The sequence below is a fragment of the Cryobacterium flavum genome, from assembly GCF_900103805.1.
GTDB classification, from domain to species: Bacteria; Actinomycetota; Actinomycetes; order Actinomycetales; family Microbacteriaceae; genus Cryobacterium; species Cryobacterium flavum.
In genome coordinates this window covers 1-55874 of the sequence record NZ_FNIB01000018.1, presented here as the reverse complement: position 1 = coordinate 55874, position 55874 = coordinate 1, and the positions used below count along the sequence as shown (strand labels likewise).

Here is a 55874-nt window from a genome sequence, read left to right as displayed (position 1 = left end):
GAAGAGCCTATTTGTTCGAATAGCAGTTGCCCTATCGTGGCGACAGCTTGCGCAGGGCACTGGCCTTGTGGGCGGCTTCCGCATCCGTCTTCTCGGACTTCACAATATATTTAGGGTCATCTTTCGAGGCGTGAAACGTTGTGCCCGCGAAGTTAAAGTCGCTCGTCTTCTTGTCGACGACTTCCCCCTGAGTTCGTCCCTGAGACGTCGCCCAACTCACTCGGTCACCTTTGCTGAAATCGCTCATGCTCGCAGCCTACGGACGGCTGTGTCCAGGTACTAGTGGGAAGTTAACTATCAGCTCGCTGGCAGTTCGTCCAATGCGCGCAAATCGAATGTTCGTAGGGCCAAAAATGCTCCTTTTGACCGAGCCCTTTCGTAAAAGTTCGGATCACGCCACGAAGCCAACACACGCCCTTGTCGAGGTGAAGCTTCACCACGATGATTGAGTTATGGCAGCTAAAGCGAACGATGTCGATGCGATCTGGGACGACTGGAAAAGCGCGGTCACGATGACCGCCAGTGAGATCTCGTCGTGGCTCAATACAGACGAATCCAAAGAGGTCGGACAGAAAGACGATGGTAGCGGGGAATCCACCGGCCATCGGTCCGGACGCAGGATCGTCACGATTCTTGGAACGAAGAAGGGCGATCTCACCGCGTCCGATATCGAACACATGCATAAGGTCGTCAGTTACGTCAAGCGACATAGGGCACAGAAACCGGATTCCGATGTCGAGCACTCGCGTTGGCGCTACTCGCTGATGAATTGGGGAAATGATCCGCTGAAGAAGGTTTAGCTTCGCGCTACTGCGGGCGGAGCAGCGCTGGGGTCACGTCCCAACAAATGTGATGCGCCGTTTTTCCCTTCTTGCTCGCAACATTCACGCGACGTTTTTGAGCAGTATGGTGCTGGTGCGGGCATCGAAGAACACTTGCAAGGGCGAGAAGATATACATCTGCCACATGGACACCTGCCGCGACTTCCCGTGACCGGGCATCTCAACGCAACGCATTTTGCAGCGGAAGCTGTCATTCGAGCTTTCGGTCGTATTGATCCTTGGCGAATAGCCCCTCGGATGGGATCGCTCCATCTGGCCATTGGGTGTTTTCGTCGTAGCACACGAAATCCTGACCACCCATTTTCGGGTCGACGCTAAACGTGTGTTTACTGAACTTGGACCCGTAGAAAAGCGTGCCACGGACGGATGTGTAGCTTAGATCGGTGTTCCGCAGGTCGGCGTTCCGGAGCGATGCACCATCGAGGGAGGCAGTGTGCAGAGTTGCACCGTCTAGGTTTGCTCCCAGGAACTCTGCCTTATCGGCTCTCGCTGCTGTCAGGTCCGCGTTTCGAAGATCGGCCCCGATAAAGATGGCGCCATCTAGTTTGGTCAACCTGAAACTGGTGTTCGTGAGTACGGCGCCGTTGAAATTGGCACCACTGAGATCCAGGCCGTCCAAGACCTTGACGGCTTTTCTGTTCGCTGGTGAGCTCGGTACGCAAGCCGTGGTTCCGGAAAGACCGGAGCGGAGGTGATCCTTCATTTGTGAAGGATGGTTGCGGGGTTTGCCTGCACTCGAATCACGGATGAATCGCGGGGGAGAGGACCACCGCAGCAAAACTGTACCCTCCCCGGCGGCGTGGCTCACTACGTTGATTGGTGCGTGTGGCGCGTCTGCGCGAGCCACTCATGGTCCAACGTTACGCAGAGATACCGGGTGTCCAAGATCTCGTCAGCTTGGAATGGTTGTTGCGTAAGAGCCAGGCGGGATTCTAATGGACGGGGCAAACGCGACTTTCTTGTCAACGCGGGCTGCTAAGCCCCGTCTTCGCGGGGCCATTCCCGTAGGAGGTCCGTCAAACGAGATGCTCGGGATGATCTCTCCTGGCCAGGCACTCGACGGCGTACTGCCTCGAACGACAACCCGGGCCTAGGGTCGCGCTGGGTAGGGCGCTCAGGTGTCCGCGAATCGAGGGGTGGTCGAAATGGAATTCAGTGCTCTTTTTTGGTGGATCTTCTGGGTGGTGGTCCAGGTTCTCGTTGTGGTTGGGATCGTCGTGGCTCTGGGGCTTTTCATCCGCTGGGGACGGCGCAAGAGTGCGATTCTGGAGTCAAGCAATCCACCGGAGGGTCACGGGCCCGCTGCCACCGGAAAGTAGCGAGCGCATGGCTGGGCGCGATAAATGCACGCTTCCGATCTGGACAGGCATCATCGTTGCCACCTCGCGGTTTTACTCGACTACGACCGCCTTTCGCTGACCTGCTCTAGCAGCGCAGGCAGTGTTCTAGCAATATAGGGGGACTCGGAGAAGTTCGACTCGGTATACCCGTCGAGAAGCCAAGCTTCAAAGGATCGCTCCCAGGTGTCGAGAATCACACCAACACCTTTCGGGGTGAACGCCGAAACCCCACCTCGAAGTCGTTGCGCACACTCCTCAACGAAGAGATCATTCACCGCATCCAACAGCACATCATCGGTAGGGAACAGGGAACGGAATGCGTGCGGATGAAGCCCAATCTGTTCGCAAACATCGCTGACCAGCCTCTCATTCGCGCCACCGCCGGTCGCGAGGGAGACTCTCGCCGCGACCGTGATCCTGCGCCGGGTGGATGCGCGCTGCCGCGCGATCCTCGCCGCCGGACTCACCTCAATGAACTGAAGCCGCTTCCACTCTGGTCGGCACCGATGCGCGCAGAAGATCGGCCGCCTTCTCTCCGATGATGATGGATGGAGCATTCGTGTGCCCCCGTATGATCTCCGGCATGATAGACGCGTCGGCGATGCGAAGTCCCTGCACGCCGCGCACACGCAACTCCGGGTCGACCACCGATCCAGCATCCGATCCCATGCGAGCGGTGCTCGTCGGGTGGTAGAGCGTCTGCGAGAACTCATTGATCACCGTGGCATCACGCTCGGCCGCGGTCTGAGCATCCGACCCGGCGGGTTGGATGAACTTGCCGTCAGTCCGCGTTGGAGCGAACGCCGTGGCGGCAAGAATACGCTCGCACACGCCGAGGCCCGCGAGCAAGGTGTCACGATCTTCTCCATTCGGATCGCCCAGGTAATTCGGATCGATCAGCGGTTTCGTGAGCGGATCGGCGGAGGCGAGTCGCACGGTTCCGTGGCTCTTGGGCCGCAGCAGAATAGCGCCGACACTGACGCCGTGCCGCGGCGCGGCCACAAGCCCCTCACCGATATACGGCACGGCGGCGAAGAGCACCTCGATGTCGGGGAAGGCGAGCGATGGGTCGGTCTTGACGAAACCGTACGCCTCCGCAACGTTGGAGGTGAGCATGCCGCGCTGCTGCGAGACGAAGTCGTTGAGCTGCTCCTCGGTCTCGGCACCGAAGAGGGTGTCATCGTCGGTCTCGACTGCCAGCGCCGCGAACAGGTGGTCGCGCATGTTCAATCCGACCTCGGGAGCATCGACGAGCACGGTGATTCCGAGGGAGCGAAGGTGCGTCGCATCGCCGATGCCCGACAGCATGAGCAACTGCGGTGTGTTCACCGCTCCGCCGCTCAGCACGATCTCGCGGCGCGCGAAGACCGAGGTCGGGGTGCCCTCGCTGAGGTACTCGACACCGACAGCGCGGGTTCCGTCGAACAGCACGCGAGTGGCGTGTGCCCCGGTGCGAACGAGCAGGTTGGAGCGCTCGGCTGCCGGCGCAAGGTAGGCGGCCGACGTGTTGTGCCGCATGCCGCCACGCTGGCTCACCATCGTTTGACTGACCCCTTCCGGGTTTGCCGAGTTCGGCGCGACGAGGGGCATTCCGACCTCGGCGGCAGCCTCAAGAAAGGTTGCGGTATGCGATCGAGGGCTGCGTTGGTGCGAGATCGAATTCGCGCCGTCCGTGCCCTGGTCGGGATCGCTGTTGCCCTCCACTGCCTCCGCCTTGCGGAAATACGGCAGGAGCGCCTCGTACGACCAGCCGTCCCCGGCGAGCCTTGCCCAGTTGTCATAGTCGGCAGCGAATCCGCGCACCCACATCATGGCGTTCAGGGAGGATGAGCCGCCGAGCACCTTGCCACGTGGCCAGTAGATCGACCTCCCCGTTAGCTCGGCCTGCGGCTCGGTCTGGTAGTTCCAGTCGGCATCGGACTTGAACAGCTTCGGGAACGCGGCCGGGATGACGATTTCCTGCTTATCGTCGACACCACCGGCTTCGAGCAGCAGAACGGAGATGCTCGCGTCTTCGGTGAGTCGAGCTGCGACAGCTGCTCCGGCCGATCCGGCACCGACGACGATATAGTCGAATTCTTCAGTGTTGGTACTCATACGAGCGCTCCTTTTGACCGCAGATCCTTGCGCAGGATCTTGCCTGACGCCGACTTCGGGATGAAGTCGATCATTTCCACCTGTCGAACCTTCTTATGCGGGGCTACCCGATCGGCGACCCACATCATGATGTCCTCCCCGGTGAGCGTGGCCTCCGGTTGCAGTCTCAGGAATGCTTTCGGCACCTCTTCACCATCCGCGTCGATCACACCGATGACTGCGGCATCGGCGATTTGGGGATGCCCCAGCAACAACGACTCAAGCTCTGCGGGCGCGACCTGATATCCCTTGTATTTGATGAGCTCTTTGAGTCGGTCAACGACAGTCACGTACCCCTCGGAGCTCACCGTTGCGATATCGCCGGTGTGCAGAAAACCGTCGGCGTCGATGGTCGCCCGGGTTGCTTCATCGTTTCCGAGGTAGCCCACCATGATGTTCGGGCCGCGGCACAGCAATTCGCCGGGCTCACTCACGCCCACGGCCGGGATCTCGATGTCGTCTCCGGTGAGCGGGTCAACGATACGGCACTGCACGTTTGGCACCGTCAGACCGACCGAGTTTAGGGGAATATCGGTTCGACCTCGGGGTGAAGCATGCGATACCGGGCTCATCTCGGTCATTCCATAGCCTTGGAGAACCTCGCAGTTCAGCCGCTCGGCAACAGCGCCGCCGACGATGCCGTCCAGGGGCGCCGCCCCCGAGAACACCGTGCGCAGGCTCGACAGGTCAAATTCGCTCACCAGCGGATGCTTCGCAAGCGCCACCGCGATGGGAGGAGCGATGAAGACGTAGGTGATGCGCTCGGACTGGATGAGACTGAGGAAATCAGTCAGATCGAATCGTGCCATGGTCACGAGGGTGCTTCGTTGTGCCAGAGAGATGTTGAGCAACACCGTCATGCCGTAGATGTGGAAGAACGGCAGCACAGCCAGAACGCGATCATCGGCGCTCACGCCGATGATGGGTGCCGACTGCGCAACATTGGCCACGAGATTACGGTGGGTGAGCATGACGCCCTTGGCCTTGCCCGTCGTGCCCGAACTGTATGGCAGCACGGCCAGGTGCGTTGCCGGATCGAAATGTACCTCGGGCGCGGGATACGCCTCGGCGATCAGGTCGGCCAGACTCGTGCTCCCGCTGACCTCCCCGATACTGATGATGTTGTCTGCTGCCACACCGGCGAGATCGCCGGCTTCCGCAGAGACGGCGAACAGCATATCCGCTGCGATGATGGCTACCGCTTTGGAGTCGGCCAGCTGCGTGGCCATCTCACCGGCCGTCGACAGTGCGTTGACGGTCGTCGCCGTGGCGCCAGCTCGCAGAATGCCATGGAACGCCACGGCGAAAGCGGGTCGGTTCGGGGAGTGCAGCGCCACGACGCTACCCACACCGATGCCACGAGCGGCGAGTGCCCCCGCAACTGCTTCGATCTGGCGCACCAACTCGCCGTACGTGGTGGTCTCACGGGTCGCCCCGTCGACGAGGGCGATGTGGTTCGCGGATGCGACTTCGAGTGAACCGAAGAGATGGTCAAAGACGCTGAGATTGGGGATTTCGACGTCGGGAAAGGGACTGGTGAACACGGCGGCTCGCCTTCTGGCTGGGGATGAGTATGGGGGAGCGTGCGGGATGACCGGAGGGTCAGGCCCGGAATGCCGCCAGGAAGATGGCGGGCATCTTCAGCCATGACGGCTTGGCCGCGAAACCCGCGAGACGACGTCCGGTCGTCGCGGCGGAACGCGCCTGCACGAACCACGGCGGCTTCGGGAACAGAGTGAATTCTCCGTGTGCGAACGATCGCGGAAACGGCCGGAACGGGCCGCGAACGATCGTGCGCTCGGGCCGATCGATGAGCAGCGCGTTGTGCACGGTTCCAATGCCACTCTGCACGTTGTCGATGGTGGCACCGGGGAAGGCGCCCCACGACGCGGTTGCTGTGAGGAAGCCGAGGCCGGTCCACGCATTGATGGCGATCGTGCCGTAGCGCAGGCGTGCAATGGACTCGAGGAACCCGGTTCCGAGCTGCCGGATGACCTTGGGCTCGACAATGAGATTCGCACCGAGGGTGCCGACGAACTCGTCATTGGCCAGCGTGACGGCGGCGTCGAGGAAGGCTTGCCCCGTGCCCGGCACTTCGACAACGCCCAGCACCGGGGAGAAATATTCCGTGGTGATCACGTTCGATGCGTCGTCTTCGGCTGTGACATCGATCAGCAGGCGGCAGCCGTCTTGGCCCATCCGCTCGGCGGTCGGATACGCGGCCGATGCGGCTCTCATGCGCCCATCGCTGCCGGGGTACCAGGCGGGGCGTTGAGGTGCTGCCGCCAGTGCCCGTCGGAGTTCGGCGAGGAACGCTTTCTTCTGGGGCCAGTTGCTGCTGACGACAACCACTTGGCCGGCAATGCAGTTGTATCCGCCGTTGTGCAGGCGCTGAGTAACGACATGCTCGGCCTGATAGCGCAGGTCATGCTTCGTCCATGCGCTCGGAAGCACAATGATGGGCGATACTCCGCCGAGTTCGCTGGTGATCGGTTTGCCTAGTAACGGGGTGCCCGTTGCTTTGCGGCTCGCGGCATCCGCGCCCGTTCCCCAGACGATGGCATCGTGTGTTGCCGCACTCCCGGTGATGTGCACGTGCGCGATGCCATCGTGCTGCGTGAGATACGCACCGACGTCGCCGGCGCCCTGCACGATACGAAGCACTCCGATTTTGATCAGGGGGGCGAGAGCCTTATCGAAAACGGATTTCATTCCAGCCATGACCGGGTTGAGTTTGAGCAGCACCGACCGGTTGTTCGCGACGATCTCGTACAGCACGTCGAGCGGCGGAATCGACGTGATATTGCCGGCGCCGAGCACGAGTCCCACTCCGCCCGACGTTGTCGGCGTGAGCTCACCGAGGCCAGCGCTGGCCCGTACCTCCTCGGGAGAGCGGCCAGGAGCCATCCAGATCTCAGCGCTGAATCCGTGCAGCAGCAACCACTCGTACCCGTTGGTCGGAAGTACCGGGACGATGACGCGACCGCCGGGAGCCGTTCCGAAGCGGCTGCTGGCAAGGGGGCTCCTCCCCGCAGCGAGGGCTGCGATGGACTGAGCGAGGGTACCGGCGCCTGAAAGGCTGGCATACGGGCCGGAGATCCACTCTTCCCCGACGAGCTGTGATGACGGGTCTAGTCCCTTGATCGCAGCGGCAGTCTCCGCCCATTCCTGAGCGGCCCCCGTCATGGCTGCGTGCACAGCTCCCAGTAATGCGGCTCGTTCGGAAAGTGGGGTGCTGGCCCAGCGCTTGGCACCCGAGGCCAGTTCGATGATGGCGGCGTCGAGTTGGTCGCGCTGCTGCTGGTCGAGGGCCCGAATGGGCTGTGTCCTCGACATCGGATCGGTGGTAGTCATCAATCTCCTTTGATTGTTGCCTGACGGCGACCCGGATTCCGGGTTGCGGTGTCAGGCTAGTCTCGGCTCCACCGTCAGCGATAGCGATGGGCCGCCGCCGCGATTTCGGAACTGTGCATTGTGCGGCCGCACAACCAAACGCAAGAGTCACCGGATTACACTGTGCAAATGGAACGCAATGAAGCGCCGCTGAGCATGCCGACCCAGGATGTCATGGTGGACGGCGCTCGCGAGCTCTTCTCGGGCATGATCGACTCGGTCGGCGAGTTATCAGACAGCATCGTTGCCCAGATCATCAACGGCGAGCACGACTACGCCGAGAGCGTGCTCGGCGCCGGTGTGCTCGAAGGTATCGTGCATGACAACCTCGAGGCGATCCTGCAGTGCCTGCTCGGCATCAACGACTCGCTCGCCGCACCCCGCCATGCCGGCCGCGTGAAAGCGGAGCACGGCATCCCCATGGCGAGTCTCCTGCACGCATACCGGCTTGCCGGTCTGCACCTGTGGGACGCGTTGATGGCGAAGGCGACGACGCCCGAACACGCTACAGCGCTGCTCACCGCGTCATCCGGAGTATGGGGCATTATCGACCGGTACTCGAACGCCGCCGCGGAGACGTACCGAGAGGTCGTCGACGAACGGGAACGCAAAGACCAGCAGAGCAAGAACGTCGTGCTGCTCGCGATTCTGGAAGGCGAGTTCTCGGGGGATGCCGGTCGAGCGGTTCGTGCTCTTGGCCTTCCCAAGGAGGCAACATTCGTCGTTCTTGCCGTTGAGATGCGGCACTCAGACGATGACCCAATTCCCGCCATAACCGACCGACTGCGGGGGATGGGGGTCAGCTCCGCCTGGGCTCCGTGGAAAGGTGAGTATCTGGGCCTGCTCGGAAGTGTGGCGGGTGCGCACCCTTCCGCCGCCGCGCACGCACTGGTCGGAACCGTCAGTTCACGAATCGGGGTGAGCCTGCCGATACAAGCCCTCGAGCGCGCGCCTGTCGCGGTGCGACAAGCGCTTTTGGCCATGCGTTGCATCGCCCCCGCCGCGGTGGGAGTGCATCTCTACGGCGCGGCCCCGATCGATACCATTCTCGTGTCTCAACCCGCATACGCTGCCGAACTCCGCGATGGCGTTCTCGGCGGGCTGGCTGACCTTGATCCAGACGATGCCCGCGTGCTTCTGGACACGCTTGAATGCTGGTTCACCACCGACGGTTCGACCGCCGAGTGCGGCAAGCAACTTCATTGCCACCGAAATACGGTACTTCACCGACTGGGGCGGATAACCGAGATGACCGGGCGTTCCGTAGCCAAACCCGTGCAGGCGGCCGAACTTTTCACCGCCCTTCGAGCGGTACGACTGGCCGGTTTGTGGGCGACCCCCGTGCGCGCGCCCTTGCGGGCAGCCCCCCGGAGCGCTTGAGCGGACTCACGTCTGATGGTGTTGTCGCTCGCTGGGCACTGCAACGGTCGTCGCAGCTTTCGCCGTCGTCGTGGTCGCGATGAACGTTGGTCCTAGGGGAAAAGAACCATGGCTCTCCCCGGTCTGGGCGGCGGCGCGGGTGCATATTTTCGGGCCACAGGGCCACAGGGCCACAGGGCCACAGGGCCACAGGGCCACAGGGCCACAGGGCCGCTGGGTGCGGCTGGGTCTATTTCAAGGCGGCTCAAGAGGAGAGGGCGGGTTACCACACAGACCGTGTTGTGGATGATCCGGGCCATGATCGCGTCTGTATGAACTCCGGGGCCGAGGCGCTGGTGTCAGCCCTTCTGCTGATACTGAGTGCAGAAGCCCGTCGACCCAGCAGCGTGTCGCGTTTCGATTCCACTGGCCAGTCCAGCCGCTACTCGTCAATGACCAACAGCGTGAAGGCCGAATATTCACACAGGAACGTGCCGGCGCAGCCAGGAGTGTTGTGGGCTGCGACCCAGGCTTTCTCGAAGTCGGGCATCCCGACGCCATTCGCGCCGATGCGGTGCAAGCTGTTAACGCGATTGAAAATCGTCAGCAATGAATATAGTAACGCGGAGGTTTTCTAAGAGTCAACGTGCACTCTTGACGACATTCGGGCGGTCTTTTAGAATTTCGGCCGTGCTTGATCTCGGAAATTCGCCGGGTCGCGATGGCCGTTCGCGGTGAGATTTGACGCACGCACGTTTATTCAACGTTTATTGCCTCGAAACAGGCCGAAGTCAGTCCTGCTATTTCGAGAGAACGGAGGCCTCTAGACCGAAGAAGTCCTCGTCAGGTCGAGAATACTCGAGCTGCGCGCGGTCGGTACGAGCCAGACCATAGCCTGGCTATCGGTGGAGCCGTAGGGCGATCACCCTTGGAGTAGATTGCACCCCCTGGGGCCGCAGGCTATTCAACGCCATTGAGGTTCTTCACCCCTTTTAGGGGATGGATCTGGTTCGAATCGACACGGAAAGACGGTCACAATGAGATATGGACTCAAAGCAGGAGAAGAATGCGGTCGACGATGTGGTGCGTCGGCTCGAGGTCAGGTACGCCGATCTTCCGACAGGTCGGGTCAAATCCGTCGTGTCGGCGTGCCACGCCTCGCTCGACGATAAGCCCATCCGGGACTTCATTCCCGTGCTCGTGGAACACGCAGCGCGGTCCCAGCTGCGCGCCGAACGACGCCCAGCGCCATACACAGCCCCGCACGTGGCGTAATGTCAGGGTGAGCGACCGCGGTTCGCGGCTAAGAAATCCTCAGCGATTCATCGGGTGCAGTTCACCCGCGGATTACCTTGATCGCCGAGGATATGGTCCTGTTCTCGATGACAGGAACCGTTCGTCCCGCTGAAGCCCCGCGGATGTCCGCGTTGCTCGGTCAGAGTCTGCGCCGCAACTTTTGTGGGACGGACCGGCGCTGGTGTCGGCAGGGCCGGACGGTTCGATTTTTTTATGGTCGAGGCCTGTGCCCGGGCTGTTTCTGTGGCGGCGGCAATCTTGCCTGCTGCTTTTTCCTGTTTCGTCGCTAACTTCTGCGTCTGCTTCGACAAGGCCTGCGCCTCTTTGCGCAACTTCGCGCTGGCGTGGGCGACGGCTTCGCGGGCGGCCTGCACCGATTTCTCGGCGCGTACTAAGGCCTTCTTGGCTTGCTTCTGCATGCTGTTGGTCGAAACGGACGTTGTTTTGTTCTTCTCAGTCTGGGCCATCTCCGCACCTCCCCTAGGTCGCGGCAGTCCGCCGTTTCTCCACAATGCTGATTACACGGCGATGTGCACGGCGATTCATACATTCGGCGCTGCACGAGAGCATCTCGATGCGCGCTTGGCTGTGATGTTAGCGCGCACGCAATTTTGACGGTGCTGCCCGTTTGACCTTGGACGAGGTGCGAACATACTCCCAAAGTTCCGCGAACACGCGGGCCGCCTCGGTGTCGGGAGCGTACGATCCGACCGGGGCGCGCTCTGAACCCATCCGCTCGATCACAACGGTCGCGGGGACCACGAGGTCGATCACCTGCGGATATTCACGCGGCAGAGTCTCGGCAGCAGCGCGGTGCGAAAGTTTGCGGCGGTCCACCATCGACAGGAATGCAAAGACCTTGGGGGGACTGTCGGAATCCGCGATGATCTCGTTGACTTGGGCCAGTGACCGAAGCGAGAGCGGCGACGGAACGAGGGGCAAAACGACGAGGTCGGCGGCGTGCAGCGCGTTCTCGGCGACACGGGATTCCCCGGGCGGGCAGTCCAGGATCACGACGTCATATTCTCTTGCGACCGATTCAAGCGCCTTGGCAATACGGTGCGTGGACTTCTTCGCCGCGTCCAGGACCAGATCCAAATCTCGGTAAGTTTCGTCTGCTGGCAGTACGGCGAGATTTTCGTAGACGGTAGATCGGATCGCGGCATCCATCTCGGTCTTCCCTCGAATGAGGGAGTTCACGCCGCCCTTGACCCTCGGCTTTACATTGAGCACATAGGTTGAGGCACCCTGCGGGTCGAGATCCCAGAGCAGTACCCGGCACTCCCGAGACGCCTCCCAGGCCAGATTGACGGCTGCCGTTGTTTTGCCGACCCCGCCCTTGGTGCTGTACACCGCAACCGTCTTCATGCCCCCATCCTAGGAGCACGCGGCATTGGGGGCCGTCGCCGCAGCTGCCCGCGGCCGATATGGTGCTGCGTCGGAGATCCTCGACCGGATCGACGAGCTGGTGCCCTTGGCGTCACGACCAACCCCGCGACAACAGCTACGGGGCCAGCGGGAGCAACTGCTCTGAAATGGTCTGCGCGGCTCTTTTGCCTGCGGGCATCCGGTTCTACAGTCTTGGTAGACAACCTCTATTACGCGCTGTCTCTCGTTGCGATGGCACGACGTTCAGTCCTTTCAGGTTCTTGTTGCCGAACGTCTCAAAGGCCGCACCATGTTTGAATGCATTCTGGCCGCCACGGCCCGCAGCTACTTCTTCTTGCGCCGGCTACGAGAACTTCGCGGTCCATGGCGGTGACCTCGGCGCCACCATCTCCCCAGAAATCGTCCGCGTTGCACCCGACCGGGTGATCGGCGTTCACGTCAGCGAAGCATTAGCTTCCCGGGCCAGATCGTCAACACGGCGCGGAATGCGATGAGCCAGCTTGACCAGGACTGGCTGAAGCGCGTCGGCACGTTCATGAACGACGAGTGCGGCTACATCGCCATCCAATCAACCCGGCCCGGTCTCCTCGGCATAGCCCTAACCGACTCACCAGTTGCGCAGTTGGCCTGGATGTTCGACAAATTCCGGGCTTGGACCTGGCCGGTCGAGAAGCTGCCCGATGAGATCCTCGGACGCGAGTGGATCCTGGCAAACGCCTCGCTGTACTGGTTCACCGGTAGTGGGGGCTCGTCCGCGTACGTCGGCTACGCCCAGAACTCTTGGGGTGCCGCGCCAGCGAACTCCGGAGTCCCGACAGCTGCGATCCAATTCGCTCACGATGTCGGCATCGCTCAGAATAGATTTAAGCCTACACAATCGTGCGCTGGACCGACATCGAAGACCGCGGCGGCCGCTTCGCCGCCCTCGAAGAGCCAGAACTCCTCATCGACGACCTCCGATATTTCCTGCGCGTACTGACTCAGCGGCCTAAGAACGTTATAAATTAGCGTTTGCGTGCCAGGAGGAAGGCTTGGGGAGTTTTCTCCGATTGGTCCGGTGCGCGTACGAGCTGACTCTGCACGGCCAGTCCCGCCGCGGCCAACAGGTCGACGATGCGATCAGGCGGCAACCGATACGCCATGAGATCGATGTCGTGGCCATAAGCGTGCGCTAGGTGCCGTGGCTCGTCGCCGGCTTGGAACGCGAGCAGCAGGTACCCGCCGGCGACGAGTACGCGAGCAAATTCGGCGAACACCAGAGGCAGTCGTTCTGGCGGCGTGTGAATGATTGAGTACCACGCAACAATGCCGCCTAGAGTGTCGTCGGCGAGATCGAGCGCTTCCATCGTTCCCTCTAAGAACTGAAGCGAGGGGTGAGCCTGTCGCGCGACCGCGATCATTTCCGGCGAGAGGTCAATCCCAAACACCTGAAGACCGAGATCGTGAAGATGCGCCGTTATCCGACCGGGGCCACACCCGATGTCGGCAACAGACCCGTTTCCGTCGGCCTGGACGAGTTCAGCAAAGGCCGCGAGCTGGGCGCGATCATGGGGCTTGCCCGCCAGCTCGTCTCGGAGCAGTTCGTCGTAGTCCACCGCAACGGTGTCGTATGCCGCGCGGGCAGCGCTCGTGTCGTCAGGCTCGATCATGCTCTGAAGCCTATGGGCGGGTCCGGGTCAGCGGCTTCGATACGCTGGCGTAATGGCAAGTCTGGAATGGAAACTGTAGTGGGCGTCACCGCGTGCGGCGCCTATCGCTTGCCCCCATCTGGCCGGAAATCCCTCCCGGATGGGCCGCACGCATACGACCACCCGTCGCTTCAGGTGGGTTGGCCGCAAACCTCGTTCAGATTGCTGGCCGCGCCTCCCTGCAATTTGCGGCGCGCGCTTTGGAAGCTGCCCGTGCGGCACTGTTCACCGGCCTGGATCACGTTCTCCGCCTATCGTTGTAGCCATGAACCGCTCCGGAGCGCCAACGACCGTTCGGCCCGCAACGGGGCATGACTTGGTCGCCTTGGTACTGCTGGAGCTCGGTATTCAGAAGATGCATGCGGCTGGCCGACCGGACTTGTTCGTCGAACCATCCGGCGACGCATTGCACGATTTCTTTCGCGCCCGCTTTTCAGATGGCAGTCATATCCTCCTCGCAGAAACGGATGCCCATGTCGCGGTCGGCTATCTCCTCGCCGAACACGCCACTCGTGCTGCCAACCCGTTCAAGGTGGCTTCCTCAATCCTGTACATCCACCACATCGCTGTCGAGTTGGAGCAACAATCCTCCGGTGTAGGTCGACAGCTCATGCACGCTGCCGTGAAACTCGCTGGCGAATTGGCCGTTACGACGCTCCGCCTTGATTCTTGGCAATTCAACACGCACGCTCATGGATTCTTCGAGGCAGAGGGGTTCACCCCGGTCAATATCGTTTTCGAGAAGCTGCTTCAGTAGATCGTGAGTAAGCCTTAAAGGCGTTGTTCCGAGGCACCGCTCGCTGTGCGTAGGAGCTTCGTCTGCCGCCTGATGTCTAGCCGATAGGCTCGTTCCATGGAAATTGACCTGGTCCCCATGAATCTGCCGGGGGACCGGGATGAGCTGATTCGCTTCCTGACAGGAAACGATTTTCCGTTCCACGGCGGCGGCAGACTGACTATTGGCGAGGTCGAGGATCGAATTTCTGGGGGACGCTTCGAGGGGCCGGACCACGCCGGTTTCTGGATCAACGTCGACACGCTGGGCCGCGTCGGATACGCGGTTCTCGATGACCTGACCGACGGAGCGCCGCTGTTCGATCTGCGTCTGGCAGCCAAATATCGCCGGCGCAGCCTCGGGTCGCCGGTCCTCAACGCGCTGACGACTCACGTCTTCTCGTCGATGCCCGAGGTCAATCGATTCGAGGGAAACACCCGCTCCGACAACATCGCGATGCGAAGGACCTTCGTACGTGCCGGCTTCATTCAGGAAGCTTGCTACCGCGACGGGTGGCCGGTTGCGGGTCGCGTCCCCATGGCCTCCTTCGGCTACGCAATTTTGCGACGGGATTGGGAGTCGGGAACGACGACCCCGCTCGAGTGAGATGACATCAGCGCCTGACGCCTCAGGTACTGCGATGTCGAACAGACCGCAAACGGGTTCCTAAATCGGCGGCATGGTCAACCGATAGTGTGGAAAATGGACAAGTTCAAACTCAGTACCGATCGGCTGATTTTGCAGGCGCCGACACTGGCTGATGTCAATGTCATCACCGCCGCCTGCCAGGATCCGGAACTTCAGCGCCGCGTGCCGATACCCGTTCCTTACGGAGTGGTTGCCATCCGTGATTCCAGGCGGCCATGTCGGCGGCCGTGAAATCCACCGCTTTCGACCGTGCCTGATGTACCTGAACAGTCTGAATCTCAACAACCGACGCGGAATCATCACGGGCGCCGGGCAGGGCATTGGTCGGGCACTTGCGCTCGAATTCGGACGACGAGGAGGACATCTCCTTTTAGTTGGGCGCCAGCTCGCTACATTGACCGAAACCGCACGTCTCGTTGCCGCCGAAGGCGGAACCACCGAGATCCTCGTCGAGGACCTCACTCAGAGCGGCGCTGTTGAACGAATCGCACACGCAGTCGCTTCGTGGAGCACCGTCGACCTCCTCGTCAATAACGCCGGGAATGTGTGGGCGGGCCGGCTCGAATTGACCAGCAATGCGGACGTCCACTCGATGATCGATCTGAACCTCACCGCCCCGATTCTGTTGACCAAGACCTTGCTTCCCGCGCTTCGACAGAGCGCGACGGAGAGCGGGAGCATCATTTTGAACATTTCCAGCGGAATTGCGCTCGTGGGGATGCCGTTCTATTCGGTCTATGCGGCAACGAAATCGGGTATTTCACAGTTCGGCGAGTCACTCCGCCGCGAGTTGACCGGAACGGGCGTACATGTTGCGACCGTGTACCCCGGCGCTACCGACACCGCGATGATGACCTCGCAGACCGCCGGCGCCGAACTCGGTTGGGGACGCCGACCACTCGACGACGTCATCACCGACCTGATAACTGCCCTCGAGGCCGGCGAGCACGAAATCAACACGGCACCAGAAGGTCGTCGCGAGATGCAACAACTCAACATCACCGACCCGATGGCCGTGGATGCCGCCCTCGCACCAGGCCTCGAATCCCTGGAACTCGCGGTCCGCGACCACCGCAGCATCTAGCACCACAGAACACAGCAGACACCATCTCGCGCGGCTCACGCATCAATGTTGCCTAGATATGCAGTTTGGCCCAGAAGGTGGAGAGATTCTCTTCGAGTACGAAGACGGCAGCATTGTACGGACTCACTAGCTGAAGGGTCGCGTTTGGGTCGGCACACGGCACTATCGGCAGCTGAACGGTCTTTACCGCGTCGGCTGAGGATTTCGTCTATGTGTCAGCCGATGCGAATGAGTTTCTTGTTCACGAACTCGCTGGCACCGAAGCGTCCGAGTTCGCGCCCGAAGCCGCTTCTTTTCACTCCGCCGAACGGTAGCTCTGCGCTGCCGGCATCGACGAGGTTGACGAAGACCATGCCAGCTTCGATGCGGTCGGCGACCCGAAGGGCCTGCTCGGGATCGGTCGTGAACAGATAGGAGCCCAGCCCAAAGGGAGTGTCGTTTGCGAGGGCGACAGCTTCATTTTCTGAGGCTGCCCGGTAGACGAACGCTACGGGGCCGAAGAACTCCTCGTGGTAGGTGTCGTTGTCTCGCGTGACGTCGGTGAGCACAGCCGATGGGTAGAAGGTGCCAGACCGTTTGCCCGTGGTCGCCAGGGTCGCTCCCTGCGCGACTGCGCGCTCGACCTGCTCCTCGAGATGCTCCGCCGCGGCGAGGGACGAAATGGGTCCGTAGTCTGCCCCGGGGACGGTCGGATCGCTGGGAGAGCACGCCAGGATAGCGGCGGTGAACTTCTCCGTGAACTCATCGTAAAGTCCATCGATCACGATGAATCGTTTGGCGGCGTCGCAGGCCTGTCCGCCATTGCGGAGGCGACCGGCGACGGCGGCATCCACTGCGGCGGCCATGTCGTCGGTGCTCAGCAAAATGAACGGGTCTGACCCGCCCAGCTCCAGCACGACCTTCTTGAGGTGGCGACCGGCGACCTCGGCAACGGCCGCGCCGGCGCCCTCCGAACCGGTGAGGGAGACGCCCTGTACCCGCGGGTCGGCGATGATCGTGGCGACCTGCTCGCTGTCCGCGTACACATTGGTATAGGCGCCGACCGGGAAGCCTGCGTCGTGAAAGATTTGCTCAATCGCCGCGGCCGACTCCGGGCACTGCGACGCATGCTTGAGGATGATCGTGTTGCCCGTCATGAGGTTCGGTGCAGCGAAGCGCGCAACCTGGTAATACGGGAAATTCCACGGCATGACGCCAATGAGCACACCCACAGAACTGGAGCGCATGAACGCGGAACCCTCTCCGCCGAGCAGGGTGATTGGTTCGTCCTTCAGAAATTCCTGCGCGTTGTCGGCGTAGTACCGGTAAATGTTGGCGGCATAGTCGACCTCGCCGAGCGCTTGATCGACGGGCTTGCCCATCTCGCGCACGATTACGGCCGCCAGTTGATCGCGGCGTTCCTCATGCAATTCACCGACCTTCCGCAGGAGTGCGGCTCGCTCGTCGACGGAAGAGTTCCGAGACCAGCCGTAGTGAGCCTCATCCGCCGTTGCGATGACCTGCTCGAGTTCATCACTCGAAATCTGGGGGTACGTCTTGATAGTCTCACCTGTGGCGGGGTTGATCACGGCGTGGTGGCTCACGAGCCACCTCCTTTCACGGTCGAACTCTGTGCCGGAAATTGTCACGTACTACGAGCCAATCATGTTCGCTGAATTTGTCAAGGCGAATCAAACCAGCGGTGTCGTTACGGGCCTTGAATGCGCTGACCCTTCGGCCCGGCGATGCCTCGTTGATGCCGAGTTCGCGGGCCACGGTCGCTATCGCCCTGCCGGTGTTGATCACGAGCTTTACGGCCTCGTCTTTGTACCCAGGAGCGAACTCCCTGCGTGTCTTTCCCATGTGAACATTCTCTCTTGTGAGGTGTCCACTCAATGGGGGGCAGGGCCAACTGATCGGCTACGCGCGCGTATCGACGCGTCAGCAATCCACCGACCGACAGCAAGTCGATATCCTCGCCGCTGGCGTCCGGCGTGATGACGTCTACGTCGACCATGAGATCTCAGGAGCTCGCACATCGCGGCCCTGCTTCGATCGCGCGCTTGACGCCCTCGAGGCGGGCGACACTCTCGTCATCACGGCTCTGGACCGGCTCGGGCGATCGACGCAGAACATGCTCGCTTTCGCCGAAGAGCTCCGCGCCCGCGGTGCCGGCCTGAGGGTGCTCAACCTGGGCGGCGACGACGTCGACACCGCGACACCGATGGGGTCCATGCTGTTCACGATCATGGCGGCGCCCGGTCAAATGGATCACGAAATCAAGCGAGAGCGCGTAGTCGACTCGATCATCAAGCGCCGCGCCGCCGGAAAAAATCTGGGCGGGCGACCGAGACTCATTACCGACAGTGAAATCCGAAACGCCCACCGGCTCATAAACGGTGGAGAGACAGCGGCGCAGGTCGCGCTCGATCTTAGAATGTCCGGAGCGACCTTCTACCGCCGGGCGCGCGTCCTCGGGTTACTGCCAGATCAACCTGCTGACGAGACTCTGGGACGTGACGACGCCACCAAGCGCTAGCCGTTAGGTCACGTCCCGCACGATGTTAAGAAACTCCACCACTCAGCGGGACGTGACCGTGCCTGGGTTCTCTTGGTCGTTTCGCATGGCCGCGAACAGATGATGACAGAGTCTCACCTCCACGACATTCTGGAAAAACACAGTGGTCAGAGATCGAGCGGGGGTACGTTCGCTTTAACAGATCGAAAACCGCTGTGGGCGTACGGCCCGTCGGCGCTGAATGAAATGGAGCAGCACCATGGCAACAATTCTCTGGATCATTGCGGTAGTCCTCGTTATTGCAGGCATTGTCGCGCTATTTCGACGCCAGATTCTCTGGGGTATTGTGCTCATCGTCGTGGGACTGTTGGTTGGTCCAGGTGGCGTGAGTGTCTTCACTTGAGACTGCGGATCGAGTAGCCGTTTCGGGGCGTGGCGGAGCTCCGGAACGGTTTCGGCGTGAATGATCCACTGACGCTCTTCGTTGTCTGAGGGCTGCATGACGTCGAGGAGGTCGTAGCTTTTCCTGATACTTGCGATCGTCTCGCGGATTGGACCGGCATGGACGGGTCTAACCGAGCCTTCACCAAACCCGGGGCTCGACAAAGCCAGATGGACGCGCGGGTGGGCTGGACTGCTCTCGCGAGTGCGGTTCCTATGCTTCACCCTTTTCTTGTCGGCTGCGGAGCTCAGCACAATCCCCGCGATGATGATCGCGTACACATACGTATAGGCGAGTCGGGCGAGTCAGCCGGGCTTCGATACCGACGCGATGGCCCTGCTCCCGACGCGCTCGCCGTGATCCAAGTACAGCCACCTCATGGTGACGGCGGTGACGAAGGCGACGAGCAGGCCGAGGACGCCGTCACGTCATATGTCCTGGTCGATGAATGCGAAACCGGTGAAGAGGAAGGACTCCCCGAGGGCGAGGATTACTCATAGGACGCTCCGCTCGGCGATGTGGGCGCCGGAGATGTCCCAGTCGTCTGCGGTGGATTTTCCCAGACCGGGCGCGCGGACACTTAGGCTGGCGGAGAGGTATTCGGTGGCCAGGGCGATGCCCCAGAGCGGTAGTCGCCATTCGAGCGAACGAAGGGCGCCGATACTCCATAAGTTCCCGGCGACCGGGATCCAGACGAATATCCGCAGGTCGGTGTGATGCAGCGCCCTGTCGTGCCGGGCGACCGCCAGCAACACGAACCCGGTGCGTTCGAGCTGCAAGGTGACATAGGAGACGGTTAAGACCAGCGCCCCGGTCACCGAACGACTCGTAGATGGACGGACTCATCACGAGGCCGATGATCGCGCCGCGTACGGGCAATCGCACCGGGTCGAGCCAGTTGGTCGCCCAGGTCGTGTAGATCCAAATCCACCAGAAGCGAGCTCGAGCACGGCGGATTCAAGGGCAACCGATCAACGACTGGTTGTCAAAGAGATGCCGGGAGAGCTGGGTCAGCGCGAGGATGGAGATGAGGTCGAAGAAAATCTCGATGTAGGCGACAGAGTGCGCACTCTGAATCGTCGGGCCGTAGGAGGTTCCGACGGATGCCGAAAGCTGCGGGGCCGTTTCTTTCGGTGCGGTCACGGGCTCATTCTCCCGTGCTGGGGGCGAGCTGAGCGGTGCGGTTCGAGAATTCGCAGATATTTGTTGTCAACCGACCTACAACGATGACCGGGCAACTCGAACGGAGTGCATTGCCGGGAAATTCTCCGGTTCGGTCAGTACCGTAACGAAGCAACATACGCCCGGTGGGCACCGTGATTGAATGGAACTATAATGACAGGCACCACGCTGGCATCAGTTACACACACGGCGTGGCAGCTGAAATCGCAGATAACCAGGTCGCGCATGTTGCAGGCCGGCAAAGCCGCAGTAGCCGTCGGCATTTCATGGTCAATCGCTCCGCACTTGCCCGGGGTCGCCGACAATTACCCCTACTACGCACCGCTCGGCGCCCTTGTGAGCATGTATCCCACGCTCATGGGTTCGGTTCGGAATGCTCTGCAGACCCTCGGCAGTCTCGCAGTCGGAATCGTGCTCGCCGCGGCTGTGCTCGTTCTCAGCCAGCCGAACGTGGTGACGATTTCGGTCGCCGTCGGCATTGGCGCGCTGATCGCCGCGACAGGGTGGTTCGGCAACAACCGCGAATACATACCGGTGACGGTTTTATTCGTGCTGATAGTGGGCGGCCCCGACGCGGACTCCTACTCCATTGGCTACATCGTGCAAATCAGCCTCGGCATCGTCATCGGGCTCCTGGTCAACATGTTGGTCTTTCCCGCGCTAAACCTCAATGGCGTGGGCCAGAAGCTCTCGAACTATCGCTCAGCGCTGGCCGATCACCTATCCGAGGTCGCCGAAGCCCTCGCCGAGCACTGGCCACCGGAGCGGGACGGCTGGGCGTCGCGCAAAGACTCGCTCATCAACCTTTCCAGCGGGCTGCGAACTGCGCTGCAGCAGGCCGACGAAAGCCGCAAAGTCAATCCGCGGGCTCGAATCCACCGCCACCGAGACCTGAGCGCCGACTACGAGGACCTGGCCGCGCTCGAAACCATCGCCTTTCACGTGAGGGATCTCACGGAGGTATTGGCCGGGGCAGTGTGGGGCACCCCGATCAAGGTGGAACTGAGAGAGGACTTGCGCCCGTCGGTGAGCCTGGCCCTTGACGCGATGGCTGCGGCGCTGCGTGATTGGGATTCGGGAAATACGGATCTGACGGCGCACTCCGCCGCCGCGGATGCGCTTGCGTCCCTCATGGCCGAGCTTGACGACAGAAAGGACTCCACTCCGGCGACGTCGATGGGCGCCGCGATATCCATCGCGATGGATATCGCCCGGGCGCTCGCAGCCCTCCTCTCCCGCCTCGAAAGTCCGGCGACGGATGACTAGTTGCGATGCCCTGATGCCAGGACATTGTGACTTTCGCATCGTTGCCCCAGACCCACGTAGCGTCGCTGTTTCTCACCACGCTAAAGGAGCATTACATGAAAATTTTCGTCATCGTCGCCATTAGCTGCTGCTGGTCGTTGGTTTCATTCAGGCCTTGCAATTCCTGCTCTGGGTAGGCGCCGTCCTCCTGGTCATCGCAGTCATCGCATGGGCTATCCGCAGCCGCTGACGCGTGCGACCGACATGGACGAGTGGGAGGACGAGGTGGCCGAAACCCCACGCGAAGAATTGCGGCGGACAAGACCCAGCTAAGGCCATCCGGAATAGCCCCGCGTGGGTTCGCATCTCGAAAAGGTATTTGGGCCCGAAGAGGTGGCCTCGATCGTGGTCAGTGGTCTCTCCTCACGTCCCACTCCAGGTTCGACGAATTCATCCCTTCGTTAAGACGACTGCTGGAATTCGCCGAACCTTGATCAACGCAGATTGGGGAGCAGATTGAGAGTCAGGGGTAGCGCGCTCAATGTTTCATAAGGTAAGGGTGAGCGGAACAGGTTAACGTCGCATTGACGAGTCACAGGGTGGCTCGCCAGCAGCGTAGCAACGGAACAGCGAAGGACCTAAGCTGCCAGCACGACGGATACCGATGAGCAGGGTCGATCCGTACCGAAGCAACGAGGAACGGTCGGTATTGAGCGCGCTCAGCGCCTGCCGTTCGACATTTCCGGCCTGTCAGTGACTGGTCTGGTCATCATCTGCGAACTCGGTGAACCGGTTCCAGAAAACGTCAGGCCAACCATGACCATGACGCTGGCGACCATCTCTTGGCTGGCGCGCGGCACGATCGAGAGAATATTTCGCATTTGGTGCACGCGGCAGCGTTGCCAGCTGGCGCCTTGGAACACGGTGCCGATGGCCTTTTTCAATCCGGTGTGAACGTCGGAGATGACGAGTTTGACGCCGTCGAGGCCGCGGGTCTTCAACGACCGGAGGAAGCTGGTCCAGAACGCCTCGGTCTCGCTATCACCGACGTCGAAGCCGAGAACCTCGCGGCGCCCGTCGGCGGCCACGCCGATGGCGACGACCATAGCCTGGGAGATGACGCGGTGGTTGACGCGGGCCTTGCAATACGTGGCGTCGAGGAGCACGCAGGGGTATCCGGTCAGGTACTCAGGGCCTTCACAAGTCCCGGTCAGGGGTCGTGTTCCGGAACAGGAATGAGGGTCGTCAATCGGTAGGAAAGTGAACCTGCCCCCAATTTCCGCTGCGTTGTTCGGATCTAGCGGGCCACTGTCATCCGTTGAATTCAGCCACTGGATAGAACTTCGCCTCATCGGTCAGCGACAAGATCCGATGCGCAATCAGCGTTCACGTAGGTCCACTCGGTGATCGCTTCAGAGGCAGATTTGATGACCACACTGAAACACGTGTAGATCGAAGATGGCGCAAAATAATTCTCTGAGTCGGCGAATCTGTCGCCGCCGGGGTTGCGTGTGCCAGAACTGATGAGGGCGTCGAAGATTACGCTGTTTGCGTTCTCTCGAACGTTTGAAAAGGCAAGGCCGCCAGTGGCGAGGCCGAGTGGGGCCGGATCAGCAGCACCATCCCAATAGGTGCCGGGGAGCGCGTCTGCGTCGCTCCTGAGGGCGTCCGCGAACGCACTGCTCTGCGTGCCTACGGCGCTGGCGAGGCCGTCACCGAGTGGATCTTTGAAGGGACGGGTATCGGCCCTCGCGACAAGCGACAGCTCGATATTCCGTGACGCTGTCTGCTTTCTCCTGATGCGCGCCTTTGGCCGAGTCGGGTTCTCTTGATCCGGCCAACGCACTGCCGGCCACCCCGTACGAACGCACAGTGGCGGGTCAAGCGCGATCGTGATAGACCAAAGCCATGCAGACTTTCCGCGCGGTCTAAGACTGTCCGGACAATCATCGATTGAACACCTCCGAAAGTGAAGACGGACCGTCCGTGTTCACGGTCATGAAATTCAGGGAGTGAAGAGAAATGAAGGCAGTCGTTTACAAGGGGCCCAACTCGGTCAAGGTTGAAGATGTTCCGGATGCCAAGATCGAACGTCCCACTGACGTTCTGGTACGCATTACGGCGACAAATATTTGCGGTTCAGATTTGCACATGTACGAGGGACGTACCGATTTCGAGGTGGGACGCACGTTTGGTCACGAGAACATGGGCGAGGTCATCGAGATCGGTAACGGCGTCGACGCCGTCAAGATCGGCGATCGGGTCGTGCTGCCGTTCAATATTTCCTGCGGGTTTTGCAAGAATTGCGAACGCGGTTTCACCAACTATTGCATGACCACTCAACCGGACCCGGTCGGCGCGGGCGCCGCTTACGGCTTCGCGGGAATGGGTCCGTATCCCGGCGGGCAGGCCCAAATGCTGCGTGTGCCCTACGGCGACAATAACTGCCTGCGCCTGGGTGAAGACGCCATAGAAAAGCAAAACGATTATGTGATGCTGTCGGACATCTTCCCTACCGGCTACCACGCTACCGAAATGGCCGGCGTTATCCCCGGTGACACAGTGGTGATTTACGGTGCGGGTCCGGTCGGGCTCATGGCCGCCCTATCTGCCACGATCAAGGGTGCGAGTAAAGTCTGGGTTGTGGACCGACGCCCGGACCGGCTGGCCCTCGCCGAGCAGATCGGTGCAATCGCCGTTGATGACTCAAAAACGGACCCGGTTCAGTTCGTACTGGACCAGACCAAGGGTATCGGCGCGGACCGTGGTTGTGAATGCGTGGGCTATCAGGCCCACGATCCACAGGGCACCGAAGATCCCGCTATGACTCTGAATCGGCTGATTCAGTCCGTGCGCATCACCGGGGGCATTGGCGTTGTCGGCGTCTTTCTGCCGGCAGATCCCGGCGGCTTCGACGAGAACGCTAAGCAGGGCAAGCTGGCCATTGACTATGGCCTGCAGTGGCTCAAGGGGCAAAGCATGGGCAGCGGCCAATGCCCGGTGAAGAAATACAACCGGCAATTGCGTGACCTGATTGCCGTGGGCAAGGCCAAGCCATCGTGGATCGTTTCCCACGAGATCCCCCTCAGCAAAGCCGTGGACGCCTACAAGAACTTCGGCGACCGCACGAAGGGTTGGACGAAGGTCATCCTCAAGCCCGAGTAGGCCACTGCTGAACGAACTCGCCGCGGCGCGGTCACCGCCCGACTCGACCATTGAGGCGGTGAATTCGACGTCTTCCAGTGTAGCTTTCGGAAGTATATGAGGGGTTATATCGACGAACTGGACGGCGTTGGCGTCAAGCAACGGGCGGGCGGATCCCTCTTCCTGTGGCAGAGGTATCTGGGCGGTACTTGTCCCTGGAGGAGCGACTGCGGATCGCGGACTTGCATTTGGGTGGCACCGGCGTGCGTGCGATCGCTGCTCTGGTGGGCCGTTTTGGACTGCTGCCCTGACCGAACCGCGGTACCAACAGAACATTGCCGCCGCCGCTTTGCAGGATGGCAAGCCGATCGGCATCGCAATGTCAGGACCCTCGCTCAGTGACGCCGACGAGCCGTGGCAACTGTACGATATGTACTTCTATGCCGCCTTCCGGCTATCTCCCTGTGGGTTGCTGACCCGAATCCCCCGCGCAAGCCCTTTATCAAAAGCACGGAATTGTCGCGGACGGTACCCTGAGCTTCGAATGGTTCGGGTCCTTGATACCGTTGAGGCCCGATGGTGGCGCCAGAGATTTACTTCGCGACGCCCTCGCTGACGCCGAGTGCTGTGATTCTCAGTTGACGGCGTTGGGCTGGCTGCCGGCGATCTGAGCGAGGGCGGCCAGGTGGCCCTCGAGCGTTTTTCGCCCATCGACCGTGGGCAATACCCAGGTGAGCCGCCGTGAATCCTTTCGTTCGGGTGAACTCTCCTTCCACCGCGACGATGCCCGCATCGGTAAGCACCTTGAGGTTCTTGGACAGGTTTGCGTCGTAGTTCCCGGGTGTCCCGGATGACCGCGAATTTCCAGTTCCGATGTGAAATGTGACGATCGCAGGCCCAATCTTTAGTGGACGACTGCGCGATGGTCTGCCGCGAGTTTAGGGGACTTACTCAGGACGCCCACGCACACTGGAATTTCGATCCAAAACGAAGGACCTTTGTGAGCAATCTCCAGCGCATTTTAAACATGGCATCGAAGGCCCTCGACAAGAAAGGACAGGCCGTTTCGAATGGTGGCGGCAAGGCGGATTGGCGGGAAATGGTGCGGACCGCCGCCGATAAGGTAACCGGCGATAGCCGGACCCCGGCGAACGTTGCGCCGCAGGCATCGGTCAACGCTCCGCGCGTGTCTAGATCCGAGCGGGCGGTGAGTGCTGAAGACCGTGCGGTGATCGGCCGCTATGAATACTTGCTGAATACCGCGCAGCCACAGCAGCTCGAACAGGTTCATCGGGAGGCGTTCGCGCGGCTCACGCCGGCGCAACGCGACGAAGTAAGTACGCAACTGCGCGCCGAACTGCCGGCTGGCGAATACCCGACGTCGAGTAGCCCGGATGATCTGGCCCGGTCGGCCACGCGCGGTGAAGCAAAGAACCCCGGTTTTCTCCGCAAGTTGTTTGCCAAGTCGGGTCGCCGTGGCGGCATGGCTGGTGTGGGCATGGGTGCTGTCGCCGGTGCCGGGCTTGGTGCAGCAGGCGGGTTGCTCGCAGCTGTTGCCGGCGGGGCCGTGCTCAGCAGTCTTGCCGCCCCTCTGCTGGAACAAGCCGCCGGGTTGGGCGTTGATTTTGAGTCCCTCGCGGGGAGATTCGAGGGTGGCCTGACTGATCTCACCGGAGGGCTTGATGGAGTCTCGGGTGGACTCGAAGGAGTCGCCAGCGGAGCTGGCGAGTACACATCGGGGCTCGGCGATCAGCTGTCCGAACTGGGATCAAATTTTGAGATACCGGGACTCTCCGGTCTCGGCAACTTCTTCGGGCGCGAGTAGAAGCGCCACCGGACGCGGCGATTCGGAAGGCTCGTCAAGACGATGTAACGACAATCTAAAAATTCACAGTCGTACTTGGTGGCTGAGACAGGGCCCAGGCGTGACACTTTCGGTCCCTGCGGACTCGATGTGACCCCAACACCGGCACCACTGGGTCAGGTGGTGGAGAGGCGCACCTTCTCGGCTTCCACGTCGAAGTCGGCCGTCGGCCAGGTGAGAACCATGCTCTTCAGCGCTTCGGTGAGCAGGTGTTGCACGACGAGGCGGGCGTACCATTTGCGGTCGGCTGGCACGACATACCAAGGTGCCGCCGCCGTTGACGTGCGCTCCAAGGCAATCTGGAAAGCCTCCTGATACGCCGACCAGTGCATCCGCTCGTCGACGTCGACCGTGTGGTAATTCCAGTATTTGTCTGGTCGGTCGAGGCGCTCGCCGAGGCGTGACTTTTGCTCGGTGGAGCTGATCTGCAGCATGACCTTGATCACGGTGGTGTCGTCGTCAACGAGTTCCTGCTCGAACGCGTTGATCTGGTTGTAGCGTTTTTTGATCTCGACCGGAGGCGCGAGCTCGTGAACCCTCGCGATGAGCACGTCTTCATAGTGGGAGCGGTCGAACACGCCAATCATTCCTGCCGCTGGAACGCGCTTGCGAATACGCCACAGAAAGTCGTGCGTCAGTTCCGCTTTGGTCGGGGCCTTGAACGCATAATGGCTGACTCCCTGCGGATCGAGGTCACCGATCACGTGCCGCACGATGCCACCCTTGCCCGCCGTGTCCATGGCTTGTAGCACGAGCAGAACCTTGCGATTATCGCCGGATTTGCTGTTGGCAAAGAGTTTCTCTTGCAGTTGCGACAGGATGCCGGCGGCTTGCTTGGCCGCCCCGGCCGCGTGTTTCTTTCTTCCGTAAAACCCCGGCGTCGCCCGGGTGTCTACACCGGCCAGGGCGAACCCGGGGGGTCACCCGCAGCTGGTTGATCGAATCGTCGCTCCAATAGTTTCTGCTGGACATGGTGCACCCTTCGCTGCCGCTTATTCTGTACCGGGTCCAGCGCCGATGCTAGAGCCAGCGGGGGCGGGGCTGTGCGAGTAGACTCCCTTCATCTCGTCGATTTCCCATCCGCGGGCCTGATCCGATCGTGCCAAGGCGGCCACCCACCAAGCCAAAGGCTGTGCTCATGACGGAGCACCGAGCGACATCCGGCCCCCCTTCCCACCGGGTGGCTGCCGTCGTGTACAACCCCGTGAAGGTGGACCTGGCCGCTGTTAAGGCCGAGATTGCTTCCGCAGAGAAATCTGCCGGGTGGGCACCGACACTATGGTTCGAGACCACGAAAGACGACCCGGGCCAGGGGCCGACGGCCGAAGCGCTCGAGGCCGGCGCCATCATGGTCATCGCGGCCGGGGGAGACGGCACCGTGCGGGCCGTGGCCGAGGCCATGTATGACAGCGACGCTTCGTTGGCGTTACTGCCGTCGGGAACCGGCAACCTGCTGGCGCGAAATCTGAATCTTCCCCTGGACGACCTAGCAAGTTCGGCGCGCACGGCCTTCGCTGGTCTGGACCGCCGAATCGACCTGCCCCTGATCGATATTCGACGCGATGATCAGTCGATTTCTCGGCACGCCTACCTGGTCATGGCCGGGCTCGGCCTCGATGCCACGATGCTCGCGAACACGAACGATGCCGCCAAGGACAAGGTGGGGTGGCTGGCCTACGTCGGCGCTCTCGGCGGCGCAATGCTCGACCAGAACCAGCTGCACCTGCACTACAACGTCGATGGGACGGGTAACCGTTCCGTTCACGCTCACACGATCATCATCGGCAATTGCGGGTCTCTCCCGGGAAATGTGCTCCTCCTTCCCGACGCAGCCATTGATGACGAGATGTTCGAGATGGTTCTCCTGCGCCCGCGGGGCCTCGTTGGCTGGGTGCAAATCACGACCAAGATCCTCTGGGAGAATGGGCTGCTGCGCCGCACCGAAGTCGGCCGCAAATTCATGGGCCTTGCCAAGGAAGTCCGGGCACTGCGCTATATCAAGGGCCGCGAAGTCGTCCTCCGGCTGGAGCGGCCGCACGAAATCGAGCTCGACGGCGATACCTTTGGCTCGGCCCTCGCGCTGAAAATCTGGATCGAACCGGGGGCGCTCACGGTGCGCGTTCCCGTTCCGGGTTCACCCTCGTAGTCTTGCTACGGACGATCTACCATTACCTCATGGACGCCCACGGGAATCCGGAAGTTGCTGCCACACCACCGGCGAAACGTGTCACCCGCCGCTGGCCGCTGATCAGCGGTGTCGTCGCCCTACTACTGTGTGTCGGCTTGGGCGCTTACATTGTGTTCCGCGACAACGGTGCGCCCTTCAGTATCGACACCGGGTGGATGAACTTCATCGATCTGCACCGAGCGCCTGCCTTCACCGTCGTCGCGCTGGCACTGAACTTCATTGGCGGCGGCTGGCCGGGCACGCTGATTATTCCGGTGTTGATCATTGTTCTGCTGGTGTTGCTGAAACGCCCGTGGGGTGCGGGATATTTTTTGGTAGCGACGGCGCTGACCGGTGGTCTGGTGCAGGTGCTCAAGCACCTGTTTGGGCGGGCTCGGCCGGGAGACATCATCGTCACCGTGGATTTTGGATCGTTCCCGTCTGGCCACGCGGCCAATGCGGCGGTCATGGCCGTGCTCTTGTCGATTCTCTTCCCGTTCTGGTGGATGCGGGTGGCTGGCACCATCTACACAATCGGAATGATGCTCAGCCGCACCTACGTCGGTGCGCACTGGCTGTCCGATACCGTCGGAGCGATGCTGCTCGGAATCGGTGTGGCGATCGTGCTCTGGGCGCCGGTTGCGGCCAAACTTGATGGCGAACGTGAACTCGCGCGCCTGCATCCGTCTGGGCGAGGGCACGCCCACCCGCCTGGTCGAGTCTCAGCGTGGCGGGTATGGTTCGAGAAATACGTGGTCGAGAGACGATATCTGGAGGCAGATTATCGCCGCCGATGCACAGCTTTGTCGCTGCTTCTGATCGGAGTGGGGACGCTGGTATTCGCCGCCCTCCTCGTGTCGGTGATCCAACGAAACGGACTGACTTCGCTGGATGCGCCGGTGCAGGATTGGTTGGCATCGTTGCGCTCGCCGGGACTCACCGCGGTGATGATCGTTCTGGCCGTTCTGTTTGGGCCCATCGCGCTCCCGATTATTCTGCTGGTCGTGACCGTGACCTGGGGTTTCGTGACACGGCATGCCTGGCGGCCGCTGGTGCTGGCCGGCGCGATGCTCATCGGCGTCGTTCTGGCGCAGATCATCGGACATCTCGTCGATCGCAGCCGACCGCCGACCGATCTCATGCTGTTCGGAGCGGACCCATCGTTTTCGTTTCCGTCCGGCCACGTATTGGGCGCCTCGGATTTCGTGCTGCTCACCGCCTACCTGGTGTTTTCACGTCGGAAGGGCAGTCTCGGTACAGCCCTGGTTGGTGCCTTCGCCGTGCTCTGCATCGTTGCTGCAGCGGTCAGCCGGGTCTATCTGGGCTACCACTGGGCTAGCGATGTTCTGGCCTCGGTGTCGCTCTCGCTGATCATTGTCGGCTGCGTGATCGCCTTCGACAGCCGGCACACCGTTCCGGTGCCGCACACAGGGGGCGTTCCGACGCGAACATCGACCCCGACCCTGGACAACGGTTAAAGTCGGGCGCGCCACGCCCTGGCGAAACAGTAGACGCCATAGGCAATCAGGCCGATGCCGATGGCCACCAAAATGATGCTCCCAAACGGCAAGCCGGCCAGCGTTTTCAACGACCCGTCGAGGCCGCTGGATTTGCTCGGGTCCAGGGTGAGGGCCGCGACCAGGATGAGAACGGCGACGACGCCCAGCACAATTCCCTTGGCGATGTAACCAACGACTCCGAGGGTGATCACGGCCTGTCCGGCCGGGCCGCTCGGCATGGCAAGGTCCGCTGTGAATTTCTTGGCGGCACCCTTGTAGACGAAGTAGCCGCCGATGGCGAGCACGAGCAGCCCGGCGACGAACAAAATGAACACGCCACCTGGAGAGGAGAGCAGTTTCGCGCTGGCATCACTGGTGCTGCTGGCCGAACTGGTAGCGCCACCTTGAGCAAAGGTGACGGAGGTGGCGGCGAGAAAGAAGTACGCGGCAGCTTTGCCGATATTCGCGGCGCGCTGGCCCCACTTGTGTTTCGGGTCGCCGTGCACCAGAAAGGCCGAGATCAGCAGCCACAGGCCGAGGGCGAACAGGCCCACCACGACCGTCCACAGCAGGAATGCTCCACCCGGAGTGGCGGCCAGCTGTGCCAGAGCGCCGGATTGGTCGGCCGAACCGCCGGCGGCCCCGAACACCACGCTGATGGCCAGAAAGCCGATCAGAATGTGCAGCAGGCCGTTGACCGCGAATCCCAATCGAGCCAACATGCGCAGGGGCGCGCTGCTTTGCGCTTTGCGGGCAACTCCGGATGGCGATGCAGCGTTCACGGGGCCATAGTATGCCCGGACGGTCAATTGCGGGTCACAAAGATGGGGTCGAAATGCATGCTGACCCAAAAGTATCGGCAAATCCGTCTCTGACCGTTGTCTCCTGCCACCAGTCGGGTGGATGCGCAGGGCTTATAAGCCCTAACGAAAACCGCGCCGCCTCGCTAGCGTGGCGAGATGGGAAGCATGCCTTTTCTCCTCCTGCTCATTATCTTTCTGGGCGCGGCGGCTGCTACCTGGATCGCGGGCGTGCAGCTGACTAAGCACACCGATGTGATCGCGGAACGCCTGCACCTTGGCGCTGCCCTCGGCGGCCTCATTCTGCTCGCCGTCGCAACGAATCTTCCTGAGCTGGCCATCACGATCAGCGCCGCCGTGTCCGGCGACCTGTCTATAGCTGTTGGAAACATTCTCGGTGGGATCGCTCTGCAGACCGTCGTTCTCGTGATTCTCGACGTGTTCGGAGTGAAGGGAAACCGTTCGCTGACGTACCGGGCCGCGTCGCTCTCGCTCGTCGTTGAGGCGACGGCCGTCATTGCCGTGCTCGGGATTGTCATTGCCGGAACCCAGATGCCGCAAGGGCTCGTCATCGCCCGGATGACTCCCGCCGTTGTGCTGATCGCTGTGGTTTGGGTAGTGAGTCTCGCTCTCGTGAACCGAGCGGGCAAGAACATGCCGTGGCACGAAAACGGCTCAGCTCCGGATGCCCAACTCGAGCCTCGCGGGCACAGCCGAACCAAGCGGGTCGCCGCCGCCACCCAGGCCGGAACGAGCACAGTGAAGTCCGCAGTCATCTTCGGTATCGCCGCCCTGGCGACCCTGATCGCGGGCGTTCTTCTGGAACAGAGTGGCAGCGCAATGGCAGATCAGATCGGGCTCTCTGGCGTGCTCTTTGGTGCCACGGTGCTCGCGCTTGCCACGTCGCTGCCCGAGATTTCCACTGGGCTTACCGCTGTTCGGCAGGGTGATTACAAGCTCGCCATCAGCGATATTTTTGGCGACAACGCATTCCTCCCCGTGCTGTTCCTCGTCGCGACCCTCATCTCCGGAAAATCCGTGCTCCCGTCCGCACAGTCCTCCGACATCTACCTCACCGCAATCGCCATCGTGCTGACGCTCATCTACCTGCTCGGCATCCTGTTCCGCCCCAAACGTAAAATCCTCGGGATGGGCGCCGACTCGGTTCTGGTGCTCATCGTATATGCCCTGAGTGTTGTCGGACTGTTTGCTATTTCGGCCGCGGACTAAACCGAGCTAAAGGTTCCCGGCGAGTGACCGCGAATCACGTGGTGGACTCGTGCGGGCCCCTAGATGCTGCGGTGGTCGCGCACCGCGAGTTCGAGGGCCTCGAGGCCGGGTGCGAGGGCGGCATCCACGGCCAAAGGATCGGTGAGGTTGAGTTCCTGCATGGCTCGGCGGTCTTGTGGCGCGGTGTTGATCTCATGCTCGCCTGCTTCCAGAGCTGCAATCAAGTCGGTGATGACGTCGGCCAGGCTGCGGCGGCCCCAGCCGAGTTCGGCGCCAGCGTTCTGCGAGGTCATCATGGCGGTATCGGTCGCCCCGGGGTAGACGGTCGCAACGTGCACGCCCGTTCCGATCAATTCTCGGCGCAAGGATTCTCCGAACTGGGCCAATCCTGATTTCGTGGCCGCGTAAATCGAGTAGAACGGCATCCCGACTAGGGCTATCCCACTGGATACGTTCAAGAGGATACTTCCGCGTTCCTTGCCGCTCTGACGAAGCGCCGGCAGCAGTGCTTTGGTGAGCAGGATCGGGGCGGTGAGGTTCAGATCGATCATTGAATGGACATCCGCATCGCCGATGATTTCTAGCCGGCCCGCGCGTACATTTCCGGCATTGTTGACGAGCAGATCAACAGTGGTCCACGGTGCGACGGTTGCGGCGATCCGTTCAACGGCGCCAGGCTGTGTCAGGTCTGTGACCAAGATCGCTGTTGTTCCGCCCGCGGCGGCGACGAGGCGGGCGGTTTCGGTGAGTGTGGCCAGTTGGCGGCCGACCAGAAGGAGGTGACCACCGCGTCGACCAAACTCGAGGGCGATGGCCCGGCCAATGCCTTGTCCCGCGCCCGTGATAATTCCGCGGCGATTGGTGAGATCCAGATTGTTGAGGTCCATGGGCGATCTTCTTTCCGTTGAGTTCAGCGTCGGTCATTCGGACGGCATTGCACCCGCCGATTCCGATGCGTCTAAAAGACAACTATGAGGCACGGGAGGAATTCCCGGCGGTGCGTCCCACGCCTCACAGGATCAGCTCTAGGGCGTGGGCGAGACTTTCGTAGACTGGATGAGGGCGGATCGGTGGATCGCATCGTGTTCGCTGCCGGAAGCGTATGGGAAAGCACGAACAACTCTTTTGTCCGATTTCAGGTTTGGGTCGATGCAAGACCGGCGTGAACCAGTCGCTATCGGTCGTTTCCCACTATCCGGCGCGTTGACCAATCTTGAGGACTCCACCATGAATGCAGCCACAGCAGTGATCGTTTTCGATGTCAATGAAACTCTCTCGGACATGTTACCGATGGAGAGTCGTTTCGTGGAGGTCGGTGCCCCGGGCTATCTGGCCCACATTTGGTTCGCAGCCTTGCTTCGGGATGGATTCGCCCTCGCCGCGTCTGGCGGCAGTGCGAAATTCTCCGTGATAGGCACCGAGATGCTCCATCATCTGTTCCGCGGCGTCGCCCTGACGTGCACTCTCGATGAGGCCGTATCCCATGTCTTGGAGGGCCTCAGCACGCTGAAACTGCACCCCGACGTCGCAGACGGGGTCAGGGCATTGAAGGACTCGGGATACCGCCTTGCGACTTTGTCCAACGGGTCGGCACGGTTGGCACAAGCCATGCTGACCGAGGCGGGGATTCGAGACAACTTTGACACCCTTCTCACTGTCGAGGACGCACCGGCGTGGAAACCCGTTGGTTCCGCCTATCACTACGCCGCGAAAGCACTCGGGGTTCAAACGGCGGAGATGCTCCTGGTCGCCGTGCACCCCTGGGACACCCACGGGGCAGCCCAGGCGGGACTCCGCACCGCTTGGATCAACCGAGGCGATGCCCCTTATCCGAGCTACTTCGCGCAACCGGACTACACCGTTCCCACCCTCCACGAGTTGGCTGCACGCCTGAACGCTTAGGCAGCTGTGCGCCAGCGGCGAAAGCAAGCAGGCGAACGTCGAGAACGATGTCGCGCGGCTTCGATAAGCAGGACGACATTCGCCTTTGCGAACAACTCGTCGCGGCTCTGCCCGTAGTCTCCGACGGCGGACCTCGCAAATTCAGCGAATCTGAATTGGGAGCGGACTAAGAAACGTGATGAATGAGCGCAGTAGGCTTCGAGCATGACACGTCTTGACCGCGCTGAGTCCGAAGCAGAGTCGAAGGGCACCAGCACCGCCTATCTCGGCGGCGCCATCGCTATTATTAGCTTCTCGATACTCACTTTTGGGAATGCGTCGGAATGGTTCGACTACGTTTTCGGCGTTGCCCTCCTTTGCCTCGCAGGCACTCTTGCATACAAGGGAATACAGTCCATTACCAAAAGGCGCCGCTCTGCTGATTAGCAGTCATACCAGTAGCTTCCCGGCGCAAGTGGCTGGCTCAATTCGCCAATTCAATTCCTTGCGTTACCGCACGGAACCGGCAGACGACGATACCTACTTAAAAGACTGGCCCGCGAAGCTGGGCAACCCAGTCCTGGTTACCGAAGGACGGGTGACAGTCATCGACGGTCTCCTCGCTTGCGCTGTACTTCTCGGCTTGGTGCTCAATCTGGCACTCGGATAGTGGTGGGACATCCCTCTCGCGGGTTACGTTATCGTCTATTACGCGGCTCGCGAGGCCGTCAGTATCTTTCGTTCGAACGGGGCAGCTCATGACGACCTGGTGGGCCACGGCTCTGAGCGTGCTCGGCGGATTGCTGGTGCTGTGGCTGGCCCTTGTTCTGGTTCTCTGGATCGAACAACGCCGGCATCCTGGCGGTGCGTCACTTCGTGATCTGCTGCGCCTCGCGCCCGAGGTCGCCCGGTTACTCAAACGCCTGGCCTCCGATCGAACCGTGTCGATCGAGGCTCGAATCTGGCTCGCGGTCCTTTTGCTCTACTTGCTGTCGCCGATCGACCTCATTCCGGATTTCATACCCGTTCTCGGTTACGCCGACGATGCCATCGTTGTCGCGATCGCTCTACGATTCGCGACTTGCTATCGCGGCGCGAGTGATGTTTGCCATGCCCGTCATTGTGGACGCCAACAGGCTGTTGGTCGCGCGTTGAGTCCGAATCTCAGTACTTTGGTAGGTCGCGCAGTTGCCCGGCCGCGGTCGCTGTGCGAGAGCGCAACGTGCGATCCGCCGGGCCTACGCTTTGACGGCATGGCGATGTCCGTGACCCCGCGCCACCGGGAGTGGATAAGCTGCGGGCATGTCCCGTCTGTTGGTCATCGAAGACGACGTGACCATCGCCACGACCTTGGAGTTGGCTCTGCGTGCCGGTGGCCACACGGTCTTCTGGGCTTCGACCGGCCGTGCGGGGATCAACGCCGCGATCGCGCACAAGCCCCAGCTGGTGTTGCTTGACCTGGGTCTTCCCGATCTCGACGGGTTAAGTGTGTGCCGGGAGATTCGCAGTCTGCTGCCGGCCACGATCATCGTTCTGCTGACCGCTCATCGGGAAGAGCTGGATGTGGTGTCTGGGCTGGAGTCGGGAGCGGATGACTACCTCACGAAACCGTTCCGGGTCGTTGAGGTGCTGGCCCGCGTGGGCGCGCATTTACGCCGGGCCAACGGAGACTCCGGCTTGGTCCAGTCGGTTCCGGCCGACGACGTACGCGTGCTCGGTTCGTTGAGCGTGAACGCCGCCGCGCGCACCGTGCAGGTCAACGGCTCTAACGTTGCCCTGCCGGGTCGGGAGTATGACCTGCAGCCCGAAATCGGTGCACCCGTACCGGGTGAGCAGCTGGGCTTCTATACGGCCGGCACCCTCCTTGTTGGCTTGGGGCCGGCGCAAGCGGATGCCGCCGTGCGCGCCGCCTTTGCGGGTAAACCGGCCGAGACGGCCGAGGGGGGCTGGATTTCCGTCGTCGTTCCGGTGGCGTCGGCCGAAACCGTGACCGGTGCCGTGCGTGCGGCCCTGCCGATCAGCGTGCTCTGGCAACGCGTGGGGCTGACCTGGCTGGTGCTGCTGGTCGCGGCCGCAGCCGCATTGCTGGTCGGGATCGGCACGGCACGTCGGCTCGCCCGCATGATCACCGATCCGATGGAGGGCCTTACCCGCGCTTCCCTAGCCCTCGGCGGTGGTGACTTCTTCGTGCGCACCCACCCCTCGGGGCTGCCCGAGATCGATCAGGCCTATGCCGCGCTGAACGTGACCGCCGAGCGGCTGGGCGAGCTGGTCCGCAGGGAACGGCACCTGTCCGCGCAGACCTAGCATCAGCTGCGCACACCCTTGACCGGGCTGCGCGCGTTACTGGAGAACGGGTTGGCCGACCCGGCCTCGGACCTGCGTCAAATCATCCACTCGGCCATCGAACGGGCCGACTACCTGGAAGACACTATCAACGACATCATCGGCCTCAGTCGTCACCGACAACCGGGCGCGCCCGTCGATGCGGCCGAACAACTCGATGCGGCCGCCGACCGGTGGCGCGGACCGTTAGCGCGCGACGCTCGCCGGCTCTACGTCATCATCGACGCTGACCTTCCCACGGTCATCCTGGTGGCGTCAGCGCTGGAGCAGGTGCTCGATGCGCTGATCGAAAACGCCCTGCAGCACGGCGCGGGCACCGTGGCCCTCCGTGCCCGGGCTGCGCACGGTGCACTCGCGATCGACGTTGACGATGAGGGAACCGGCATCGCTGCCACCGACCAGATCTTCGACCATGGTGTCTCGTACGACGGGGGCAGTTGGATCGGTCTGGCCTTCGCACAACAGCTCACCGCCGATCAGGGTGGACGACTGCTGCTGGCACGCCGCCAGCCGAGCACCCGCTTCACCCTGATCTTCCCGTCCACCCCGTAGCCGGGCGGTATAAAAATCCGCTAAGACGGGCGAGCCCGGCAAAATGATTCTTAGACGGTTCTGTGACGCCCCGGGCAACTCTAGGGGGATGAGCACAGACCTTCGACCACTCCGACGGTTCGCCCGAACCGCTGTTCCCGCCGCCGGAGTCATCCTCGCCGTCATCCTCACCGGGCTGCTGCTGAGCGCTTCAGTCGGGTGGACGGCCGGAGAGATGGGCCTGCTCCGTCAAGTGAACATTGCCCACACGGCACCGCTGGACGCGGTGGCTCTCAGCATTGACTGGCTGTTCAGCCCCGCAGCAGGCGCGGTGCTCGTGCTGCTGGCAGCCGGATCGGTGCTGCTGGTGACCCGGCGCCCCGGGCCGGCGATTCGCTTCGTGCTGGTGGTGATGATTCCCACGGTGGGGGCCGACGTGATCAAGCTGCTGGTGCATCGGGCTCGGCCCGACATTCCGTCGCTGCCGCACATTCTGCTTCTTGAACCGGGCGGTCTCAGCTTTCCTAGCGGACACACCAGCTTCGCCGCCTGCTTCCTCCTCGGGGTCATCCTCGTCACAGCTGGCCACCGCTGGCATCCGTTTGTGATCGGAACTGCCGCGGTGGTGGTGCTCGCCACGGCTGCGTCCCGGGTGTATTTGGGGGTGCATTACCCGTCGGATGTGGTGGCGTCGATCGTGTACTCGCTTGCCGCGGTGGCGTTGGTGAACGCCGCCTGGACGCTTCTACTGGCACACTGGAGCCAACGTCGATCCTTCCTCCCGGCCGGACGCGTGCACGAAGGAGTCAGGCATGCCCGCTGAAACTACGGTCCGCGCCCGACTGCTGCTGATCGAAGACGACGCCAAGCTCGGCCCAATGATCCGGGACGTGCTCACGGAAATCTACAACGTCACCCTGGTCGCCGACGGCTCAGACGGCCTGGCTGCCGGCCTGGCTGGCGAGTTCGAGGTGATGGTCATCGACCGGCGCCTGCCCACGCTGGACGGCCTCAAAGTGGTGGAAGCGTTCCGCCGCAAACTGGTCACTACGCCCATCCTGCTTCTGACCGCCCTCGGAACGACCAGCGACAAGGTAGCTGGGCTTGACATCGGCGCCAACGACTACCTGGTCAAGCCGTTCGAATTCGACGAGCTTTTCGCCCGGCTCCGCGCCATCCGCCGAGTGTTCACCGGCGAGGGCCGCACCGTGCTGGTCGGCGGGTGGGAGTACTACCCCGACAGTCGCACCATCTATTCCCCTTATGACGGGCGCATCCTGCTCACCGTGAAAGAGAACGAACTGCTCAAACTGTTAGCGGATGCGCCACAGCGCACGTTCTCCCGCCAGCAGATTCTGCAGGCCGTCTTCAGCGCCGCGGACACCGCTGGAACGGTGGACACCTACGTGCACTATCTTCGGCGCAAGACCGACACCGACATTGTCCTCACCGTGCGCGGTGAGGGTTACCGCCTGGGACAACCATGACCCGCAGCAACCGCGTCGTCGACAGCGACACCCTCGCCATCCGCCGGGCCTCCCGACTCGTCGGCACGCGCATCGCGATCGCGTGTGCCGCGGTCGTCGCGGTGGTCATCGTGGCCGTGTTCGTGTACATCCTGTCCGAGATCTCGCCCGGTGAGTTGTTCGAACCGGTGCCCGACACCGAGAATCTGCAGGTCAGCGCGTTCAAGCTGCTGCGCGCTGCCGCCGTGTTGGGCGTGGCCTTGATCGTTCTGGCCGGGGTGTTGAGCTGGCTGGTCACCCACCGGGCCGTGCAACCTCTCGGTGACGTGCTGCGCATCCAACGGGCGTTCGTCGCTGACGCCAGCCATGAACTCCGCACCCCGCTCGCGGTGCTCGATGCCCGCCTGCAGATTCTGCAGCGCGCCCTCCCCGCCGACGACCCGTCGGCCTCGGTTGTCGCGGAGCTCCGCAGTGATGCGAGGGACCTCATCCACATTGTCAACGACCTGCTCGAATCGGCCGAAATCGGCGGCGCGGCCGGGCCGGACACGACCGTCGGCGATCTGGTCGGTGCCGTCGACGCCGCTGTGCAGTCGATGGCACTCATCGCCGTCGACAAACACATCACCATCGAACTGGATGCCCCGCAGCCCGCGCCTGTGCGCGTGCCCTCCTCCAGCATCACCCGGTGCGTGGTCGCCCTGCTCGATAACGCGGTGCGCTTCGCCCCCACCGGCTCGATCATCACGGTCGGCGTGAGCGTGACCAGGAAAACGGTGGCGGTCACCGTACGCGATCGCGGACCCGGTATCCAGGGCATCGATCCCGCCCGCATTTTCGATCGGTTCGCGCGCTCCGGCACGGCCGTGGACGGCGGCGGAGAGGCCCGCACCGGGTTCGGTATCGGACTGTCCCTCGTGCGGGAGATCGGGGTGCGCTACGGCGGAGCCGTGCACGTCGTCGACAGCTCAGGCGCGGGCACCGCGATCAGCCTCACCCTCCCGCGGGCCAAGCCAGCCGCATCCTGATCCTTTGCCGTCGATCGGGTTACCGCGCACCGGGAAGAAGGGTGTCGATTGTTCGGTTCTGTGAGAAGTCTTAGACGGAGCCGTGTTCGCTAGTGCTACCGACCCCACTCAAGGAGGTACACTTGTCCACGACCTCAACGCTCTCCACGACCGTTTCGCCCATCCGGCACATCCTGACCAAGGTGCCCGAAGTGACCCTCATCTTCTGGGTGATCAAGGTGCTCGCGACGACCGTGGGGGAGACCGCCGCGGACTTTCTCAACGTCGACCTCGGCTTGGGCCTTTCGATCACGTCGGTCATCATGGCCGTACTGCTGGTCGCCGCATTGATCGTGCAATTCAGATTGCCCAAATACACCCCGGCTGTGTATTGGCTGGCCGTGGTGCTCATCAGCGTTGTGGGAACTCTCATCACCGATAACCTCACCGACAGTCTCGGCGTTCCCCTGTGGGTAACGACGGTCGTTTTCGCCATCGCATTGGCTGCGACCTTCACCGTCTGGGCGATCTCGGAGAAGACCCTGTCCATCCACTCCATCTTCACGACCCGGCGGGAGACGTTCTACTGGCTGGCCGTGTTGTTCACGTTCGCCCTCGGCACCGCGGCCGGTGACCTCGTCGCCGAAGGACTCAACCTGGGCTTCCTCGTCGCCCTGCTCGTCTTCGCCGCCGCCATCGCGCTGGTCGCTGTGGCGTACTTCGTCTTCCACTTGAACGCTGTGCTGGTCTTCTGGATCGCCTACATCCTGACCCGCCCGCTGGGCGCATCCACCGGCGATCTGCTGTCTCAGCCTGTCGCTGATGGCGGCCTGGGGCTGGGGACCACGGGAACGAGTGTGCTGTTCCTGACGGTGATTCTCATCTTGGTGGTCGTACTCACCCGCCGCGCCCGCACCACGAACGCCCAACTGACGGCTACCGCCTAAACACCTCGCGCAGCAGCGGATGCCCGGCTCGTCGTCAGTCAACTCAGAGAAAGGACTTGCAGCATGAACACTATGACCGTCACCGCACTCCCTACTTCTGGTTTTCTGGATCCGCAGGCGGTGATCGCAGGGGCCGGCGTCTGGGGCCTCGTCGTCGTGTGTGCGATCGTGTTCGTGGAGACAGGCTTGCTTGTGGGGTTCTTCCTGCCCGGCGATACCCTTCTGTTCTTCACCGGCGTGCTCACCCTCAGCGGGGTGATCAGCCAGCCGCTCTGGATCGTCATCCCGGCCATCGCCGTCTCAGCCGCGCTGGGCGACCAGCTCGGCTACCGCATCGGGCGCACGACGGGCCGCCGCGTTTTCGACCGGCGCGACTCCGGCCTGTTCAGCCGGTCGAGCGTCACCCGAACGCAGGGCTTCTTCGATCGGTTCGGACCGGCGGCCGTCACCATCGCCCGCTTCGTGCCGGTCGTGCGTACCTTTGCCCCCGTCGCGGCGGGCGTGGGCAAAATGCCGCGACGGGTGTTCACGATATTCAACGTCATCGGCGCCGTGCTCTGGACGACCGGGGTTGTGCTCCTGGGCTTCGGGCTGGCCCATATCCCGGGCGTCGCCGAATTCGCCGCACGCTACATCGATCTCGTGCTGATCGGCATCGTGGTGCTCTCCGTGGTTCCTGTCGTCATCCGTGCCATCGTTTCACGCCGCCAGAATGCTCGGGTGTGACCATTAGCCCACGACGTCCTGCCAAATCACTTCTTCAATCGGTTGGCCGGCCCGATCGACGATCTGCATCGGCCAGACGTGCAGGTGCATGGGGTGGTCGAGTGTGCTGGTATTTCTGAGCATCCACTCTTCGACGCTGCCGAATTGCACGGTTGTGTCGACGCGGGAGGCATCAAATGCGTGGCCGTTGATTGTGGCGGACATCATTTCGCCGCTCATGCCGCCGCCGGTGACCGTGAACGTCGCCAGAGCGATTTCGTCGGAATTGGACGCAGTGAGAGACTCCGAGGAATGAGTTCATCAAGTTTCCTTCAGTCGACGAGGTGGAGGTTGGTCGTATGGCTGGTGTCGGCAGATGGTGGGTGTCAGTCAGCCAATGAAATCAATGAGGTCCACGTGACACCACCATCGTCGCTGGCGGCGATGCCGGCGGCATCCGCGACGAGGAGCCAGGGGGAGGGGCCGCCGACGACGGTGAACGCTTCGGATATGCGGCCGGTGGTGCCGGTTTGTGTCCACGTATCGGCGGTCTGCCGCCAAACCGCACCGTTCGGATCGATACCGACCAATTGGGTGTCGGTGTCGGTTTCGACAACATCCAGGAGGAGGAGCGCTGGCGCGCCGACGATTAGGGCGAACGTTCGGCCTGCATCGGTGCTAATCATGAGACCGTCTGCTGTTGTCGCGTAGAGTCGATCGGCCTGGGACGGATCCGCAGCCAGGTCGCGCAGCGCGAGGACCGCTCCAGAGGACCAGGTGAGGCCGGAATCGTCGCTGACAGCGATCGCCCCGGCACCCGCGTCGTAGCCGTAGACGCGCAGGGTGCCGTCTTCGAGAGCGACGGCATCTAGATCGTGAAAATCCGTTTCGCCCGCCAGTGAGAGCGCCGTCCAGGACTTCGCGCCATCGGTGCTGGAAATGAGTCCCAAATTCGGAAGCGCCAAGTCGCTCGGTTTGGTTGGATCGGGATGACCAGACGCCAGCAATTGACCGGGCCCAGCGACGGTAAAGCCCATCGTGTCTTGCGCCAGACCGGCTATCTGAATCGGTTGCGTCGTATCGGGTCGGGGCGCCCCCGCCAGATAGCTATCCGCAAGAACTCCGGTTGGGACGAGCCATACCCCATGGTGCGTGGCCGCATAGGTCTCTCCTGTCAGTGGATCGGCTCCGAGGCCGTGCACGTGCTCGAAGGCGTTTGGAACCGGAGCGGTGACGAGCGACCCCGCTGCCGAGTTCGAAGCGCTGGCCGAACAACCGGTGATGGCAACCAGGCCAACGAGCAGCAGGGTTAGGGCGAGGAACCGGCGTGGAGAACGGGGCAATCTAACCAAGGGAGACTCCCCGATCGCTCATAAAGGTTTGCGGATTGACGCGGGCACCATTGACTCGTGTTTCAAAATGCACGTGGCAGCCCGAGGACGCACCTGTCGTGCCCACGAGCGCAATGGTGGCGCCGGTGGAAACCTGCTGTCCGGCGCTGACCAGGAGGGAACTGTTGTGTGCGTAGCCGGTTTGGGTGCCGTCACCGTGGTCGATGAGAACCCAATTGCCGTAGGAGCCGAGCCAGCCTGCGTAGACGACCGTTCCAGCGGATGCGGCATAAACGTTGCTCCCGCAGCCTGCGGCGATGTCGGTTCCATAATGGAACGCACCGACCCCGGCTACCGGTTTGTTGGGGCGAGCTCCGTATGCCGAGCTGATCCATCCCGACACGGGCAAGGTCCAGCCCTGTCCGTTGGGTGTGCTGCCACCGCCCGCAGGCCTGCTCGCTGTTGCGGCCGCGGCCGCGGCCGCAACCTGTTCAGCTCGCGCTTTGGCGGCAGCAGCTTCGGCCGCTCGGCGAATTACTTCGCCCGCGGTATAGTCGGCCTCTGTCGCGGCTCGATCCTCCGTCAGCACTGCAAGCTGAGCCTGCAGGGTTCCGGCTACTTCTTGCTGGTCGGCCAGCGCCGTCTCAACGCGAATGCTCGAGGCCATCGCCTCAGCCAGCGCGGTCTGGGCCGTCTCGGCCAGCACGCCCAGCGCTTGCTGGGCGATCTGGGCCTGATCGGTAAGTGATCGGGCAGAATTTCGGTCGGCCGCCGCGGAATCATAGACCAGACTCATTCGCTCCGTCAGCTTGCTCATCGAGCCAAGTTGATTCAGGAGGTCGCTGGCGCTGGACCCATCCACGAACAGGGACAGCGACAGATCGCTGTTCCCCGTGCGAGCGAGCATCGCCGCCAGTCGGCCGGCCTGCTCTCCGGAGACGACGGCAGCGGCCGAGGCCTCATCGGCTTGATTCTGCAAGTTGGTCGCCCTCAAGGTTGCCCCGTCGAACGCGCTTTGGGCGGCTTCATAGTCGGTCGCGCGCCGATCTGCTTCCGCACGGGCGGCATCCACTTCGGTCGTGAGACCCGAGATCAGCACGGTTAACTCCGTGACCTGCGCTTGTTTGCTGGCTTCGGACGATCGAGCACTTTCCACATCAGACCAGCTCGGATACTCAACCGCCTGGGCAGGCCCGGCGATTCCGAGTAACGACAATACCGTCACCGCGACAACTGCGACCCTCGTGAAAGTCCTGTGCTTAGCCAAGAGAGACCCCCCGAGCGTTCATGAATGGTTCCGCATCGATGCGTTCACCGTCGACGCGTGTTTCAAAATGTACGTGGCAACCGCTGGATGCACCGGTTGATCCCACGATCGCGATGATCTCACCGGCCACAACCAGCTGACCGGAGTCCACGAGAAGCTGACTGTTGTGGGCATATCCCGTCTCGACACCGTTGCCGTGGTCGATGAGAATCCAGTTGCCGTAGGAGCCCTGGTAGCCCGAGGTGACAACTTTGCCTCCTGTAGCCGCGAAGACGGGCTGGCCGCAGGGTGCCGCTATGTCGGTTCCGTTGTGGAAGTCGCCGACACCATCAACAGGCTTGTTCGGGCGAGAACCGAACGGGCTCGATATCCGGCCCAAAACCGGTAAGGCCCAGCCTTCATCGCTGATCTGGCCCGGGCTCAGGCTCGCCCACTCCCCATTGCTGGCGTGGTCGGTGTACGAGGCCGGTTCGGGCGCTTCCGTGATGGTGTATCCGTCGCGTTCGATGAGAACGGATGCTGCCCCAGCGGCGCTGACGCTTTGCAGATCGTCCGTCGGGGCGGCGCTGCTGGCTGCGGCGGCCTGTGGCGTGTTCGTCTTGACCACGAGCGCGGGCAGGGACGTGCTGATCGCGAAGAGTGCGATCATCGCCATGGCGCTGCCGGCCGCAGCACGTTGGCGAAGCGGGATTTGCCGAGGAACAACCTTCGCGGGTGGGGCAGCTTCCGATGGGCCGGATCGGCCCGTCCGCAGCATGGCTTCCATGGCGCGCAGATCGCGTCGCGCCATGGGTGGAGTGGCGCCGGAGATGTGGGGCGCCGTAGCGACGTGACCGGTGCTATCCACGGATCACCGCGCTAGCGAGGTGAGCCAGAGGGGGAGTGTGACGGTGATGCATACTTATGTCCTTGCGGGTCATTCGGGAAACGAAGGCTGGGCTCCACGGGCGCTCTCTTCCAAAGAAGAGCGCGCCCCGAACGTGTCGCTTTAGAGCGACGCGAGGAGCTCGGCCATGACGGCAATTTCAGCCGTCTGCGACTTGACAATGTTGGCGGCCATCGCCTGGGCGTCCGCATTCTCACCATCATCGACTTCGAGCTGCGCCATCGCGACAGCGCCCTCATGGTGCACCGTCATCTGTTCGAGGAACAGGGTGGCGGCCTCGATTCCTGAGGCGTCCTGCAAGGCCATCATGTCGTCGTCAGACATCATTCCGTCGGAGCCGCCACCCATGCCGGACATGCCGTCCATGCCCGACATGCTGCTGTCATCCTCGCCCCACGCCGTCAACCAGTCTTTCAGCTGCGTGATCTCGGGTTCCTGGGCAGCCTTGATCTCGGTTGCGAGATCGGTGACGCTTTGGTCGATACCGTCCTTGGCGAGGAGGTCATCGCTCATTTGAACGGCCTGCTCGTGATGGGGGATCATCATCTGCGCGAAGGTTATGTCCGCTGAATTGAAGGCCGCTGTGGTTTGGCTGGCCGAGGGGCTTACTGAATCGGTGGCGGGACTGCCACCGGCACAGGAGCTGAGAGTCAGTGTGGCCGCGAGTGCCACAGCCGCATACAGAAAAGTTCGTGGTTTGAGCATCGTTCATCCATTCGTCGATAAGTTGTAGACATCGAGTGGCCGTGGGCACGGCGTAGTTCCGAGGCCATGTGCTGGCTCGGAACTACCTCTCGGTTTAAACGCGACAGATGGAGAGACGGGTGAGGCTGGGGCGCTGAGCCGGCAGAGCGCTGGTGCGCCAGGAGTTCAAGAGGTGGCTGCCGGCATCGAGCAGGCGCCGATACGTGGCCGGAAGCCGAGTCAGAAAAACCATGACGACGAGGGTCAGTAGCAGGACGCACGTCATTGCCAGCAGAGCGCAATCAAGCATTCCGTTCAGGCTTCCGGACGTGATAGCCGCGACGACGGGAGCGGCCATGACAGCAGTCATTCCCATCACTGAAGATTGCTCAGTGGTAGCCGATGAAGCAGCAACATTTGATGACGCGGTGGCTGGCGTGTGCATGGAATGCCCGGTCGCCTCGGAATGAATGGCAAAAACAGCAAAAAGCAGCGCGGCCAAAGCAAGCAACGAGACGAAAGGCGACACAGAGACGGGTGCAAACAGCCGTCCTACCGCACGCTTCAGGGTCATTTCACCTACTTCTCTGCACTCAGTCCATGACTGAACTGCCAATGTCTTCCTTCGCAGAGTACCCCACCGTGAGCAGCGAATCCTGAATGCCAGTTTTACCAAAGCACTGCCACGGATCTGGACACCCCCTTCCGCGGGCAGCACGACACGCAGCGCGCCCTTCTCTCAGACCGCGATTGGCGCGTCCATCGGTGATGAGGTTGTTGCCTGAGCTGTCCACGCACGAAGCGCGATGATGCCTGCGACTATTCCGATGCCGGCGAGTACCGCTGCAGTGGGTGCCAATCCGAGCAGGGCGCCGAGGATCCCGGCGAGAGGGTAGGTGACGATGAAGCAGGCGTGCGAGAGCGAGAACTGTGCAGCAAAGACGGCCGGTCGATTCGGTTCGTCGGACGAGCGGCGCAACAGTCGTGCCGACGGAGTCAGAATGAGCGCGGTCGCGGCGCCGAGCACGAACCAGATCAGGAGAAGACCAGACCAGGTCAAGGTGGTTGTTGGCAAAGAAACAACGCCGGCGAGGGCCAGAAGCCCCACTGGTAAGACAGAGCAGCCGAGCAGCATGACGGTTCGGTCGGCGAAGCGCTCGAGTACCCGGGGCAGCGCGAGCGCGACGAGCATGGACCCGAATCCGTAGCAGGCCAGGGCGATCGCGAAGTCGGACTGAGCGCGGCCGAAGTGGCTTTGCACAAGCACGACGGTGTTGACGATGACCATGCCGGTCGACGTCGCGACGACCATGTTCATAGCGAGTAGAGCGCGCAATTGCGGTGTGCGCCAGAAAACGCGTGCGCCGCGGGTGAGGCGCTCCCAGAACGGTGTCGGAGAGGAGACATGGTGTGCCGGCAGGGTTGCTGTGAGCACAAGCAGGGCGGAGCCGACGAAGCCTACGACAGTTCCCACGAACAGGGAGTGGTAGCTGATCACGGTCAACAGAGCGGCGGCCAGAATCGGGCTCAGGAGGGATTCGAGGTCGTAGGCCAAACGAGACAACGACAGCGCCCGGGTGTAGTCGCTCTCTTTCGGAAGTACGGCCGGGATGAGGGCCTGAAATGCCGGGGTGAACGTGGCCGAGGCGGCCTGCAGCACGAAGATGAGCACATAAATCTGCCAGGCCTCAGTGACGAACGGCAGACAGAGCGCGACGATCGCGCGCAGCACATCCGCTGACACCAGCAGAGTCTTGCGCGGCACGTGCGCTGTCAGGGCGGAGATCACCGGCGCGATTCCGACATAGGCGACCATTTTGATGGTCAGTGCGATGCCGAGCACGATGCCGGCGTCGCCGCCGGCCAGGTCGAAGGCGAGCAGGCCCAAAGCTACGGTGAGCAGTCCGGTGCCGACCAACGCCACGATCTGCGCGCTGAACAACCGGCGATACGTTCGGTTGCGCAGAACCTCAAGCATGAGCGCCCGCATCGTGGGCCGCAGCCGACGTCTCAAGCGGAAGCCGGTGGTGCGCCGGTGTGCCCTCGACCGCATGTTCAGCCTGGAAAATCGCATCCGCGACGAGCTGGCGGGCATGCTCATCGGCCAGACGGTAGAACACCCGCGTGCCCTCGCGGCGGGTCGCCACGATACGCCCCAGCCGCAGCTTCGCGAGGTGCTGGGATACGGCCGCTTGAGACTTGTTGACTGTCTCGGCGAGCTCGTTGACCGACAACTCCGTGTCGCGGAGGGCAAGAATGATGCGGATACGTGTGGCATCGGCGAGCATCGCAAAGACTTCCACGGCCAGCTCGACGTACTCTCCATCAGAATCAAGCGCACACATCTTCTTATCTGCATTCATACGCAGATTATTGCACAGTATCCGCTGTCAGGACAGTGGCGTTGGCCGGATGGGATCGACGGTCCAAGCCACAGATGAGACCCGAACGACTCGGAGCCCGCCCTGGTTGTCACGTCTTCCGTAGACCCGAATGCGCGGTATGGCGTTCATGCACATGGCGGCTTTGGCCGAGATATACCTGACCATCAAACGCGAGATTTAAGGTTGCGGAATTGACCATATTGTTTCGAGAGATAGTTACAAGAAACTTCAAGCCGCACAAGCCAAGCCGAGTGTTGGAGTAGACCGCGGCGGCATCGCGCCGCGTCATAGCGGGAATGAGACAGTCATCCCCGTGTCGAATCTCATTCAAAGGGGGGGGCGCTAACGTCGTTGGAGCCGGGATCGCTATCTGTTTAAAGCATTTCTTCGGGCAGAAGAGTAAGCACTATCCCGCCGACAGCACCGACGCCTACGACAGCCCAAGCCGGTATGCGCCACGCGATGAGCAGCACGAAACACAAGAGAGCCAGGACGAATGGGGCAGGACCCGTGATCGAATTTGTAAAAACTGGGTCATACAAGGCTGCGGCGAGGATACCGACAACTGCAGCGTTCGCGCCGCGCATGAGCGCTTGCGCCCATGCTCGCAATCGAAACGCATTCCAGAACGGTAATACCCCGATGAAGACAAGTAATCCTGGCAGGAACACACCAATTAAGGCGAGAGTGGCACCTGCGGTACCGCCCGGGCCCACGGCTGAGACGGTGCCGAGATACGCAGCGAATGTGAACAAAGGGCCGGGTAGCGCCTGCGCCGCGCTGTATCCGGTGAGAAATTGATCCGGAGAAACCCATCCCGGATCCAGGACTCCGGCTTGCAACAACGGCAAAACGACGTGACCGCCGCCAAACACCAGCGCCCCGGCCCGGTAGAACGCGTCGAACACTTCAATCGTCTCCCATTCGGTCGCGGCAGCCGCAACCGGTAACGCGACCAGCAAGATTGCGAAGAGCGACAGGCAAACCCATCCGACGGCACGGGAGACCGGGAATCGGATCATTTCAGTCACGGTGCCGGAGCCAGCACGGCACCAGATCAGGCCAGCACACGCGCCCGCCACAAGAGCGATGATCTGACCCATTGGTCCCGCGAGCAGAAGCGCGATGAGAACAGCAATCACTGCGATGGAAGCGCGAGCAGGATCGGGGGTAAGCATACGTGCCATTCCCCAGACAGCCTGAGCGACAATCGCTACGGCGACGATCGTGAGTCCAAGGATGATCCCGGAACCAATCTCGCCGTGAAATACGCTCGCACCGTAGCCGAAAGCCACCATCAGGACGGCAGAGGGGAGAGTGAAAGCGAGGAACGCGGCGATAGCCCCCAGCGGCCCTGCTCGGTACAGGCCCAGACCGAATCCGACCTGGCTCGACGCAGGGCCCGGGAGGAACTGCCCGAGCGCGACGAGATCTGAGTAATCGCTATCGCTTAGCCATCTGCGGCGTTGGACCAACTCCTCACGGAAATATGCGAGATGTGCCACCGGGCCCCCGAAGGATGTTAATCCCATTCTCAAAAATACCCAGAAGACCTCCCAGGCGCTCTTACGCACGCGAGGTTCAACCATGCGGCCTTCCGAGGCTATTGTTTGGCCCACTCCCCACGCGTTCGGCCTGATGTTCCGCTTGTGAGTTACTTTTCTGGACACAAATGAAGTGTCGCACGCTCCGGTTAACGAGCGGATACCCCCTGCACCGCAGGGAGATCGCCAAGATACGTGACGTGCTGGACCAAGGTCCAGAGGTTAGGGGTTAGGGGTTAGAGGTTAGAGGTTAGAGGTGAGAAAGTAGAACAAGAAACCGAGAGGAAACGCCACTCCGGCGAGGACGATGAGCTCTCCATCGCAGTCGTGTGCCCCAGCCGGTGCGGGGCGTCATTCTGTTCGGCCTTGATCAGGACTCTCGTTAAGAGCCATGGCGACAGCCCGGCCAATGATCGGGTTCGATCACCTCTGCCGAAAATTTGACGGTCATATAGCCATCGGTAGCTTCGACGGCGATAATACCGCCAGCCAGGCTGAAGGGTTTAAGAACGTCGGAAGGAGTTTGTCCTGGCTGCACGTGGAGAAGTGAAGGGCCCAGAGGGTCTCGGTCGAATGCTGCAGCGGGGCCGTCTCGTAAGCGGTCTGACGCAGCGCGATCTCGCGGAGAGGTTGGACACCGACCAGAAGTACATCTGGGGTTTGGAGTCCGGCAAGAACACCATCGTGATCGAGCGCATCTTTGCGATCATGCGGGAGACCGGTATTCGCATGTACATGGAGGTCGATCCAGGCACCGACGGGCCCCAAGACGATGTTGTGGACGAGACCCATGGGTGACTTGCGCGTCGAGCAATACGGCGAGTTGGTCGGGCATCTGGTCGGTGCGCACGCTGTGATTCTCAGTTGACGGCGTCGGGCTGGCTGCCGGCGATCTGAGCGAGGGCGGCCAAGTGGCCTTCGAGCGTTTTTCGCCCATCGACCGTGAGCGTGTGTGTTGAAGACGCTCGGGCGCAGCCATTTCGTGAAGCTGCTTTCCGGCTGAGAGCCGATTGCGGCATCCGCTCCTGGTGGCCATTCGTTCGGTGCGGCTCAATCACGGGCAGGAAGGCAGCTAACGGCGGTGCGACGCCTTCGCCCTGGAGTTCGCGTGCACCCCCAGGTCGGGCAGGACTCAGCTTTCTCCTAGCAAACTCGGATTACGCCCCGCAACTATCCCGACTACGTTCGGGGCACCATACCAATTTCAAGGAGAGACCATGCCCTTCATCACCGTTCCCGCGCCAAATGAAACCGATGTCGAACTGCATTACGAGGACGCAGGCGCCGGTAAGCCCGTCGTGCTGATTCACGGCTGGCCACTCAGTGGCAGGTCGTGGGAGGGCCAGGTGCCCGCACTCGTGGACGCCGGCTACCGGGTGATCACCTATGACCGTCGCGGGTTCGGCCAGTCGTCCCAGCCTTGGAACGGATACGACTACGACACGTTCGCTGCGGACCTGAAGGTCGTGCTCGACACCCTCGACCTGCACGAGGTCACCCTCATCGGATTCTCGATGGGCGGCGGTGAGCTCGCCCGCTACGTCGGCACTCATGGCACCGACCGCGTGGCGAAACTCGTCTTCGCCAGCGCAGTAACTCCGTATCTCTGGAAGTCGGAGGACAACCCCGAGGGCGGTGTCGACGCCGGCCTGGCTCAGTGGTTCCACGACGGCCTGACTGGCGACCGGCCGGCATTTCTGCACGAATTTCTTGAAATGTTCTTCACGGCCGGTAAGCCCTCGTTGGTCAACAAGCCTAAGGTCAGCTCCGAGCAGATTGCCTACAACCGCGACATCGCAGAAATAGCGTCACCGAAGGGCACGCTCGACTGTACGACCGCGTTTGCGACGACGGATTTTCGCGACGACCTGACGAAAATCACCGTGCCTACTCTGGTCATCCACGGCGACTCCGACACGATCGTGCCGTTTGAGGTCAGCGGTAAGCGTACTCACGAGGCCATCGCCGGCAGTGAACTCGTGCTGATCGAAGGTGCTCCGCACGGTCTCACCGTGTCGCACACGGACGAATGGAACCGGCACGTTCTCGAGTTTCTCGCGAAGTAGAGACTCGAGGAGAGCCCGTCGCTGATCGGTGGCGGGCTCTCCTCCGCCCGGGGTCGGACTCGACTCGGCCCGCGCGCAAAATCACCGTGGCACGTCGAGCTGCAACCGGTTGCGGAGTCGTATTGACTGATGCCGTCGCCGCCAGCTGCGCCAGTGGCCTTCCGTACCGAATCGACGATATCCGCTACATCGACGGCGGCTACCGATCGAACGCCGAGAATGCTCATCTGGCCGCCGGATACGGACGGGTGCTGGTGCTGTCACCGTTCGGCGGCAAATCATTGACGCCGCTGCCCTGGGGAGTGCATCTCGCCACTCAGATCGCCGAGCTCCGCGCCGAGGGCAGCACGGTCGAAACGATCTTTCCAGAAGAGGGCTCCGAGCACCTGTTCGGTGTTCACGCGATGAATCTGTCGCTTCGGCCGCTCGCTGCTCGGGCTGGATACGAGCAGGGCACAGCAAGCGCTGACTACCTCGCCGAATTCTGGCGGCGTCGTGGACCCTACGGTTCGAGTTCAGATCTGCTACCAACTGTTGTGGAGGTGACGATGACCGGCGAGCCCAAACCATTCGATGTCTACGAACCCGGTGTTCTGTTGCATGGGACAAAAGCAGACTTGGCGCTGGGCGACCTGTTAGTTGCTGGTCGCGACTCGAATTTCGAAGCCGGGAGGCGAGCGAACCATGTCTACCTGACGGAAACGCTGGACGCCGCAACCGGGGGCGCTGAACTGGCAGTTCCCCGGCAATCCGACTCACTCTTACCGCACCCGCGAACCGGTGGAAGTGGTCGGTGAACTCCTCGATTGGATTGGGAACTCGCCGGTTCAGGTGCAGTCGATGCGAGATAGTCTCGCCGCTCTCACCCGGAAAGGCCGCGCGGTCATCGACGACTAGGCCATTCGGTGATATCGCAGGTGGATCAATCGGTTGATCGACGGGCGCTCTCCTAGTCGATGGCAACGAAAGGATTGAGCAAACCGGGCTCTTCCGAATACCAGTGCTGGACTGGGGGAACCACGCCTGGCGACTGTTTAAGCTCGTAAGGCGTACACGCACCATGGGCGCCAAAGGACCGACCTCTGATGCGTTGCCCCTCGCGTTCATGGCGCTCGCCCGGCCGTGAACAGATACGCAATCATGGGTAGGCTCGATGAGGTGCGTTTGCAGAACCTGTTGACGTGCCGCTCTGCGGGCACTGTCCCGTCGCGCTCGGCTTGAATGTGAAGGAAACACCGTGTCTGATCACGCAAGAATCAAGGGGCACACAGTGACCCGCACCGTGCACATCGGAGCCTCGCGCGTGCACGTGTGGAAGGCGCTGACCGACCCCGAGGTGATGGTCAAGTGGTTTGGCGACGGTGTGGGGTTCGCCGCGCTCGAGCCCGGTGCAACGGGCAGCATCGACTGGGATGACTACGGCAGTTTCCCGATCGAAATCACCGAGGTCGTGCCCGACGGCTCGTTCGGCTTCCGTTGGTCGGGAATCCCCGCCGAACAGCTCGACGAGTACTCGACGCACGTGCGCTTCACCCTCGCCGATGCTGGTTCCGGGACGGATGTCACGGTGATCGAATCGGGCTTCGACACACTCCCCGGCGGCACCCGCTACCGTCGCGAACGACTTGAGCAGAACCGAGAGGGCTGGGACGTCGAACTCGACGAACTCGCGCTCCTATTCGAGGTTGTCTCGGAGTAGTTAACGATTACAGGGGAGTCGCTTGACGAGTGGGTCACGTTGCTCGGCCTCTCCCGTTTCGTCAATCTGCCCTTGGTGAGCGTTTCAGGACTAACAGTCAGTACCGTCATTCCACCAGGACGCTATGCGACTTGGTTATGACAATCACGGCGCCGCGAGATTCGGGCGATTTGGAAAGGCGAAAAGGGGGACTGGTGACACGTCCCATAGTCCTAGGGCGGTTTCGAGACACGATGAATGAGCGCAGTAGGCTTCGAGCATGACGCGTCTTGACCAAGCTGAGTCCGATGCAGAGTCCAAGGGCACCAGCACCGCCTATCTCGGCGGCGCCATCGTCACGTCCCGCTGAGTGGTGGAGTTTCTCGACACCGTGCAGGTCAGTGGTTCTGATTATGCCGCAGTGAGTTCGGGAACGGGAATCCCCCTGTGAGGATGCTGGCGTCGACGGTTGCGAGGGCGTCGTGGAGCATCTGGGCGACCTTGGGGGTGGGAGTGTTCGAGCATGCGGGTGACCTCGTCGAACTGGGCCTGAACGTGCTTGGCGTCCGGCTGGGCGAAGATCGTGCGGATGACGCTGGCGACCATTTCCTGGCTGGCCCGCGGGACGATCGAGAGAATATTTCGCATTTGATGGACACGGCAGCGTTGCCAACTGGCGCCTTGGAATACGGTGCCGATGGCTTTCTTCAATGACCTGCTCCAGCCGGATTCCGAGAATGTTGATCAGCGCTGTGACCATCTCAGGATCGACCGCACTCAAGCGCAGCAGTGGCGGCGCTGCGAACGCAAGTTGTTCCTTCTCGATGCGAACGGGAACCAACTCCGCGTTGCATTCCTGAACCACAACGCCCGGAGTTGCAGGCACGCCGCCAGTGTCCAGCCAGGCCCGGGCGGTACCGAGCGTTGAATGGCCAGCGAACGGTTTCCGGTGCAGGGACCGTCGCCGAACACGTCGACCTGGCGAAATTGTCGGATCATCCTCGAACGCTACCAAAACGCGGAAGCGGATTCCGCGGCGGCCCTATTGTCATCTAGCGGTCTTCGAGAACCCGGTTGACGATGTCACTGACTGTTTCGGAAGGCGCGAGCCTGCGCTCCCGTACAAAACTGAGTGGTTGCCATCCGTGGTACCAGACGGCCATCTCGTCTGCGGTGAAGTCGACAGCCCTGGAGCGGGTTTGGTGTCGGAGGACAGTTTCCTCAAAACTCAGGTCGAAGGCATAGAAGCGGGCGTCTTCGGTCATAAGCCTGACGCGCGCGAGCATAGGACCGTACCGGTCGGCGTTGAAGATGCCATCAAGGATCACGTGCTGTCCGACACCCAGGCAGTGCGCCGCCGCAGCTTCGAGCAGATCAGCGTGCGCGAGGCTGTCCTGTTCACGCTCGTGGTAGATCACCCGGCGGAAGTGGTCCTGGCTGAGAATGGCGGCCCGTCCCGGCAACTCCGATTGGAGTCGTTCGGCGATTGTGCTCTTGCCTGAGCCAGAGTTACCACGGAGCACGATCAGCATGAATCGACGCTCGCGGCTGAACCGAGCCCTCGGTATGCGCCAATAATAAGCGTAACGTCAACGTCGATGTTCAATTGTCTCCTCGTTGACCCGACTACTGCCGTGCCCCTCCTTCACAGCGTATCGACGACGACGCCACGCTGGTCACGCGGGCACGAATTCTGCGTGGATGCCTTGACCTTGGTTGACGACGGCTAGAACGCGGCGACTACGACGAGAATGGCGACGACACCCAGCACGATCCCCTTGGCGACGTAGCCCACGACTCCGAGAGTGATCACGGCTCGGGCCGCTCGGCACGGTGAGGTCGGCGGTGAATTTCTTGGCGGCACCCTTGTAAACGGAGTAGGCGCTGATCGCGAGCACGATCAGCCCGGCCCTGAACAAAAGGACCACGCCGCCGGGGGAGGCGAGCAGCGTCGCGCTGAAGTCCCTGGTGCTGTATTTCTCTGCGGATGCGACGTGGTTCGGTTTCAGGAAGGCTCGAGACGTGTGCGTGGCCGCGCAGTGTCGGCTCCGGACTATCGACAGACTGCCATCACCTGATGGCCGCTTCGGCACACGAGTCGTCCTGCGCCGTTTGGCCGGTAAGACCGTCCAGCGGCTGAACGGTCGGTACTGGTGCAGGGACGGCGGTTTCGCCCGGTTCCGGCGTTGACGTTTCGACCGGCACTGCGGAATCCGTTGTCGGTTCTGGAGTGGAGGTCGTTCCCGGGAGAGTGAAGGGCTGATCGGCTGCGAGTTTGGTGAACATCTCAGCGGCCACGGATTCCACCGGAACGACCTTGCCCGGAAAATCGGGATCCTCGGTGTGACCTGCCGCGGGCATTTCGGACAGCGGAATCAGTGGTTTCTTCTACGCTGCCAATGCTGGCTGTTGATAACCGTAGTGGACTTCATTCGGTCGGCGGTAACCGAGTGCGGAGTGCCGGCGTCGACTGTTGTAAAACCCTTCGATGTATCGGATGACGTCGCTGCGAGCTTGTGATTTCGTGGCATACGCGGTGCGATACACGCGCTCGTTCTTGAGCATGGAGAAGAAACTTTCGGCCATGCTGTTGTCCCAGCACACGCCGGTGCGGCCCATCGAGGAACGCATCCCCAGGCCGGTCACCAGAGCCCGAAACTCGGCCGATGTGTAAACGCTGCCCCTATCGGAATGCCAGATCGCGTCCGGCTCGATCAAGGTCGTAGCGGCGGCATTCCGGAGGGCATCCGCGACGAGTTCGGTGCGCATGTGGTCGGCGATAGACCAGCCGACGACCTTCTTCGAATAGCAGTCGATGACAGTCGCCAGGTAGATGAACCCTTGCCAGGTGTGGATGTAGGTAATGTCCTATGCCGACGTTGGGGCTATGCCGATGGGGGTTGTAATGGTGCTGGTCAGACGGGTTTTAGGGGTTGAGATGTCGGCATAGTTATAGGGCTGTGAGCCAGGCGAGGATGCTTGGTTCGGGATGGTAGTTGCCGGGAGTGACACCGGGCGGTCTGGTCCGTTCGATGGCGGCTTGCTTGATCGCCATGTCGGCGTGGAGGTAGGCGTCGGTGCTGTGCGTGTCGGCGTGACCGAGCCAGAGCGCGATGACGGCGATGTCGACC

Annotated in this window: 57 protein-coding genes and 9 pseudogenes; 32 read left to right on the top strand and 34 right to left on the bottom strand. The window is 61.9% G+C overall.

Annotation, left to right across the window (positions count from 1 at the left end; all coding sequences use genetic code 11):
- Positions 1–31: 31 nt before the first annotated feature.
- Positions 32–247, bottom strand: coding sequence for a hypervirulence associated TUDOR domain-containing protein (locus tag BLS91_RS17835; protein ID WP_092342177.1), 216 nt, complete (start codon positions 245–247; stop codon positions 32–34).
- Between the two features lie 205 nt (positions 248–452).
- Here BLS91_RS17835 and BLS91_RS17830 point away from each other — a divergent pair, with 205 nt between their 5' ends.
- Positions 453–800, top strand: a complete 348-nt coding sequence (locus BLS91_RS17830) for a DUF3140 domain-containing protein (RefSeq protein WP_092342176.1) — start codon at positions 453–455, stop codon at positions 798–800.
- A 232-nt stretch (positions 801–1032) separates the two neighbouring features.
- Here the strand turns inward: BLS91_RS17830 and BLS91_RS17825 are convergent, their stop codons facing one another.
- From BLS91_RS17825 to BLS91_RS17800, 4 genes are all read right to left on the bottom strand, one after another.
- Positions 1033–1545 (bottom strand): pentapeptide repeat-containing protein, encoded by a 513-nt coding sequence (locus BLS91_RS17825; RefSeq protein WP_092342174.1) that lies wholly within the window; start codon positions 1543–1545, stop codon positions 1033–1035.
- 1105 nt (positions 1546–2650) lie between these two features.
- Positions 2651–4279, bottom strand: coding sequence for a GMC family oxidoreductase (locus BLS91_RS17810; RefSeq protein ID WP_092342169.1), 1629 nt, complete (start codon positions 4277–4279; stop codon positions 2651–2653).
- Positions 4276–5862 (bottom strand): AMP-binding protein, encoded by a 1587-nt coding sequence (locus BLS91_RS17805; RefSeq protein ID WP_092342167.1) that lies wholly within the window; start codon positions 5860–5862, stop codon positions 4276–4278. The genes BLS91_RS17810 and BLS91_RS17805 overlap by 4 nt, the downstream gene beginning before the upstream one ends.
- A 58-nt stretch (positions 5863–5920) precedes the next feature.
- The gene (locus tag BLS91_RS17800; protein ID WP_199182627.1) at positions 5921–7672 is read right to left on the bottom strand and encodes an aldehyde dehydrogenase family protein; all 1752 of its coding nucleotides are present in this window, start codon (positions 7670–7672) and stop codon (positions 5921–5923) included.
- Between the two features lie 168 nt (positions 7673–7840).
- Here BLS91_RS17800 and BLS91_RS17795 point away from each other — a divergent pair, with 168 nt between their 5' ends.
- Positions 7841–9091 carry a PucR family transcriptional regulator gene (locus BLS91_RS17795; protein WP_092342165.1) on the top strand — a complete coding sequence of 417 codons (1251 nt, stop codon included), beginning with the start codon at positions 7841–7843 and terminating at the stop codon, positions 9089–9091.
- A 421-nt stretch (positions 9092–9512) separates the two neighbouring features.
- Here BLS91_RS17795 and BLS91_RS20380 read toward each other — a convergent pair whose 3' ends face one another.
- Positions 9513–9680 (bottom strand): hypothetical protein, encoded by a 168-nt coding sequence (locus BLS91_RS20380; RefSeq protein WP_174775002.1) that lies wholly within the window; start codon positions 9678–9680, stop codon positions 9513–9515.
- A 434-nt stretch (positions 9681–10114) separates the two neighbouring features.
- Here BLS91_RS20380 and BLS91_RS17790 point away from each other — a divergent pair, with 434 nt between their 5' ends.
- Positions 10115–10345 (top strand): three-helix bundle dimerization domain-containing protein, encoded by a 231-nt coding sequence (locus tag BLS91_RS17790; protein WP_092342163.1) that lies wholly within the window; start codon positions 10115–10117, stop codon positions 10343–10345.
- 47 nt (positions 10346–10392) lie between these two features.
- On the opposite strand, the gene BLS91_RS17785 is transcribed toward BLS91_RS17790, so the two are convergent.
- Both BLS91_RS17785 and BLS91_RS17780 read right to left on the bottom strand, forming a co-directional pair.
- Positions 10393–10833, bottom strand: coding sequence for a hypothetical protein (locus BLS91_RS17785; RefSeq protein ID WP_092342161.1), 441 nt, complete (start codon positions 10831–10833; stop codon positions 10393–10395).
- A 127-nt stretch (positions 10834–10960) separates the two neighbouring features.
- The gene (locus BLS91_RS17780; RefSeq protein ID WP_092342159.1) at positions 10961–11734 is read right to left on the bottom strand and encodes a ParA family protein; all 774 of its coding nucleotides are present in this window, start codon (positions 11732–11734) and stop codon (positions 10961–10963) included.
- 511 nt (positions 11735–12245) lie between these two features.
- On the opposite strand from BLS91_RS17780, the gene BLS91_RS17775 reads away from it, so the two are divergent.
- Positions 12246–12734 carry a hypothetical protein gene (locus BLS91_RS17775; RefSeq protein WP_092342157.1) on the top strand — a complete coding sequence of 163 codons (489 nt, stop codon included), beginning with the start codon at positions 12246–12248 and terminating at the stop codon, positions 12732–12734.
- A gap of 25 nt (positions 12735–12759) precedes the next feature.
- Here the strand turns inward: BLS91_RS17775 and BLS91_RS17770 are convergent, their stop codons facing one another.
- The gene (locus tag BLS91_RS17770; RefSeq protein WP_092342155.1) at positions 12760–13404 is read right to left on the bottom strand and encodes a class I SAM-dependent DNA methyltransferase; all 645 of its coding nucleotides are present in this window, start codon (positions 13402–13404) and stop codon (positions 12760–12762) included.
- A 304-nt stretch (positions 13405–13708) separates the two neighbouring features.
- Between BLS91_RS17770 and BLS91_RS17765 the strand changes: the two genes are divergently transcribed.
- The 4 genes from BLS91_RS17765 (at position 13709) to BLS91_RS17755 (ending at position 15950) form a co-directional block, all read left to right on the top strand.
- Positions 13709–14200: a GNAT family N-acetyltransferase gene (locus tag BLS91_RS17765; RefSeq protein ID WP_158252887.1), complete on the top strand. Its 492-nt coding sequence runs from the start codon at positions 13709–13711 to the stop codon at positions 14198–14200.
- Between the two features lie 96 nt (positions 14201–14296).
- The gene (locus tag BLS91_RS17760) at positions 14297–14824 is read left to right on the top strand and encodes a GNAT family N-acetyltransferase (protein ID WP_092342151.1); all 528 of its coding nucleotides are present in this window, start codon (positions 14297–14299) and stop codon (positions 14822–14824) included.
- 96 nt (positions 14825–14920) lie between these two features.
- A complete protein-coding gene (locus BLS91_RS20085; protein WP_158252888.1) occupies positions 14921–15097 on the top strand; it encodes a GNAT family protein in 177 nt (58 codons plus the stop codon).
- A gap of 25 nt (positions 15098–15122) precedes the next feature.
- Positions 15123–15950, top strand: a complete 828-nt coding sequence (locus BLS91_RS17755) for an SDR family NAD(P)-dependent oxidoreductase (RefSeq protein ID WP_198412838.1) — start codon at positions 15123–15125, stop codon at positions 15948–15950.
- A 215-nt stretch (positions 15951–16165) separates the two neighbouring features.
- On the opposite strand, the gene BLS91_RS17750 is transcribed toward BLS91_RS17755, so the two are convergent.
- Complete coding sequence (locus tag BLS91_RS17750) at positions 16166–17533, bottom strand: NAD-dependent succinate-semialdehyde dehydrogenase (RefSeq protein WP_092342149.1); 1368 nt, start codon at positions 17531–17533, stop codon at positions 16166–16168.
- 13 nt (positions 17534–17546) lie between these two features.
- Positions 17547–17792: a transposase gene (locus BLS91_RS17745; protein ID WP_092342147.1), complete on the bottom strand. Its 246-nt coding sequence runs from the start codon at positions 17790–17792 to the stop codon at positions 17547–17549.
- A 16-nt stretch (positions 17793–17808) separates the two neighbouring features.
- Between BLS91_RS17745 and BLS91_RS17740 the strand changes: the two genes are divergently transcribed.
- Complete coding sequence (locus BLS91_RS17740; RefSeq protein WP_092342145.1) at positions 17809–18468, top strand: recombinase family protein; 660 nt, start codon at positions 17809–17811, stop codon at positions 18466–18468.
- A gap of 238 nt (positions 18469–18706) precedes the next feature.
- Positions 18707–18850, top strand: a complete 144-nt coding sequence (locus tag BLS91_RS20255; RefSeq protein ID WP_166789862.1) for a GPGG-motif small membrane protein — start codon at positions 18707–18709, stop codon at positions 18848–18850.
- Positions 18851–19383: 533 nt separating this feature from the next.
- Here BLS91_RS20255 and BLS91_RS20080 read toward each other — a convergent pair.
- Entirely contained in the window at positions 19384–19707 is a 324-nt protein-coding gene (locus tag BLS91_RS20080) for a low temperature requirement protein A (protein WP_092342141.1), read from the bottom strand.
- Positions 19708–19846: 139 nt separating this feature from the next.
- On the bottom strand, positions 19847–20032 hold the full coding sequence (locus BLS91_RS17725) for a hypothetical protein (RefSeq protein WP_092342139.1): 186 nt from the start codon (positions 20030–20032) through the stop codon (positions 19847–19849).
- A gap of 192 nt (positions 20033–20224) precedes the next feature.
- Here BLS91_RS17725 and BLS91_RS17720 point away from each other — a divergent pair, with 192 nt between their 5' ends.
- On the top strand, positions 20225–21337 hold the full coding sequence (locus BLS91_RS17720) for an FUSC family protein (protein ID WP_092342137.1): 1113 nt from the start codon (positions 20225–20227) through the stop codon (positions 21335–21337).
- Between the two features lie 800 nt (positions 21338–22137).
- Here the strand turns inward: BLS91_RS17720 and BLS91_RS17715 are convergent.
- Together BLS91_RS17715 and BLS91_RS17710 are read right to left on the bottom strand one after the other, a co-directional pair.
- Positions 22138–22491: pseudogene (locus BLS91_RS17715) on the bottom strand (IS256 family transposase); the annotation flags it as partial.
- Positions 22492–22664: 173 nt separating this feature from the next.
- Positions 22665–23162 carry a hypothetical protein gene (locus BLS91_RS17710; RefSeq protein ID WP_092342135.1) on the bottom strand — a complete coding sequence of 166 codons (498 nt, stop codon included), beginning with the start codon at positions 23160–23162 and terminating at the stop codon, positions 22665–22667.
- Between the two features lie 176 nt (positions 23163–23338).
- Between BLS91_RS17710 and BLS91_RS17705 the strand changes: the two genes are divergently transcribed.
- Positions 23339–24481, top strand: coding sequence for a glutathione-independent formaldehyde dehydrogenase (locus BLS91_RS17705; RefSeq protein WP_092342133.1), 1143 nt, complete (start codon positions 23339–23341; stop codon positions 24479–24481).
- Between the two features lie 101 nt (positions 24482–24582).
- Positions 24583–24753 (top strand): annotated as a pseudogene (locus tag BLS91_RS17700) (helix-turn-helix domain-containing protein); the annotation flags it as partial.
- Between the two features lie 341 nt (positions 24754–25094).
- Here the strand turns inward: BLS91_RS17700 and BLS91_RS20075 are convergent.
- Entirely contained in the window at positions 25095–25253 is a 159-nt protein-coding gene (locus BLS91_RS20075; protein ID WP_158252890.1) for a hypothetical protein, read from the bottom strand.
- 207 nt (positions 25254–25460) lie between these two features.
- On the opposite strand from BLS91_RS20075, the gene BLS91_RS17695 reads away from it, so the two are divergent.
- Entirely contained in the window at positions 25461–26285 is an 825-nt protein-coding gene (locus BLS91_RS17695; RefSeq protein WP_092342130.1) for a hypothetical protein, read from the top strand.
- Positions 26286–26440: 155 nt separating this feature from the next.
- Here BLS91_RS17695 and BLS91_RS17690 read toward each other — a convergent pair.
- Positions 26441–27296 (bottom strand): annotated as a pseudogene (locus BLS91_RS17690) (PPK2 family polyphosphate kinase).
- Between the two features lie 166 nt (positions 27297–27462).
- Here BLS91_RS17690 and BLS91_RS17685 point away from each other — a divergent pair.
- Complete coding sequence (locus tag BLS91_RS17685; protein WP_092342126.1) at positions 27463–28470, top strand: diacylglycerol/lipid kinase family protein; 1008 nt, start codon at positions 27463–27465, stop codon at positions 28468–28470.
- A gap of 29 nt (positions 28471–28499) precedes the next feature.
- Positions 28500–29969, top strand: a complete 1470-nt coding sequence (locus BLS91_RS17680; protein WP_092342124.1) for a phosphatase PAP2 family protein — start codon at positions 28500–28502, stop codon at positions 29967–29969.
- On the opposite strand, the gene BLS91_RS17675 is transcribed toward BLS91_RS17680, so the two are convergent.
- Positions 29966–30772 carry a DUF1206 domain-containing protein gene (locus BLS91_RS17675; protein WP_241983180.1) on the bottom strand — a complete coding sequence of 269 codons (807 nt, stop codon included), beginning with the start codon at positions 30770–30772 and terminating at the stop codon, positions 29966–29968. The genes BLS91_RS17680 and BLS91_RS17675 overlap by 4 nt on opposite strands.
- A 186-nt stretch (positions 30773–30958) precedes the next feature.
- Between BLS91_RS17675 and BLS91_RS17670 the strand changes: the two genes are divergently transcribed.
- Positions 30959–32020: a sodium:calcium antiporter gene (locus BLS91_RS17670; protein WP_241983179.1), complete on the top strand. Its 1062-nt coding sequence runs from the start codon at positions 30959–30961 to the stop codon at positions 32018–32020.
- A gap of 59 nt (positions 32021–32079) precedes the next feature.
- Here the strand turns inward: BLS91_RS17670 and BLS91_RS17665 are convergent, their stop codons facing one another.
- Positions 32080–32907, bottom strand: a complete 828-nt coding sequence (locus BLS91_RS17665; protein WP_092342121.1) for an SDR family NAD(P)-dependent oxidoreductase — start codon at positions 32905–32907, stop codon at positions 32080–32082.
- Between the two features lie 340 nt (positions 32908–33247).
- Here BLS91_RS17665 and BLS91_RS17660 point away from each other — a divergent pair, with 340 nt between their 5' ends.
- The 10 genes and pseudogenes from BLS91_RS17660 (at position 33248) to BLS91_RS17610 (ending at position 40924) form a co-directional block, all read left to right on the top strand.
- The gene (locus tag BLS91_RS17660) at positions 33248–33922 is read left to right on the top strand and encodes a haloacid dehalogenase type II (RefSeq protein WP_092342119.1); all 675 of its coding nucleotides are present in this window, start codon (positions 33248–33250) and stop codon (positions 33920–33922) included.
- 204 nt (positions 33923–34126) lie between these two features.
- The gene (locus BLS91_RS17655) at positions 34127–34348 is read left to right on the top strand and encodes a hypothetical protein (protein WP_092342117.1); all 222 of its coding nucleotides are present in this window, start codon (positions 34127–34129) and stop codon (positions 34346–34348) included.
- A gap of 311 nt (positions 34349–34659) precedes the next feature.
- Positions 34660–34950, top strand: a pseudogene (locus BLS91_RS21225) (YkvA family protein); the annotation flags it as partial.
- A gap of 253 nt (positions 34951–35203) precedes the next feature.
- On the top strand, positions 35204–36208 hold the full coding sequence (locus BLS91_RS17640; protein WP_092342113.1) for a response regulator: 1005 nt from the start codon (positions 35204–35206) through the stop codon (positions 36206–36208).
- Between the two features lie 6 nt (positions 36209–36214).
- Complete coding sequence (locus BLS91_RS17635; protein WP_092342111.1) at positions 36215–36799, top strand: sensor histidine kinase; 585 nt, start codon at positions 36215–36217, stop codon at positions 36797–36799.
- A gap of 88 nt (positions 36800–36887) precedes the next feature.
- Positions 36888–37601 carry a phosphatase PAP2 family protein gene (locus tag BLS91_RS17630; protein ID WP_158252893.1) on the top strand — a complete coding sequence of 238 codons (714 nt, stop codon included), beginning with the start codon at positions 36888–36890 and terminating at the stop codon, positions 37599–37601.
- Positions 37591–38265 (top strand): response regulator transcription factor, encoded by a 675-nt coding sequence (locus BLS91_RS17625; protein ID WP_092342107.1) that lies wholly within the window; start codon positions 37591–37593, stop codon positions 38263–38265. The genes BLS91_RS17630 and BLS91_RS17625 overlap by 11 nt, the downstream gene beginning before the upstream one ends.
- Entirely contained in the window at positions 38262–39272 is a 1011-nt protein-coding gene (locus tag BLS91_RS17620) for a sensor histidine kinase (RefSeq protein WP_092342105.1), read from the top strand. The genes BLS91_RS17625 and BLS91_RS17620 overlap by 4 nt, the downstream gene beginning before the upstream one ends.
- Before the next feature lie 122 nt (positions 39273–39394).
- Entirely contained in the window at positions 39395–40198 is an 804-nt protein-coding gene (locus BLS91_RS17615) for a COG4705 family protein (protein ID WP_198412836.1), read from the top strand.
- A 63-nt stretch (positions 40199–40261) separates the two neighbouring features.
- Positions 40262–40924: a DedA family protein gene (locus BLS91_RS17610; protein ID WP_092342101.1), complete on the top strand. Its 663-nt coding sequence runs from the start codon at positions 40262–40264 to the stop codon at positions 40922–40924.
- Positions 40925–40927: 3 nt separating this feature from the next.
- On the opposite strand, the gene BLS91_RS17605 is transcribed toward BLS91_RS17610, so the two are convergent.
- The 9 genes from BLS91_RS17605 to chrA all read right to left on the bottom strand — a co-directional run bounded on the left by BLS91_RS17605 (position 40928) and on the right by chrA (position 49044).
- Positions 40928–41173 (bottom strand): multicopper oxidase domain-containing protein, encoded by a 246-nt coding sequence (locus tag BLS91_RS17605; protein WP_338061606.1) that lies wholly within the window; start codon positions 41171–41173, stop codon positions 40928–40930.
- Positions 41174–41289: 116 nt separating this feature from the next.
- Positions 41290–42246, bottom strand: a complete 957-nt coding sequence (locus BLS91_RS17600; protein WP_092342097.1) for a F510_1955 family glycosylhydrolase — start codon at positions 42244–42246, stop codon at positions 41290–41292.
- 1 nt (position 42247) lies between these two features.
- The gene (locus BLS91_RS17595; RefSeq protein ID WP_134505342.1) at positions 42248–43333 is read right to left on the bottom strand and encodes a M23 family metallopeptidase; all 1086 of its coding nucleotides are present in this window, start codon (positions 43331–43333) and stop codon (positions 42248–42250) included.
- Between the two features lie 160 nt (positions 43334–43493).
- A complete protein-coding gene (locus tag BLS91_RS17590) occupies positions 43494–44150 on the bottom strand; it encodes a M23 family metallopeptidase (protein WP_159433901.1) in 657 nt (218 codons plus the stop codon).
- 339 nt (positions 44151–44489) lie between these two features.
- Positions 44490–45059: a DUF305 domain-containing protein gene (locus tag BLS91_RS17585; protein WP_244288021.1), complete on the bottom strand. Its 570-nt coding sequence runs from the start codon at positions 45057–45059 to the stop codon at positions 44490–44492.
- A gap of 127 nt (positions 45060–45186) precedes the next feature.
- Positions 45187–45645, bottom strand: coding sequence for a hypothetical protein (locus BLS91_RS19770; protein ID WP_134505341.1), 459 nt, complete (start codon positions 45643–45645; stop codon positions 45187–45189).
- Between the two features lie 165 nt (positions 45646–45810).
- The gene (locus BLS91_RS17575) at positions 45811–47049 is read right to left on the bottom strand and encodes an MFS transporter (protein ID WP_092342183.1); all 1239 of its coding nucleotides are present in this window, start codon (positions 47047–47049) and stop codon (positions 45811–45813) included.
- Positions 47042–47434 carry an ArsR/SmtB family transcription factor gene (locus tag BLS91_RS17570; RefSeq protein ID WP_092342088.1) on the bottom strand — a complete coding sequence of 131 codons (393 nt, stop codon included), beginning with the start codon at positions 47432–47434 and terminating at the stop codon, positions 47042–47044. Before BLS91_RS17570 ends, BLS91_RS17575 begins: the two co-directional genes overlap by 8 nt.
- A gap of 395 nt (positions 47435–47829) precedes the next feature.
- Positions 47830–49044, bottom strand: coding sequence for a chromate efflux transporter (gene chrA, locus BLS91_RS17565; RefSeq protein WP_092342087.1), 1215 nt, complete (start codon positions 49042–49044; stop codon positions 47830–47832).
- Positions 49045–49545: 501 nt separating this feature from the next.
- Between chrA and BLS91_RS17560 the strand changes: the two genes are divergently transcribed.
- The 5 genes and pseudogenes from BLS91_RS17560 (at position 49546) to BLS91_RS17540 (ending at position 52764) form a co-directional block, all read left to right on the top strand.
- Positions 49546–49797: a helix-turn-helix domain-containing protein gene (locus tag BLS91_RS17560; protein ID WP_241983178.1), complete on the top strand. Its 252-nt coding sequence runs from the start codon at positions 49546–49548 to the stop codon at positions 49795–49797.
- 419 nt (positions 49798–50216) lie between these two features.
- Positions 50217–51065, top strand: coding sequence for an alpha/beta fold hydrolase (locus tag BLS91_RS17555; RefSeq protein ID WP_092342083.1), 849 nt, complete (start codon positions 50217–50219; stop codon positions 51063–51065).
- A 113-nt stretch (positions 51066–51178) separates the two neighbouring features.
- A pseudogene (locus BLS91_RS20805) lies at positions 51179–51556 on the top strand (patatin-like phospholipase family protein); the annotation flags it as partial.
- Between the two features lie 57 nt (positions 51557–51613).
- A pseudogene (locus BLS91_RS17545) lies at positions 51614–51962 on the top strand (NAD(+)--rifampin ADP-ribosyltransferase).
- 340 nt (positions 51963–52302) lie between these two features.
- On the top strand, positions 52303–52764 hold the full coding sequence (locus BLS91_RS17540; protein ID WP_134505340.1) for an SRPBCC domain-containing protein: 462 nt from the start codon (positions 52303–52305) through the stop codon (positions 52762–52764).
- A gap of 413 nt (positions 52765–53177) precedes the next feature.
- On the opposite strand, the pseudogene BLS91_RS21220 reads toward BLS91_RS17540, so the two are convergent.
- The 6 genes and pseudogenes from BLS91_RS21220 to BLS91_RS17510 form a co-directional block, all read right to left on the bottom strand.
- Positions 53178–53454, bottom strand: a pseudogene (locus BLS91_RS21220) (transposase); the annotation flags it as partial.
- A gap of 341 nt (positions 53455–53795) precedes the next feature.
- Positions 53796–54275: an AAA family ATPase gene (locus BLS91_RS17525; RefSeq protein ID WP_092342075.1), complete on the bottom strand. Its 480-nt coding sequence runs from the start codon at positions 54273–54275 to the stop codon at positions 53796–53798.
- A gap of 194 nt (positions 54276–54469) precedes the next feature.
- Positions 54470–54607, bottom strand: coding sequence for a hypothetical protein (locus BLS91_RS20070; protein ID WP_159433899.1), 138 nt, complete (start codon positions 54605–54607; stop codon positions 54470–54472).
- 206 nt (positions 54608–54813) lie between these two features.
- Positions 54814–55104, bottom strand: a complete 291-nt coding sequence (locus BLS91_RS17520; RefSeq protein WP_092342073.1) for a hypothetical protein — start codon at positions 55102–55104, stop codon at positions 54814–54816.
- Between the two features lie 27 nt (positions 55105–55131).
- Positions 55132–55611 (bottom strand): annotated as a pseudogene (locus tag BLS91_RS17515) (IS3 family transposase); the annotation flags it as partial.
- Between the two features lie 82 nt (positions 55612–55693).
- A pseudogene (locus BLS91_RS17510) lies at positions 55694–55874 on the bottom strand (integrase); the annotation flags it as partial.

Bases quoted from the DNA above. Each gene is read 5' to 3' on its own strand.
- BLS91_RS17745 (WP_092342147.1), bottom strand. From the start codon at position 17,792: ATGGGAAAGACACGCAGGGAGTTCGCTCCTGGGTACAAAGACGAGGCC.
- BLS91_RS17785 (WP_092342161.1), bottom strand. From the start codon at position 10,833: ATGGCCCAGACTGAGAAGAACAAAACAACGTCCGTTTCGACCAACAGC.
- BLS91_RS17720 (WP_092342137.1), top strand. From the start codon at position 20,225: ATGACAGGCACCACGCTGGCATCAGTTACACACACGGCGTGGCAGCTG.
- BLS91_RS17670 (WP_241983179.1), top strand. From the start codon at position 30,959: ATGCCTTTTCTCCTCCTGCTCATTATCTTTCTGGGCGCGGCGGCTGCT.
- BLS91_RS17620 (WP_092342105.1), top strand. From the start codon at position 38,262: ATGACCCGCAGCAACCGCGTCGTCGACAGCGACACCCTCGCCATCCGC.
- BLS91_RS17630 (WP_158252893.1), top strand. From the start codon at position 36,888: ATGAGCACAGACCTTCGACCACTCCGACGGTTCGCCCGAACCGCTGTT.
- BLS91_RS17590 (WP_159433901.1), bottom strand. From the start codon at position 44,150: ATGATCGCACTCTTCGCGATCAGCACGTCCCTGCCCGCGCTCGTGGTC.
- BLS91_RS17660 (WP_092342119.1), top strand. From the start codon at position 33,248: ATGAATGCAGCCACAGCAGTGATCGTTTTCGATGTCAATGAAACTCTC.
- BLS91_RS17780 (WP_092342159.1), bottom strand. From the start codon at position 11,734: ATGAAGACGGTTGCGGTGTACAGCACCAAGGGCGGGGTCGGCAAAACA.
- BLS91_RS17685 (WP_092342126.1), top strand. From the start codon at position 27,463: ATGACGGAGCACCGAGCGACATCCGGCCCCCCTTCCCACCGGGTGGCT.
- BLS91_RS17655 (WP_092342117.1), top strand. From the start codon at position 34,127: ATGACACGTCTTGACCGCGCTGAGTCCGAAGCAGAGTCGAAGGGCACC.
- chrA (WP_092342087.1), bottom strand. From the start codon at position 49,044: ATGGTTGAACCTCGCGTGCGTAAGAGCGCCTGGGAGGTCTTCTGGGTA.
- BLS91_RS17790 (WP_092342163.1), top strand. From the start codon at position 10,115: ATGGACTCAAAGCAGGAGAAGAATGCGGTCGACGATGTGGTGCGTCGG.
- BLS91_RS17775 (WP_092342157.1), top strand. From the start codon at position 12,246: ATGAGCCAGCTTGACCAGGACTGGCTGAAGCGCGTCGGCACGTTCATG.
- BLS91_RS17795 (WP_092342165.1), top strand. From the start codon at position 7,841: ATGGAACGCAATGAAGCGCCGCTGAGCATGCCGACCCAGGATGTCATG.
- BLS91_RS17705 (WP_092342133.1), top strand. From the start codon at position 23,339: ATGAAGGCAGTCGTTTACAAGGGGCCCAACTCGGTCAAGGTTGAAGAT.
- BLS91_RS17520 (WP_092342073.1), bottom strand. From the start codon at position 55,104: ATGCCCGCGGCAGGTCACACCGAGGATCCCGATTTTCCGGGCAAGGTC.
- BLS91_RS17570 (WP_092342088.1), bottom strand. From the start codon at position 47,434: ATGAATGCAGATAAGAAGATGTGTGCGCTTGATTCTGATGGAGAGTAC.
- BLS91_RS17835 (WP_092342177.1), bottom strand. From the start codon at position 247: ATGAGCGATTTCAGCAAAGGTGACCGAGTGAGTTGGGCGACGTCTCAG.
- BLS91_RS20085 (WP_158252888.1), top strand. From the start codon at position 14,921: ATGGACAAGTTCAAACTCAGTACCGATCGGCTGATTTTGCAGGCGCCG.
- BLS91_RS17760 (WP_092342151.1), top strand. From the start codon at position 14,297: ATGGAAATTGACCTGGTCCCCATGAATCTGCCGGGGGACCGGGATGAG.
- BLS91_RS20255 (WP_166789862.1), top strand. From the start codon at position 18,707: ATGGCAACAATTCTCTGGATCATTGCGGTAGTCCTCGTTATTGCAGGC.
- BLS91_RS17755 (WP_198412838.1), top strand. From the start codon at position 15,123: ATGTACCTGAACAGTCTGAATCTCAACAACCGACGCGGAATCATCACG.
- BLS91_RS17610 (WP_092342101.1), top strand. From the start codon at position 40,262: ATGAACACTATGACCGTCACCGCACTCCCTACTTCTGGTTTTCTGGAT.
- BLS91_RS17830 (WP_092342176.1), top strand. From the start codon at position 453: ATGGCAGCTAAAGCGAACGATGTCGATGCGATCTGGGACGACTGGAAA.
- BLS91_RS17575 (WP_092342183.1), bottom strand. From the start codon at position 47,049: ATGCTTGAGGTTCTGCGCAACCGAACGTATCGCCGGTTGTTCAGCGCG.
- BLS91_RS17665 (WP_092342121.1), bottom strand. From the start codon at position 32,907: ATGGACCTCAACAATCTGGATCTCACCAATCGCCGCGGAATTATCACG.
- BLS91_RS17800 (WP_199182627.1), bottom strand. From the start codon at position 7,672: ATGACTACCACCGATCCGATGTCGAGGACACAGCCCATTCGGGCCCTC.
- BLS91_RS17525 (WP_092342075.1), bottom strand. From the start codon at position 54,275: ATGCTGATCGTGCTCCGTGGTAACTCTGGCTCAGGCAAGAGCACAATC.
- BLS91_RS17765 (WP_158252887.1), top strand. From the start codon at position 13,709: ATGAACCGCTCCGGAGCGCCAACGACCGTTCGGCCCGCAACGGGGCAT.
- BLS91_RS17770 (WP_092342155.1), bottom strand. From the start codon at position 13,404: ATGATCGAGCCTGACGACACGAGCGCTGCCCGCGCGGCATACGACACC.
- BLS91_RS17625 (WP_092342107.1), top strand. From the start codon at position 37,591: ATGCCCGCTGAAACTACGGTCCGCGCCCGACTGCTGCTGATCGAAGAC.
- BLS91_RS17640 (WP_092342113.1), top strand. From the start codon at position 35,204: ATGTCCCGTCTGTTGGTCATCGAAGACGACGTGACCATCGCCACGACC.
- BLS91_RS17555 (WP_092342083.1), top strand. From the start codon at position 50,217: ATGCCCTTCATCACCGTTCCCGCGCCAAATGAAACCGATGTCGAACTG.
- BLS91_RS17825 (WP_092342174.1), bottom strand. From the start codon at position 1,545: ATGAAGGATCACCTCCGCTCCGGTCTTTCCGGAACCACGGCTTGCGTA.
- BLS91_RS17680 (WP_092342124.1), top strand. From the start codon at position 28,500: ATGGACGCCCACGGGAATCCGGAAGTTGCTGCCACACCACCGGCGAAA.
- BLS91_RS19770 (WP_134505341.1), bottom strand. From the start codon at position 45,645: ATGACCCTGAAGCGTGCGGTAGGACGGCTGTTTGCACCCGTCTCTGTG.
- BLS91_RS17810 (WP_092342169.1), bottom strand. From the start codon at position 4,279: ATGAGTACCAACACTGAAGAATTCGACTATATCGTCGTCGGTGCCGGA.
- BLS91_RS20075 (WP_158252890.1), bottom strand. From the start codon at position 25,253: ATGCGGGCATCGTCGCGGTGGAAGGAGAGTTCACCCGAACGAAAGGAT.